Here is a 55,883-nt window from a genome sequence, read left to right on the forward strand (position 1 = left end):
GCACCGCACCGGAAACGCCGCCACGCACCCAGCACCACTCCGGCCATAGAGATCAACAACCTGGCCATCACGTCAGGTCGGAGAAACACGCCCAACAGGCCCTTGACATGTGCTTCAGAACAGCTGGCTGCACGTACTCACCGAGCTCAAGAACCGCGGCGTGCACGACGTGCTCATGCTGGTCTGCGACGGCCTCAAGGGCCTCCCCGACGCCGTCGGCACCGTGTGGCCGCGAACCATCGTGCAGACCTGCGTGGTCCACCTGTTGCGCAACTCGTTCCGGTACGCGGCCCGCCAGGACTGGGACAAGATCGCCAAAGCGTTGAAGCCGGTCTACACCGCTGCGACCGAGGACGCCGCGACCGAACGGTTCCTCGAGTTCGCCGAGACCTGGGGCCGCAAGTACCCGGCGATCGTGCGGCTGTGGGAGAACGCCTGGGCGGAGTTCGTGCCGTTCCTGGCCTTCGACGTCGAGATCCGCAAGGTCATCTGCTCCACCAACGCGATCGAGAGCGTCAACGCCCGTATCCGCAAGGCCGTCCGCGCCCGCGGACACTTCCCCAACGAGCAGGCAGCCCTCAAGTGCGTGTACATGGCCTTGATGAGCCTGGACCCCACCGGTGCCGGCAGACGCCGGTGGACCATGCGGTGGAAAGCGCCGTTGAACGCGTTCCAGATCGCCTTCGAAGGCCGGCTCACCCCGGCCAATCACTGACTACCTCAACAACCCAGATCAGCCGTTAACTTGACACTCCCGCGGCCGGTCGCCCGCCGTCTGTCAGTCCACGATGCTCGGCACCTACACGCTGACGCTCAGGTGTGTGGCAAGTTCGGCAAGTGAAGCCGACGGTGTGCCCCGGGTGCGGCGCAGCAGATTGCTGAGCAACTCGTGGGCGAGTGGCCGGCAGCGGACCTCGGATGGGGCGAGCCGATCAGCCGCCAGCAGCATCGCGCCGGCGGCCTCGATGTCGTTGATGAGCGTCTGAGCGCGGGCCTGGTTGAGGTAGTGCTGCGCTCGGCGCTCAGCCGGCAGCGTGTTGAACCCTTCGTGGTCGAGTCGTTCGTGTATCTGCACCGCCATCCTGCCCTCGCCGAGTTCGACCGCTGCGGCGGCGCGGTACAGCTCAACGTTCGTCGGGCCGAAGCTGGTCAGGCAATGGTTGACGTCGCCGGCCAAGGCCTGCGCCGCCCCCTCCGCGGCGCCGAGCAGGTCACGGACGGTGGCGCCGTCCCCGATCCGCGCCGCGGCGACAGCGGCCTGCAGCAGCAGGATGCCGTAGACGGAGATCCGTTCGGGCGAGGGGTCGCCGGTGCGGGGTGCGAGCCGGTAGGCGACGTTGAGATTGATCTCCAGGGCGGAGCGTGCCCGCCCGAGAGACAGCAGTGCCATCGAAACGCGCTTCATCGCCACTCCGACCAACAGCTGGTCGCCGGCACGTTGCGAAGCGAGGACCGAGCGGTCCGCGGCGATCCGGGCCAGTTCGTACTCGCCGAGCTTGTGCAGCACTGCTGCGGAGATCTGCCCGATCTGCCCGAGCAGGTGAGCGGCCTCGGTGGCGCACGGCCCGTCGCCGTAGGCGCTGTCGGCGGCCTGCGCCTGCCGCAGGAGGCGGGGCAGGGTCCGGGCGAGCATGCCGTACCTCGCATGCTGGAAGGACAGCCAGGCGTGGGCGACCGCCTTACGCATCTCCTCCAGGGGCGGTAGCTCCGACGGGGGGTGGAAGGGAGCGATGAGATGGTTGCACCGCTCCAGCTGCGCGCGGATGCCCTCGATCTCGACCGGGTCGACACCGTTGGGGTCCTCGGGACGGCGCTCAAGATCCTCGCCGAACAGAACCTGCATGTCGACCTGCAGCACCTCGGCGATTTCGTGCACCACGGAGAACTTGTCGAGCCGACGTGCACCTCGCTCCACCTTGTCGACCCAGCTCTTCGACTTGCCGAGCCGATCGGCGAAGACCTGCTGCGACATCCTCCGCCGGTTCCGCCAATACGCTACACGGCGGCCGATTGGCAGCGCATCCACGTTGCTCACCTCCGGTAGTCACCTGTCCGGGTTCCCCTTGCCGTGTTGCGCGACCTGACCCACCCACCGGCTTGTCGTGTCCGGACGCAGATGCGGTCCTCCGGCCGGCACTGTGGGGAGTCCGTCGTGCCGAGGCGGCCTCCGGCGGTCGTGGACGCTCCGGACACGGGCCGCCAAACGGCGTCCCTGCATGAACGTGCGTGGAACATCCCGTCACACAGAGAGGAATAGGGGATGCTCAGCGTATCTTCCGGGTTTGCTCTACCTCTAGCGCGTCACACGTAAGGATTACTTACGACTGGCTCGTGTGTCGCGGGCGCCGTCCCGCGATCACTGGACCGGACCAGTCGCCGTGGCTGTGTGAAGATCTCCGATGCCTGCCCATCGCGCCGACATCCTTTGCGGCGCCATGATGTCGACGGCAGCCTCGCTGCGTCGCAGGCGGCGGGCGCCCCGGCTGGCCATCAGTCGATCGGGACATCCGCGAACTGGTGCTTCGCCTGGCCGCGGAAGACCCGACCTGGGGGTATCGCCGGGTGCAGGGCGAACTGACACGGCTGGGCTACCAGATCGCGGCCAGCACGGTCTGGAAAATCCTGCACCAGGCCGGCGTCGACCCGGCACCCTGCCGAACCGGACCGACCTGGAAGCAGTTCCTGACAGCCCAGGCCCACACGATGCTGGCGTGCGACTTCTTCACCGTCGACACCGTGCTCCTCAAACGCATCCACGTACTGTTCTTCGTCGAACTCGCCACCCGCCAGGTCCACATCGCCGGCGTCACCACGCACCCGACCGGCGACTGGGTCACCCAGCAGGCCCGGAATCTGCTCATGAACCTCGACCAGCACGCCGACAGGCTGCACCTTCTGCTGCGAGACCGAGACACGAAGTTCACCGCGGCGTTCGACACGGTTTTTACCGCCGCCGGCATCGACGTACTCCGCACACCACCACGGGCACCAAGGGCGAAAGAGGTTGCTTCATACTGCGCTCCTTGTGGTTGATGCGGTCGTGGTTTTGGTGGTGCTGGGGTTGCGGGGTGGGCGGCCGGGGCGTGGTCGTGGTAGGTCGGTGTCGGGTAGTTGGTAGAGGTATTCGCCTTTGTCGTTGGCGAGGCGGCCGGTGAGCAGTCCTCTGTTGCGCCAGGTCTTGACGGTGTTGGGTGAGACACCCAGCCGGTGGCCGATTTCGGTGAGGGTGAGCAGTCCGGCGTCGCGGAGCCGTTGGGTGTGGCTGCGCAGTTGGTGGTGGTGGCGGATTTGGCCGATGAGGCGGCCGTAGAGGGGTTGGCCGGTGCCGCTGGTGAGGTTGCGGCCGGTGAGGATGGCGGCGATCTGGGAGTCGGTGTGGTCGTCGAGGAGTTCGTCGATGGCGACGACGACGTGGGGTGGGGTTTGGCGCAGCTGCCAGGCGGCCAGTGGGAGTGGCAGGGTCAGGGTGTGGTGCTGGCCGCCTTTGAGTCTGATGTGGACGGTGATGCCGTCGGCGGCGGTCACCGTGGCTGCTGCCGTGTCGACCGCATCCGATTCAACGGCACTGGCCGGGGCCCCGGCGGGTGGTTGGGTCGTTGGTGCGGCGGGCGAGCCGGTCAGGCCGGGCAGCCCGTTCGGTGGTGTGGTTCGAGGATGGGTTGCCGGTGGTGGGTTGCTGGTGCGCGGCACCGGCGCGGGCGGGTTCAGGCTCGGCATCGGCAGCGGGGGCAGGGCCGGCAGCGAGGGCAGCAGTGATGGCGACGGCAGCAAACCGTCTGCCGGGGCGGACGGCAGACCGGGCAACGGACCGGCGGCCGCCGTGGTGCCTGTCATCAAAGTCAGCGCGGCCAGCACGGCCGTCGACAGCGCTGCACCCATGTACCGCGTTGGATGGTTCATCGTGAGCCTCGAAGTAGGTGTCTTCGCACGGTTGCCTACCTGCTGTATCGCTCCGGACGTCCAATCCGTAACGCCCCTGGTCACCAGCTGCGGCGCCGGAACAGGATGAAGCTCGCCAACGCGCCGAGCGCCAGCACCGCGGCGGTCGCCGGTACCAGGTAACCGGGCCTTCGCCCAGCACGATCCGAAGACCGAGCAACGTCGGGGCGGCTCGTTGGGCTGCCGCCCAAGCCTGGTATCAGGTACGCGTTGGTCGCCGCGTTGTTGGACACGTCGGCGTCGGGCGGTTCGGAGGCGACTTTGACGAGGTTCTGCACGAGGGTACCGCGGGGGATCCCCGGCTTGACGGTGCCGGTGATCGTCACCTTCGGCGGTGCGGCGTCGGCGTTCGGGAAGTCCACGACTCCCAGTTCACAGACGACCGCGGCCGTATCGACGACCGAGCAGTGTCCCTGGCTCGCGCTCACCGCGACGCCGTCGAGGCCGACGGTCGTGCTGAAGGTGAGTCGCACCCCCGTTGCATTCCCCGTGCCGGTGGCCGACACCAGGATCGTGTGCGTGACCGACTGACCGCCCACCGCGCCGAACGGTGTCGACGTCAGCACGGGCACGAGGTCGACGCCGCTCGGCGGTGGCAGCGCGGCGACCGGACCGGCCAGCGTCACGGCCACGCTGACGAGACGGACAGCTTGCGACGGCAGCGCACCCGCACTGCGGCCACACTCGTCACCACGTTGCTGTTGTCTTGACTGGCGCCCCTCCATCGGCGTCATTCCTTAGCCTCGACCGCGGCGGCGACGGTGTCGAAGACCGGTATCTGCTGCGCGATGCCGACCACGGTCAGCACCCGGGTCAGGAACGCGGTCGGTGCCGCCAGCCGCAGGAAGCCACCGCGGTTGGTGCTGTGCCGGTGGCCGTACACAAACACGCTCAATCCTGTCGAATCGCAGAACCCGACGTCGGCGAGGTCGAGCACGATGCGCGGCACCGGTACGTCAAGCGCCGCATGCACTGCATCCTGCAGTTGGCCTGCCGTCTGCATGTCGATCTGGCCGCACACCGCGATCACCGTGATCCGATCGCCGGCCCTGGTCGTCGTAACCTCCATGCCTCACATCCTTCGACGCTCGCCCGACTGGTGTGGTCCTCCACCTATAGGCGATATGTGCGGTCAGTTCCCAACGCGCGGCGGTGGCCAAGTCCGACTCGGGACCTACCGACAACCCTGGTGTCTGGCCTGGCTGAGAGGCCGGTCACCGTTGACAGTTCGAGGGCTTGGGCGCTGCTGCCGGGCAGCGCTGTGCGCGCTGCCCGCCTGCTGCCCACCGGCGGATGCTGTGTGGGCATCTTGCCTGCGGAGCTCTAGTCGGGATTGTGTGCAGCTGCGGCACCGGATCGTGACCACCTGCTGTCGTACACCATGGATACTCAGGCGGGGGTCGCTCCGAGGCTCAGCGCGGCTGCGTACGCGTCGACAAGGCCGGTTCCCTTGTCGGCCGACGTCGTGTACGGGACGACCGGCTCGTACGGAGCGCCGTCGCTGAACTTGACGGCGGTCGACTTGAGCGCGTTCTCGATTTGCGCGGGGGTCGCGTTCGGCGCGACCTGGAACAACTGGGCAATGATGCCGACGATGTGCGGCGTCGCCATCGACGTGCCGCTGATCGTGTTGAAGGTGCCGATGTCCAATGGTCCCGGGCCGTTGTGCGGGTCGAGTCCGGTGGAACAGATCACCAGGTATGGCCGGCACGACGAGGTGATGTCCGAGCCGGGCGCGGAGATGTCTGGGTAGGTTTGCGGGTGTCCGGTGGCGCCACGGCTGGAGAAGCTCGACACGGTGCCGCTGCGGGTGCCCGTTCCTTGGTCGTCGTAGGAGGCGACCATCACGACACCCGGCGTCGGGTCCTGGCCGGGCGGATTCGTCGCGCTGTTGTCGGGCCCGTCGTTGCCGGCCGCCCAGACCGTGAGTACGCCCTCGGCGGACAGTGCCCGCTGGAGCTTGGTCGTGGCCGAGTTGGGGTCGAAGGGTCCGCCGCCACTCGGCCCGTACGAGTTGTTGCTCACCTTGATCGGCGGGCAGCCGGCGCACGGGTTCTGGTGATGCTCCAGCACCCAGTTCAGCGCGCTGTCCGCGCCGAAGATGCTCAGGCCGGCGCCCACGGACAGGCTGATGAGGGTCGCGCCAGGCGCCGCGCCGTGCAGGTCCGTGCCGTCGGTGAGGTGGGTGTCGCGCCCGGCGACGATACCCGCGACGTGGGTGCCGTGCCCGCCGGCCGACAGTGTGTCGGTGTCGTTGGCGGCGGTCAGGTCGGCGAAGCAGGAGTCGTTCGGCAGGGTCAGCGGCACGCCCAGGTCGGTCAGCGGGCCGCAGATGTTCTTGAGGTTGCGCCTGACCGCGCTGCCGCCGGTCGCGTCACGGAGGAACGGGTGGGTGCCGTCCACGCCGGTGTCGATCACCGCCGCGGACACGCCGCGCCCGTCGACCGGCCGTCCTTGCGCGTCGCCCAGTTCCGCGCGGGCCTGCGAGCCTCGGGTGGCGATGTTCGAGGTGGACAGGTACAGGCGCAGCGGCTGGTCGCCTTCGACGTACGTCACGCTGGCGTGGGACCGTGCGGCGGTGATCTGGCTGGCGCTGCCGCGCGCGACCGCCACACCGATCTTGTTCCAGGTGGTCAGCAGCGTCAGGCCGGCGTCGGTCACCGCCTGTCGGGCCGCGGCGATGCTGGTGCCGTGCACGAACACCGGGATCGTACCGGTGGCGGTGGCGAGTTGCCGTTCGAGTGAGCTGGATACCGGCGCGGGTAGGTTGCCGGCCTGGGCGGGACCGGCCGGCAGCAGCGCGGCGCTGAGCAGGAGGGCGGCGAGCAGGGCGGGTGAGGTTCGGCGCATGAGGGTTCTCCTCCAGTAATGGCCGTATCTTTCTGACGGTTGGCCGAGCAGCGTGAGGCTGCGGCTCGAGCGCGGTTGCCGTCGGGATGTGGGAACGTCCGCCGGCAACGGTGCGGTGGTCGCCACTGGTTGCCATGGTTCGACGCCAGTCACGAGAACCGTCCAGTGTGGGCACGCCGACGGTGACCAGGTCGTCGGCGAGCGGTGGGCTGGTCCAGGCAGCGAAGGTCCCCGGAGTGTCGTAGGGAACGGTTTGCTGATCTGGTACCAGGCTGCCCTGCACCGCCGACGTTTCGGAATAGCTGGTCGGGGCGCCGCCGGGGGCGTTGGCGTAGGACTGGCCGCCGGGGCGCACGTCGCCGGACGAGGCGACCAGATCGGTGTCACCGGAGAGGTAGAGCGGTGCCATGCGGCCCGCTGGGTAGGCGTCGTTGCCGGCGTAGGCGGGTGCTGCGTCGCCGGTGTAGCCGATCCAGTCCCGGAAGTAGGCAAACGCCGGTCCGGTTTCTGTGGGCAGGTCCTTGAGGTAGTGGTCGAACCAGGCGAGGAACCGGCGGCCCAGGTAGGTGGTGTGCAGCCCGGACGCCGACATGTCCAGTTCGCCCGGCGCGGGTGTGCCCTTGCTGTGGCCCCAGGACTGCCAGATCATGGCCGTCGGAGCCCCCTTGGCGCGCAGGCTTGCATATGTGGTTGCCGCCTCTCGGAGGTTGAACAATGAATCCGCTTGACCCTGAACGAGCAGGGTGGGGGCGCGGACGCGGCCCACATAGGACGCCACCGACGCCCTCTGGGACAGCGAAACCGTTGCTACGGTGGGATATCCGAGCACGTCGCGTTCAGCCTTCGCCGCGCAGGCCTCGTCGGTGAAGTTGGGGCAGCCCACCAGGCGTGTGGGATCGTACTGCGCGTCGGTGACGCCGTCGGCGATTCCGAGGCCGAAGAACAGCGATGTCCACTGCTTCTTGTGCACCCCTGGTGTGGTGCCGGAGTCGTTCGGCGCCAACGAGTAGGTCAGGTCGTTCCAGGTGATCAGCGGAATGAGGGCGTCCAATCGCGGGTCGATGCCGGCGAGGGCGAATTGGATCTGGCCGCCAAGGGATCCGCCGATCATGCCGACTCGAGGGTCGCCGGGGGCGTCCAGACGGACCCGGTCCAGTCGTGTGCCATCGCGAGCGGGCCTGGCACCCGCCAGGAAGTCAACCAGTTGACGGGCGGCTTGCCGTCCCAGTCCGGGTCGTCAAGCGTGATCTTGCAGCCGCTCCCGCCGAATCCCAGCCCGGAGTACGACAGCACGACGTAACCTTCGCCGGCGAAGGCGCGGCCGATGGCCTGCTGGCTGCCGTCGTTCTTGGACCCGCCGAAGCCGTGCGTGGTCAGGATCGCGGGAGCAGGCGTGGCCGGTGCCGGCAGATAGAGGTCGGCCACCACGTCGCAATGGGTGTCGTCATGGGGACCGACCACGGTGTCGAAGTGCAGCGTGGTAATGGTGTAGCCGGTGGCAGCGTGGACAGCCGGACCGGCGGTGAGCAGCAACACCGCAGACAGTAGGCTTCCGTATCGCGCGCGCATACCTGTATATCGTCAGCTTGGCCGATGGCGTTACAACACGGGGGCAGATACAGGTGACCGGCCTTGCGGAAACGTCGGCGACGACGTTGCGGAACTCGGCAAGCTGGGCGTTCCCCCACGTCGCCACTGCCGAACGGTTGCCGTCAGCGCGCCACTGCCCCGCCCCGGCTTCAGTTCACACCATGGCGTGCGGGCGACGGGCAGCGAGCATCTCGGGCGTCGACCCGCACCGTCACCTCGTCAGTGCCAGTGCGGGTCGACCATGCGCACGTCGTCTGGTCACCCGTGCGTGCCGATCCTGGCCTCGCCCAGGCGGTGGGCCGGGGACAACATCGCGGCGGATCGTCGCGGCATGGGAGGGGTACGAGGCGAGCGTCGGCGGCCGGGTGGGTGTCGACGCGTGCCCCGGTGCGGACTCGGCGCCGGCCGATTGCAGCGGCTGATCTTGTCCCGCACCGCCCCGGTGCGCAGACACGGCACGAGCGTCGGTATGCCGGCGCGCTGGACGATCGGAGCTGGCCGCCAGGACGGAGACGCAGGGATGGCCGGTGGAGCGCCTCGCAGCCGGCCATCTCTGGTGCTAAGCGGGTTGACAGAGGTTCTGCGCGTAACCAGGCGTGGGTGGGTCGCCAGGGGCGAAGACGACACGGCCTTGCCGGTTGTTGATGATTGGTGAAGAACCAGACACCACCACAACGAACCGGCAAGGTCGTGTCCATTATGCGCCCTGTCTGTGTATCCGCCGAGGTCTCCAGCAGCGCCCGGGCCCAGATCATGCACCTGCTGCACGGCCGGTGGCGTACCGCCACCCGCCTGATCATGGTCGTGCTGTCCACCGCCGGCATGTCCCCGGCGCAGATCGCCGACCTGCTGGACTACCACCCCGCCACCGTGCGCCGCTGGCTGCACCGCTACACCATCGACGGCATCCCCGGCCTACCCGACCGGCCCCGACCCGGACGGCCCCGCCTCGGCGGCCCAGCCCTCACCGCACGCATCACCACACTGCTCGCCAAGCCCGGGCCGTGGACCATCCGGCGAATCCGGCAGCAGCTGGGCAGACCCCAGGTCAGCCTGCACACCCTGTGGCGACGCACCCGCACGGTGGCCCAGTGGCGACGACCCCGCCTCGTCCCCAAAGGCGACCCCGACCACGACCGCGTTGTGGCGGGCATCCGCCGCCGCATCGCCCGGCTCCCGGCCGGATCGGTCGTCCTCGCCGCGGACGAGGCCCACCTCGACCTGCTCCCCACAGTGCGGGCCACCTGGACCCTGCACAGACGCCGCCACCGGGTCATGACACCGGGCAAGAACCGGCGCGCCACCGTCTTCGGCGCCCTCGATCTGGCCACCGGCGCCTGGTGGTCGCTCTGGGCCCGCCGCAGCGCCGCCGGTTTCACCACCATGCTGCAACTGCTGCTGACCGCCTACCCCACCGCCCCAGCAGTGGCGGTCATCTGCGACAACGACAACATCCACCACGCCGCGAGAGTGCGGCAATACACCAGCGACCACCCACGGCTGCGCCTGCTCTACGGCGCCACGTACAGCCCGCACGACAACCCGGTCGAACGCATCTGGGCCGCGCTCAAAACACAGTTGGCCAACACCGCGGTCACCTGGACCGAACGCATCCACCAAGCCCGCGTGTTCTTCCGGCGACGAACACCCGACCAGATGCTGACCACCGCCGCTCCATGGACCTCACCCTGGCTGCCCCGCAGTTACGCGCAGAACTTCCGAGGACCCGCTTAGCCGGCGACGGCCACCCGCGACGTGCGCTGCGCCGCGGTTGCCTCGGCACCGCTGCCGCGCCACAGGCGGACGGCGAATGCGACCAGTACGAAGGCGAGTGGCGCGTGCCCGACGGCGCCCGCGACGCCGCCGCCGGGGGCGCCGAAAGCGGCTATCGCCGCGACGATGAGCAGGATGGACTGCCACAACGGAACCGCCCGGGTCCGGATGAGCGCCACGGCGAGCACCAGCATCCCCACGTTGAACAGGGGTCCCAGGTAGAACGGGACGCTGACGAAGCTGTCGTTCGAAGCGATATGTCGGTGCGCGTGGTCCGAACACCGCTGTCCACAATGGACGCCCTGTCCTCCGGCGCCGCTGCGTCTGGCTGCGGAGAACGCGACCTGGGGCCGTCGCCGCGTACAAGGTGAGCTGGCTCGTCTGGGCTACCAGATCGCGGCCAGCACGGTCCGGTAGATCCTGCACCAGGCGGGCGTCGACCCGGCACCCCCGCCGGACCGGATCAACCTGGCAGCAGTTCCTGACCGCCATCGATCCGGCCCAGCTCAAGATCCGTTCCTGGTCAGCGTGGTTCGCGCCGGGCCGGCGGCACGATGCGGCGGATGGTGGGGCCGTCGGGTCGAGGTAGTCCACAACGATGTGTGGCTGGCTACCATCACCTGGCCTGTCGCTGGCATCGCGGGTGGGGCGGGCAACCCGGGAATTGAGGTCGTCGTCGCTGTTCCAGGCGGGTCCAACTACCTGGATGTGGATACGAAACACGTCGCTATCCCGCCGACCTGACGTTGCCTCAACTATCACCGCTGCGGCGGAGTCAGCAACCCTGCCGTGGAGGGCTATCCCGTCACGGGTCCGGTCTGTGCCCGGCAGGGGCACCAGGCAGCGTCAGGCGCGTCCGCGGGCGTACAGGGCCTGGGTCAGGTGGTCGGCAAAGGTGACGTCATCGGGATGCCCGCCGTCAACGATGACCCGCACGCTGTCGCCGGCTGCGACGGTCGGGATCGCATCAGCAACGGTGGCAATCACCTGCCGGTGCCTGGCGATCGTCGCAAGGGTGTCCATAGTGGGCCGCTCGCCTGCCTCATCGTGTCGGCCTGCCTATCCGGTAGGCATAGGGCTCACCACCGACTGCCCGGAGTGCCCTGTCAGGCACCGCGGATGTCGGACCGCGGCGACCCCGGCGCGGGTGGGTCGGCACCCGCACCGGGGCTGCGCCTGATCTCGCCGGAATAGGTCGGCGAGGCCAGGCGCTGGGCGGTGACACTGCATTGACGGTGCGGAACGCTTCGCCCACCACCCTTGCTGTTGGTGTGCCCGTCGCTGCGGTCGAGCCCATTGATTCGTTCGCGGCTTACTCAGAACAGCGTCCTGTCGCGGCACCGCGTTACACGCCCGACCGCCCCGATGATTTCGGCCGCGGAGTTCGTCACGGTACCCGACTCGCGCTGGCCGCCAAGCCGGCCAAGGACACCCACGTGGAGGCGGGGGCGCTCCCGCTGGCCGCGCTCACCGCCGGGCAGGCCCTCGCGGACCACGCCAGCGCCCCGCGCGCTGCGCGGAGGTTGGGGGCTCGGGGGTGGGCAGGCCGGTGTCGACGGCGGTGGTCAGGACGTCGCACTGCCCGGCCGTTGTGCTGTGGTGTTCAGCGGCGTACTCCGGAGCAGGCGCCGGGGCGCCGATGAATTGTGGGAACGTGGGACGTGTTGAACCCTGATCGGGTCGGCGGTCAGATCGCTTGGGCGAGTTCGGCGAACGCGGCGGCGACCCGCGTTGTTGGCGGGGCGTCGACGGCGAGTTCGTAGTGGCCGCGGCGAAGGTTCTGTATGAAGGCGTGCCCGGCGATGATGGCGGCGATGATCGCGTCAGGTGTGTGGGTCAGGAAGGCGAGCGGAAGCGAACCGCTGATGACGTGTCGTAAGAAGCTTCAATGGCGTCGAAATCGGGATGGCAGTCAAGTCCCGGGAGGAGTCTGGGGGGAGCCTGTTTATTGCCCAGATGGCGTCCGGCATGAAGGCGGCGCGAGCCTGGCCCGGGCTCTTGCACGGAACGTGAGAACCTGTCGCCCCGACACTGTCCCTGGCGTGGTTGGCCGGGGGCTTGACAGTCGGGGGAGACGGTCAGGTGCGGTTGCCGCAGCGTCGGTCTTGGTCGCCGGTGGGGGAGGGCGGCGAGGAACGTCCGGTCGGGCGGGGTGGGGCGAGGTCTGTCGATGTGGCGCTGCAGGATGGCGAGCTGGTGGCGCAGCGCAAGACCCCGGTCCGAACCACGCGGGCACCCTTCGATGCACGTAGCTCTCCAGTGACTACTTCGTGATTGCTGCGGTTGGTTGCCCTGTGCGGATGGCCTGGTGGCAGGTAGTGCAGACCACGAGGGTCTTCCGGCGCAAGGTGGCTATGAGGTGCGCCCACGGGGGCTGTGGTCGCCCCGGTTGGGTGAGGTCGGCGAGTCTGCGGACCTTCCGGTGGAAGCACTCAGCAGGTGACGTGGAAGAGGCCGACCGCTGTGCCCTTCGTTCGGTTCCACACGTTGATCACCTTGGGCGTGGGCAGCAGCACCACCCGGCATTTCCTTTGCTTCAGGTAGGCGGCCGCCTCGGGCGAGAGCTCCACGTTGCCATCCTGGCCGCTGCCCACGATCAAGCGGCGTACGCCGGCTGCCTGCTTGAACGTGTACCTAGCCTCTTGCCGTGAGATCGTGTGTGACGTGCCGTAGACGGCCCTTGAGAGCTTCTTCTTCCGCTTCTTCACCTGGCCGTCGGGCCGGATGATGACGTCGTGCTTGAAGACGGTTCCTTTGACCGTGATCGAGCCGAACGCCGTCCCCTCGATGTGAGGCTTCATCGTTCACCTCCAGGTCGCCGCTCGCCGCTCGCGCCGCCTTGCGGCCCAGCCTACTTCGTACTTCCTACTTCCCTACTTCGTACTACTTCGTACTTCCTGCCGCACGGACGATTGCCCCCACCCCAACCAGCCGCCGCCATGTCAGCGATTCTGTCGTTGAGGTGACCGGACATTTCGTCGCCGGTACTGGCCGTGGCGGTGCGTTACGCCGGCCTCGTACTCATCTTGAGCGCCGGGTAGCAGCGGGCCAGAAGTCTAGAGATCACCTGAGCCGGACGGCGGCAGGGCAGCCAGCCGGCCACCGGAGAGAGCTCAAGCAGTAGGACCCTTTGTCGCGATTCTAGAGATTAAGGCTGTGCGCCCAGTTCGAGTCTGTAGAAAGACTTGCGGTAAGTGATCTTGATGAACCTTAGCCCTGATCCACCGATTTATTGAGTGGTCGTGACGAGTCAGACGCGACGATGCCCTCGCGAGCTGGAAAGATAGAGGTTCTTGAGGCTTCTATCGTCCGGTTCGAGAGGGCACCATCGGGGTGAGAATATCGCACGGCGCGACGCGGGTGCGCGCATCGTTTGATGATCCGAGCCTGGTGTCGTGCGCCGGTGTCGAGCCGGTGATGGCCCTTGCCCAGCGGTGCGGCCTGCACGGCGTCGTCGCTGCTCGGCTGCATGTCCCGACGGACAAGGGATCCAACGCAGCGGGGAAGGTCGCCGCGATCGTGGCGGGCATGGTGACCGGCGCCGACTCGATCGACGATCTCGACGTGCTGCGTCACGGTGGGATGCCGTTGCTGTTCGACGGGGTGTATGCGCCCTCGACGCTGGGGTCGTTTCTGCGGACGTTCACCCACGGCCACGTCCGGCAGTTGCAGGCCGCGTCGCGGCAGTTCCTGGTCGGGCTGGCCGCGCGGGCGCCGTTGCTGCCCAGTGCCGGGGCGGTCACGTTCGTCGACGTCGACTCGCTGCTACGGCGGGTCTACGGCAAGCAGAAGCAGGGCGCCGGGTTCGGACACGCCAAGGTCGGCGGCTACCGGGTCCTGCTGCGCGGCCTGAACCCCCTCGTCGCCACGATCAGCACCCCGGACGCGGCGCCGGTGATCGCCGCGACCCAGCTGCGCGCCGGCAATGCCGGCTCAGCCCGCGGCGCGGCATCACTGATCGCCGAGGCCGTCGCCACCACCAAGGCGGTCCTGGCAGCCCAAGCAGCCCAAGCAGCCCAAGCAGCCCAAGCAGCCCAGCCCGCCACCACCACGACAACACCGGCGGTGGGCAGTGAGATCGTGGTCCGCGCGGACTCGGCGTTCTACTCCCGAGCGGTGATCACCGCTTGCCGCCGGGCCCGGGTGCGGTTCTCGATCACCGTCCGCGTCGATGCCAAGGTCCGGCGGGCGATCGCCACGATCGACGAGGGCGCCTGGACCGAAATCCGTTACCCGCAACCGGTCTGGGATGAGGACCAGCAGCGGTTCATCTCCCGCGCGCAGATCGCCGAGACCGTCTACACCGCGTTCGAGGGCACCCGTCACGAGGTCACCGCCCGGCTCATGGTGCGCCGCATTCCCGACCTGAAGAAGTCCACAGTGGATGGTCAAGGTGAGCTGTTCACCGTGTGGCGGTACCACGCCGCGTTCACCGACAGCCCGTACGTACTCGTCCAGGCCGAAGCCCAGCACCGCGGCCACGCCATCATCGAACAGGTCTTCGCCGAACTCATCGACGGACCCCTCGCCCACCTGCCCTCGGGCCGGTTCAACGCCAACAACGCCTGGCTGACCTGCATCGCCATCGCCCACAACCTCACCCGCGCCGCCGCCACCCTGGCCGGCCGACCCCACCACACCGCCCGCGCCGCCACCATCCGCCGGCAACTGATCAACGTCGCCGGCCGGATCACCCGTCACGCCCGCGAACTCACCGTCCACCTCCCGCAGCACTGGCCCTGGCAGCACAACTGGCTACGACTGTTCACCACCACGCACGGCCCACCCATCTGAATGACCACAGCAGACAGTCACACGCCGCCGACGCCGGCCACCCACAATGCCAGACCCCACCCAACCATCGAGCACACCGGCAACCCGGCCGGCCACCCCAGCACGCCCCGACGAACACACAAGATCACGGAACCAGGTCAATCCGACACCGAAATCTCGTCGGTGGATCAGGGCTTAGCGCGACCGGCAATAGGCGTCACTTGAGTCTGCGGGTGGTGGGGCGGGTGTCCCAGCGGTAGATCGTGCGGGCTCGTTGGATGAGTTGACGGATCGTGACGATGGCGGCGGCCAGGTAGAGGTAGAAATCGATGATGGTGGCGTTGCGGTCGGTGCAGCGGCGGACCTTGCCGAAGTCGTTCATCCACGAGTTACCCAACACTCTCTCAGCTCAGACGTCTTCGTCGAACTGGGTGCCGCGACGCGGGTTGGTGACCCGCCGGCCGGTCGAGTCGACGGCCCCGTCATCAACGCGGCCGCCACGGGAGTCGTGCACCTGGCGACTCTGCCTCTCCTCCGCCTCCCGGCGCGCCGCGTCGCGCGCCTCGGCCTCCGGCCCGTACGGATCTCTGCCGTGCGGATCGGCGTAACGCGCCGTCATCACTGTCACCCCCAACAGTTGCGTCACCGCGATCACATACCCAGCCTGATCTTCGGTTAATCCCGCTCAACCAGGCGGTGCGCCGGCCGATCTCGCCTACATGGTCACCCTTCGGCGCGGCTCGCGAGCGTTCGCCTTGGGTACGCGACCGTGGCCAGGCGGCCGCCGCCGGACGGCCGCTCCTGCCGACCGGAGCGCGGCCCATCTCGCACACGCGCCACTCACCTCACCCGGGACGCTGACACAAGCCACACCACCCCACGGCTCATCCTCACTCGGCATAGCAGCCACGTCATGGACCACAACCAGCGCGCCGGGAATTAGGCAACAGAGTCTGCGGAAGTTCCTGGCATCGCGGTAGGCCGGCGCCCGGGGCGTTGCGGGGTACGCCTACGGTGGCGCCATGCGGGCAGGCCGCGCTGCGCCGCCGGCCGGTTGCCTGGGTCCGCGCTGCCCGCGACGCTGGCCTGGACCACGGCGGCATCAGCGCCCTCGTCGCTGGCGTGCTGCACGAGGAGGGCGCCGCCGCGCTGGCCGGGCCCCGTGTTGCGTATCCTGGCCAAGCTCGGCGTGCGCGACCGCATCCACGCCGTCGTCCACCCCACCTCAACGGCCTCGTCCGCGGGCGTGGTGAGCAGTAGTACCGGGGTACTACTCGCCGGTCGTCGGATCGTCCCGCGGTACCGCCGCCGGGGCCGTTGCGTTCTTTAGCCTCGATCCGTGGATCGGATTTCGTCTGTGACGGTGTCATGGCGGTTTGGAAATGATGAGAGTGCCCTGCGGGCTGCGATGATCGGGTTTCTCTAGGACCTGATCGGTGCGGCTCGGAAGGACACTCTCGGTGCAAGGATCTCATGCCTTCCGGGCGGACGGCGCGGTGTTCGACGAGGGCAATCTCGTGTCGCACGCGGGTCTGGTCCCGCTGCTGGAACTGGCTGAGCAGGCAGGCCTGTCACAGCTGCTGGATCAGCATGTGCGGTTCGTGGATGAGCGGGTCAGATCCGGGGCGGCGAACCCGACCCCGAAGCTGACCTCGATCATCGCCGGGATGGCCGCCGGCGCGGACAGCATCGACGATCTGGACGTGATCCGGGCAGGTGGGATGCGGCAGCTGTTCGGCGGGGTCTACGCCAGCACCACGCTCGGGATCTTCCTGCGTGAGTTCACCCACGGCCACACCCGGCAGCTCTCCACGGTGCTGCGCCGGCACCTGGTCGCTCTCACACAACGCACACCGGTGCTGCACGACATCGCCGAACAGGCCTTCATCGACATCGACTCGCTGCTGCGCCCGGTCTACGGCCACGCCAAACAGGGCGCCTCCTTCGGCCACACCAAAATCGCCGGAAAGACGATCCTGCGCCGCGGGCTGTCCCCGCTCGCAGCCACCATCTGCACCCGCACCACAGCGCCGGTGATCGCCGCGGTCCGGCTCCGCGCCGGCCGGGCCGCATCCGCCAAAGGCGCCGCGAGCATCCTCACCGAAGCGATCAACACCGCCGTCGCCGCCGGCGCGCAACCCGGCAACCTCCTCATCCGCGGAGACTCCGCCTACGGCAACGGCAAGGTCATCACCGCAGTCCGCAACGCCGGAGCCCGGTTCTCCTTCACCCTGACCAAAACCAGCACCGTCAACGCCGCGATCGCCGCCATCGACGACGAGCAGTACACACCGGTGCACTACCCCGGCGCGGTCACCGACCCGGACACCGGCGCACTCATCTCCGACGCCCAGGTCGCCGAAATCACCTTCACCGCGTTCGCCGACAGCCACCACCGCGTCACCGCCCGACTGATCGTGCGCCGTGTCCTGGACGCCAACACCCAGGACCCGCTGTTCCCCGTCTGGCGCCACCACCCATTCCTCACCAACAACCCCGAACCCACCGCCGACGCCGACATCACCCACCGACGACACGCCATCTGCGAAACCGTCTGGTCCGACCTCATCGACGGCCCCTGGGCCCACCAACCCTCCGGTCAGTTCGGTGCCAACGCCGCCTGGACCATCCTCGCCGCCATCTGTCACAACCTGCTCCGCGCCGCGGGCACCCTCACCCGCATCCCCCGCTACGCCACCGCCCGCGGCGCCACCCTGCGCACCCACCTGATCAACATCCCCGCACGGCTGGCCCGCCCGCAACGCCGCCCGACTCTGCACCTGCCCACCCTCTGGCCCCGCGCCCACGCCTGGCTCGCCCTCTGGAAAGCCGTCTTCACCTGACCAGCGGCCCCCACCGCGCACACCGCAACGCAACACCCACCCGCAACCGACCACACGAAACCCGAGCACGCTGGCGCGGCGGGCCAGCAGCACCACCACGCCCTCAACCCCAACAAGATCAACTACACCCCACCCAAAGACCAACGCCGCAGCCGATCCACGGATCGAGGTTTAGCGTTGCGGCCAAGCGCCGGAGGGCGGTGGGTGACGCAGGGAGTGCTCGATGATCGAGGCACGGCAGCTGACGAAGCGCTACGGGGAGAAGACCGCGGTCGACCGCCTCGACTTTCTGGTCAGGCCCGGGGCGGTGACGGGATTCCTGGGCCCGAACGGGGCGGGTAAGTCGACCACGATGCGGCTGATCATCGGGCTCGATGCGCCGACGAGCGGGGACGTGAGCGTCAACGGCCGGCGGTACGCCCGCCACGCTGCGCCGCTGCAGGAGGTCGGGGCGTTGCTGGAGGCTCGGTCGATTCATCCGGGCCGGACCGCGTCCGATCATCTCATGGCCCTGGCCTACACCCACGGGATCCCGCGGCGGCGGGTCGACGAACTGATCGAACTGACCGGCCTGACGTCGGTGGCCCGCAAACGCGCCGGGTCGTTCTCGCTGGGCATGGGGCAGCGGCTCGGGATCGCCGCGGCGCTGCTCGGCGACCCCGCCACGGTGATGCTCGACGAGCCGGTCAACGGCCTGGACCCCGAAGGCGTGCTGTGGATCCGCAACCTGCTCTCCGGCCTCGCGTCGGAGGGTCGCACGGTGTTCGTGTCGTCGCACCTGATGAGCGAGGTGGCGCTCGTCGCCGACCACCTGATCGTGGTCGGCCGCGGCCGGCTGCTGGCGGACACGACCGTGCAGGACCTGGTCCGGCAGGCCGGCGGCGACGCCGTCGACGTGACCACCGCCGACTCGGCCCGCCTGCGCAGCGTGCTCGCCGGGCCGGGAGTGGGCATCATCGGGCGGGCCGGCACGGAGCAGCTGCGGGTCACCGGCCTGACCGCGCGCCAGATCGGGCTCACGGCCGCCGAGCACGGCATCGCGCTGTTCGAGCTGACCCCGAAGCAGGTTTCGCTGGAGGAGGCGTTCATGGACCTGACCAAGGATGCCGTGGAGTACCACGGCGGCGTCACGAGCGGAGCGGTCGCATGAGCACGGGTGTGCAGGATCGGACCCCGGGCGTCGCGGCCAGCCCGGCGGCGCGGCCGCAGTACCGGGTCACCGGTCGGCGGGTGCTGCGCTCGGAGTGGTCGAAGCTGTGGACGCTGCGCTCGACCTGGATCACCCTGGGTCTCGGGCTGCTGGCACTGCTGGCGTTCGGCACCATCGCGGCGTTGCGTTACAAGTCGTTGACGAGTGCCGGCGGGCAGATGGACCCGGACTTCGCCGACGCGACCTCGGTGAGCCTGACGCTGTTCGGGGTCCGGTTCGGGCAGCTGGCGCTCGGGGTGCTCGGCGTGCTGTTCGCGGCGGGGGAGTACTCCACCGGCATGATCCGCTCGACGCTGGCCGCGGTGCCGCGGCGGCTGCCGGTGCTGTGGTCGAAGGCCGCCGTGTACGGCGTGGTCGCGGTGATCGTCGGCCTCGCCGGCGCGTTCGGCGGGTTCCTGATCGCCGACGCCGTCGTGTCCGGGACCCCGGCCCATCTGGGCCTGTCCGGCGACGAGGTGCTGCGGTCCCTGTTCGGCGCCGGCCTCTACCTGGCCCTCGTCGGCGTGATCGGGATTGCCCTTGGCATGCTGCTGCGATCGGTGGCCGGTGGCATCTCCGTCCTCGTCGCCGCGCTGCTGCTCGTGCCCGGCCTGGTGTCGCTGCTGCCGAGCTCGTGGCGGGCCGACGTCGCGCAGTACCTGCCGAGCAACGCCGGCGAGTCGCTGTACTCGCTGCACCCGGCGACCGGCATGCTGTCAGCGGGCGCCGGTGCCCTGGTCCTGGTCGGCTGGACGGTCCTCGCGCTCGCCGGCGCCGCCTATCGGCTGCTACGTAAGGACGCATGACCATCGACAGTACCGACCATCTCGCCGCCCATCCGCTGGTCGACCGGCTCGCCGGGCTCGGCCAGCGGATGCGGTGGCTGGACGCCCGCCGACCGTGGTGGTTCGATGCGGCGGCGGTGGCGGCGGTACTGCTGGTGTTCGGCGTTCCGGACGTTGTCCACCACGACGGCGACGGCGAGCGGCCCGAACTGCAGCTGCTGCTGGTCCATCCGCCGCTCGCCGCGACGGTCGCCCTGCAGCTCGGCCTGGTGCTGCCGCTGTTCTGGCGCCGCCGGGCCCCGACCGCCACGTTCTACGCCGTCGCCGCAGTGTTCGTCGTGCAGTGGTCCGTCGGCGTGCTGCTGCGCGCCGACGTTGCGCTGCTCATCGCCGTGTACAGCGTGGTGTTGCGCGTCCACCCGGCCCGGCTGCCGTGGGCCGGGCTGACCGTCGCGGCGACACTGGGCCTGGTCGCCTGGCGGGTCTCCGGCGTGGTATCGCCGTGGGACGCGCTGTTCTTCCTGTCCGCGGCCGTGACCGCGGCCGCGGCGCTCGGCGTCGCCATCCGCATCCGGCGGGCCCAGCTCGCCGGCCTGCGCGACCGTGCGCTGCGCCTGGAGATCGAGCGCGATCAGCGCAGCCGCCTCGCCGCGGCCACCGAGCGGACTCGCGTCGCCCGTGAGATGCACGACATCGTCGGCCACAGCCTGTCGGTGATCATCTCGCTGGCCGACGGCGGTGCGTACGCCGTCGAGGGCAACCCGCCGCGCGGCCGCGAGGCCCTCGAGCGCATCGGCGACACCGGCCGGCTGGCGCTCACCGAGCTCCGCCGCGTCCTCGGCGTGCTCCGCGACGCCAGCGTCGCCGCCGAGCTGCACCCGCAACCCGGGGTCGCCGAGATCGGCGCCCTGTGCGACCAGATCCGGGCGGCCGGGCCCCACGTCGTCTACCGCACGGCCGGCGACGTGGACGCCCTGGACCGGGGGGTGCAGCTCGCGGTGTACCGGATCGTGCAGGAGGCGCTGACCAACGCGCTGCGCTACGCCGGGCCCAGCGCCAGGCTCGATGTCGTCGTGGCCCTGGAGGGTGCGCGGGTGGACATTATCGTCCGCGACAACGGCCCTGAAGGGCCGCAATCGGTGCCGGGGGCGGCCGGGCACGGGATCGCCGGCATGCGCGAGCGTGCGGCCCTCTACGGCGGAACCGTCGAGGCCGGCTCCCGCCCGGGCGGAGGATGGACCCTGCGGGCCACCCTCATCCCGGGCGCCGAAGGCAAGCCATGATCACCGTGCTCATCGTCGACGACCAGCCCTTACAGCGGCTGGGCTTCCGCATGCTCTTGGAGAGCAACGAGGACACCGACGTGCTCGGCGAGGCCGGCAACGGCACTGAGGCCGTGCGCCGCGCGGCGCAGCTGCATCCCGACGTCATCCTCATGGACGTACGCATGCCGGGCATGGACGGGATCGAGGCCACCCGCCGCATCGTCGCCGCTGGCGACCGATCCCGGGTGCTAGTGCTGACGACGTTCGATCTGGACGAGTACGCCCACGCCGCGCTGCGCGCCGGGGCGAGCGGCTTCCTGCTCAAGGACGCCCGCCCCGAGGAACTGCTGGCCGGCATCCGCGCCGTCGCCGCCGGCGACGCGGTGATCGCCCCGGCCCTGACCCGGCGCCTGTTGGACCAGTTCGCCGGCCAGCTGGGACCCGCCGCTGGGCCGGCCGGCGACGACCCGCGCCTGGCCAGCCTCACCGAGCGCGAGCGGGAGATCCTGGTCGCGATCGGCTCCGGCTGGACGAACCGCGAGATCGCTGAACGCCTGGTGCTGTCCGAGTCCACCGTGAAGTCCCACGTCGGCAAGGTCCTGGCCAAGATCGGCGCCCGGGACCGGGTCCAGGCCGTCATCTTCGCCTACGACCGGCGCCTGGCCCGGCCCGGTGCCGGCGGCTGAGCCGACGACGCTGAGAACAAGCTGAACGGCGGGTGTCGATGATTCAGCGGTACCTCAGCGCCGCCCGCCCTGTGGGGCTCGTAAATCGTGGTTCTGGCTATGCGGCCTGCGTGTATTCGTTGATTAGCCCTGCGGGTGCCGAAAACCCTATCCGGGCTGGTCAAGCGGCATGTTCGTACTCGTGGAGGATGCCGCCGAGACGATCGCGGCGGCGGAGGTTGAGGTGCGTGATCGTGCTGGGATCGGTGATCGGGGCGGGCAGCGGGTGCAGGGGCCGGGCGTTGTTGATGCCGCGGTGCGGGCGGTGAGCGTTGTAGTGCAGCTCGTACTGGCGTAGTGCGTGCAGCAGATGTGGCTGGTTCCAGATCAACGTGCGGTCGAGCAGTTCGCGGCGGCAGGTTTGGATCCACCGTTCCATGACGGCGTTCACGCGGGGCATCTGTACGCCGCTGAGCACGATCTCGATGCCGGTGTCGGCGAGGATCGTGTCGAACAGTGCCGGGTACTTGCCGTCCCGATCGCGGATGAGGAAGCGTGCCTGGCAGCCGGTGTCCTGTAGGTCCATGGCGAGGTTGCGCACGGCTTGGGTGACCCAGGCGGCGGTGGGGTGTGCGGTGGCGCCGAGGATGCGTACTCGGCGGGTGGCGTGCTCGATGACCGCGAGGATGTACATCCGGGCGCCGGTCAGGGTTTCGGTTTCGAAGAAGTCGGCGGTGAGGATGGCCTCGGCTTGGGAGCGCAGAAACGTCGTCCAGGTGGTGGAGGTCCGCTCAGGTGCGGGGTCGATGCCGGCGTCGTTGAGGATCTCCCAGACCGTGGAGGCGGCGACCTTGATACCGAGGACGAGGAGTTCACCGTGGATGCGCCGGTATCCCCATGAACTGTTCTCCCGCGCCAGGCGGAGCACCAGCGCGCGGATGGACCGCACCGTGGGCGGTCGGCCGACACGCTTCGGGCGCGAGATGCGCGCGTGACGTGCGGCGATCAGGTCGCGGTGCCAGCGCAGCACGGTCTCGGGGCGCACCAGCAGCCGGATCTGGCGTAGTACGGCGCGGGGGAGTCGGTGCAGCAGCGCGGTAAGCAGCGCCCGGTCGGCGGGGGTGAACCGGATTTTCTGGCCGTGCAGCTGTCGTTCGAGGACGATGATCTGATGTCGGAGGGCGAGGATTTCGGCGTCCTTGGCCCGGTCGCTCATGGGTAGCAGCCGCAGCATCGCCAGCGCGTTGGTCACGCCGAGGTAAGCCAGTCGAGGCAGCACGATCAGGCATCCTCGCCCAGTTGTCGCCAGCGATACGACCAGCCTGGACATGTTTGACGAGCGCAAGATCTGTTGTCATAGTCAAACCGACCCTGACCAGGGCGGACGTCATGGTCGGCACCCGCACCGCCAGGAACGCCCGATCGCTCGCGTCGAACCGCACCTTCTCCTTGCCCAGCTGGCGTTCCAGCACTGTGATCTGATGGCGCAGGGCAAGGATTTCCACGTCCTTGTCCCGATTGCTCATCGGCAGCAGCCGCAGCACCGCGAACGTGTTCGTCACAGCCAGGTAGGCCAGTCGCAGCGGCACGGCAGTCCATCATGCCGCATCGATCACCAGCTATGCCCAGGCCCAGCAACCGGGTCAACATCTCCGCCACCCCGCGCTGGCCCTCACCAGGGCGGATGGGGTTATCGGCAAGCGCGCTACTGCCGTAGCGCAAAACGGTCAAATCCCTACCTTGCAAAGGCCCTGCCGGAGGTGAAGGTGAATTGGAGTGTTCCCGATCTTTTTACGCCCGGAATGCCGCATCGGCTATTGGCGAACATTGCATCCCGGGGGTGATCACTCGGGCACATCAACTGATCGAGTTCCGGGACGCATTGAGCCGCTGACCTGCCCGAATGCGACTCCCCGTCGGCGAACATATCACAAGTCGCTGCCGCGGTGGGGGCAGTCAAGTCATCACTCGACCAGCATCGAAACGAGAAACACCATGTCATCCGTGTTGCGGCCCGGCCGCCCGGCAGGAGCCGACGAATCATTGTTTTCGCTGGAGCAAAAGAACGCGCGTATGGCTTGACATCGATGAGTGCTGAACGCCAGGGTGAGACCCGCTGCTGCACCGCCATGACCCGCGGAACGACCATCCGCGATAGGTGGGATGCGTGAGGCGGTGGCCAATCACGAGGGAGGGCACATGAATCTGTCATTGAGTGACCGGCGTGAAGGTGGTGCTCGGCCGGCAGGGTCGCTGCCGCGCTGGGTGCCGGGCTGGTCGGTGGCGGCACTGACCGCCTTGCTGATCCTGACTCCGGTTCCCGCGTTTGCCGAAGGCAGCTGGAACAGCAGTCTCAGCGGCGTCCGCAGCGGGTTCACCTCGCGCACCTGGCACGACGCCAACAACGACGGCACCATCACGAAGACCACCCTGTCCGGCTGCTCCCGAGACGACGGCGCGAACTTCTTCCTAGAGGTTGACCTGCGGCGGAAGCGTTCCTTCGCACCGGATGTCTCCTACGGCCGCCGGAACGTCTCCAGTTGCAGCGGTGGCACCGGCACCGGCAGTTGGGGCGACCAGACTTCCGGCGACTACTTCCTGCAGTTCTGGCACTATGACTTCGGCACCGTCTCGGCGAGCAGCGTCGGCACGGTGTACTAGCGCGTTGCTCCAGCACGTTGTCGGGTGGGCGGGTCGTCGCCCGCCCGGCAACGCCAGACCGGCACAACCGACGAGCGAGGGCACTCATCATCGACAATGCGGCGTTCGCCATTCGGGCTGATCGAGTGTCGTTTCGGTACCGGGGACGCAGCTCGGCGCCAGTATTGACCGACGTGTCGGTCGCTCTTGATCAACGCCCTACGGTGCTGATCGGGCCGAACGGGGCCGGCAAGTCCACCCTCCTGCGACTGCTGACCGGCCAGCTCCGGCCGACCACGGGGACGGTCAGCCAGACCGGTCGGATCGGCTGGTCGCCCCAGCACACGCCGGCGTTGCCCGGCTTCACCGTCGGCGAGCAGGTGCGCTACGCGACCTGGCTGGCCGGGGTCCGCGCAGACGACGCAGTGCCGGCGGGAACTCGTGCGCTGGCCCGAACTGATCTGACCGAACTGACCGATCGGCCGGCGACCAGGCTCAGCGGCGGTGAGCTGGCCCGGTTGGGAATCGCCTGCGCGCTCGCGTCCGAGCCGAACGTGCTGCTGCTCGACGAGCCAACCGCCTCGCTCGACCCACTGGCTCGCCGCTCGGTCCGCACGGTGCTCCGCGCTCTCGCCGAGCAGGGGGTGGGCATCCTGGTGTCGTCGCACACCGCGTCGGACATCGGTGCGCCGTTCACCCGGCTGCTGGTGCTGGACCGGGGCCGGCTGGCCTTCGACGGGTCAGTGCGGGACTTCTTTGCTGCCGAGCATCCCAGTGGCGTGGTAGCGGACCTGGCGCAGGCACTCCGTGAGCGCTGAATCGCCGATGCCGCCCGTCGTCCGATGGCCGGCTCGCCGGGTTGACCGCTCCTACCTGCGTACTCCAGCGGTCTGGCTTGCGTTGCCGGGCTTCGTGCTGGCGCACCTGTTCCTGACAGCGAACGCGACCACCGTGAACTACGCTCCGGCCCGGGCGGCGGCGGTGACGGGTGCGATGGCGATTCTGGCGCCGATCCTTGCCCTGTGCGCGGTGTGGGAGGCGGCCACCCTGCGGGTGCTGTGGGGCCTGCTGACGGTACGCCGCCAGTGGTGGCTGGTGCTGGCTGCTCGACTGGCGCCGGTGCTGGCCGTCGGGGTGCTGATCCACCTGGCGCTCTACGCCGAGGCGCTGCTGCTGCCCAGCCCGGCGTGGCCCGGTTGGGAACTGCCATCGCTGTCGCTTGTCGGGGTGCTGGCCTGGACCGCCTTCGGCGCCGCGCTGGCGCTGGTCCTGGGACGGCTGCTGGCGATGACCGCAGCGCTCCTGGTGCCCTACCTGGCACTCACGCTGCCGGCCGGCTGGCAGCCGTTCTGGCTGCGCCACGTCAACGGCAGCCCGTTCGACTGCTGCTCGACCAGTGAGGTGCTGGACCCGCGCGTCCTGGTGGGTTCGGTCGGGGTGCTCGGCGCAGTCGCGGTGCTATCGGTGTGCGTGGCCCAGGTCCGGTTGGCGCCGAGCCAGTACCGGCCATGGGCGGCCGCCGTGGTCGCGGTCGCCGCCCTGGTCGGCGCGGCAGGAGGTATCACCGCCGTCGCCGGGCTCGGCCCGATGCCGACCCGGACCCGTCCCGCCGACGCACTGGTCTGCCGGCTGCCGGTATGTCTGTGGCCGGAGGACGCTGCCGCGTTCGCCGCCAACGAGGCGGCCTGGCGGGCGGCCAGCGCGGCATGGACCGATCTGGGACTGCCGGCCCCGGCCGTCGACCGGATCGGCCCGATCCAGGCGGAGGGCATGCTGGCGATCACGACGACCGCGACCAGCGAGGAATCGGCCCGGGCGACGATGGCCCAAATGTTGCCCCGAGCATTGGCCAACTGCCTGCGCGACTTCAGCGATCCGGCCCGCGATCAGCGGCTTGACCAGCTGTCCGCATTGCTTGCCGCCGAGCTCGGCGTGGCCCAGGCCCTCGGTGACGTTGCCGCGCCCGTCCCGACCGAAGCACCGCGGTTGTGGCGCGAGGTTGGACGGTGCGGCGAATGACGCTGTTCCTCCGCGCCCACCACGCCCTGCGGGTCGCTGCGCTGGGCAGTGTGCTGGTGGCCACTGCCTGGTGGCTGGCCGGCACCAGCCTGCCAGTACCTCAACTGCTGCAGGGACGGGCCACGCCGATCGCGGTCACCGCGCTGTTGACCGCGTTGTACGCGCCGCTGACGGCGTACAGTTTCGGCGGACTGACACTGCGGTTCGAGCACGGCGCCCGCCGCGGACTTCTCGCCGCGGACCTGTGCCAGCTGGTCGTGGTCTGCGCCCCGGTGACCGTGGTGGCACTACTGGCCGGGCTCACCGGCGACGGCCAGTTCGCCGCCGACCTGACCCGCAACGTCGCCGCCTTCACCGGTGTGGCCCTGCTGCTGCTCACGATCGTGGGCGAGGCCACCGCGGTGGCGTTGCCCGTCCTCTACTTCTTTGTGACCAGTATGCTGGGCACCCACCCGGACGGCTCGGCACAGTGGTGGGCGGTCCCACGCGCGCCAGCCACCGCCGCGACCCTGTCCATGGCCGTCGCCACGCTGGCGGTCGGCACAGCGGTCTACCATCGAACGGCCCGCGCGACGGCAGCTGCGCGCGCCGGCCGGGACTGACGACGGCGCCTCGTCGCTGAGGGAAGCCACGCCGTCCTGTGAATCACGTGCCGCTGGTTGAACAACGCAGGCCGAGGTTGTGCAGCGCGACGGTCACGACGCCAGCCGTGGGGACCGGTGCGGGTATGTGACGGCGTTAGCGGTCAGCCCGGTGACGTTGACAAGAAGGACCGCATCGAACAGGTCCAGTGTCGGCGGACCAGTCGGCGATGCCAGGCCAACAGGGTGGCCGGAGGTGACGATCCGATGCTTCCACAGTGCGTGCGGCGGCGCCCGGACCAGCGCGGACAACACCGCCCGTTCCGGGCACGACAGGTCACCGCCCGCCAAGGGACGCGCCTCCGGGCGGTCGCGCGCAGCCTGTCCGCCGCAGCGATCGTCGCGGCGCACGCCGTGAGCGTTCGGATCGTGCACGCGCAACTACGGGCGATCAACACCCGGCACCACGCCCGCTCCCGTCCGAGGCGGCTCGCACCTACCGGACGATCGGCGGCCCAGCCCGAGCGCCTCCCGGCCGGCTCACGGCGGCAAGCCCTCCGGAGCGCCGCTGTGAGTGCCGATGTGCCTTATGCGGCCGCCTGGAAATCCACGTCGCTGCAGAAGTAGTACGACTGGTCCATGTGGCTCGCCTGCCAGATCGTGTATACGATGTGGCGTCCGGTGCGCGTGCCGGCGTCGGCGTCGACCGAGAGCGAGACGCCGTTGTCGGCCGGCTGCCACTTGGCGGCAGGAGTGCTGCCGATCTGGCTCACCAGCTCTAGGTCTCCCCAGCCGAGCTGCTGTTTGGTGGGATCGAACCCCTGCCGGGTGATGTAGACGCGGACGTAGTCCGCCCCGTGCTTGGCCTGGTCGAAGATGTTCACCGAGAAGTTCCGGTCCTTGGGGGTGGCCTTCCACTGGCCCACCGCGTCCAGCGCGGCGTAGCGTCCGGCCTGCGTACGCCCGGCGCTGCAGAGCTGCCCGTCCGGGATGGCGGCCTGGTGGTCGCCCTTGACGCCTTCGCGGTACAGCCCGTTCCAGTTCCACATCGTGCTCGGGTCGGCCTTCCATGCCTGGTAGCACATGGGATCCTGGCTCGCCATCTCCGGCGCCTGGTGGTTGTTGCTCCACCGCTGCAGGCAGTCGTATGCGCGCGCCGGCGGATCGGCTGCCGATCCGTGGGCGGAGGCAGCCTCAGGCAGGGCGGTCACGAGCAGCGTCGCCGCCGCCGTCGCGATGGTCAATGCACGACGCATCAGGGCGCGACGGGGTGACACGAGAGCAGACATGGAACCTCCTGGCGCGATACGTATTGATGCTCACCGACGTGGCGCATGGAAGCGCTCCCAGGACCATACCTGTCCCATCTACCTGGGACTACGGCACCATCCCCTGCGACGTCCACCGCCGTTTCGGACTCCGCCACTGTCCGTTCATGGCGGCCCTGCCGCCGCGAGGGGTCCTTACGCCTGCATACTCGCCCGGCCCCGGATTACGCGGTTGAGGAAACGCACGCTGAATCGACCTCGGCACGAGCGGGACACCAGCCGTTTTGCGCCGCGTCGACAGGCACGCTCGCCTGCTGCACCGCGGTCCGGGTTTCATGTCGAACTGCCGATTGGCCCGGACGGTCGTGGGGTGAAGGCACGGCCCGCCCGGGCCGGCACTGAGGACTGGAGCCGCCACGGTCATCGAGGAGCTCGACGAGAAGAAGACGCGGCTCGACGACGTCGGTTTCAACGCCCGGGGGACGGTCCGGAAGTTTGAGAAGCTGCGTGTGACCAATGGCGGTCGGCTGCAGGAACCTGCGGCGCTGGCGGGTGGTAGCACGCTCCGTGTCGTCATCATGGCTTGCAGTTGGATCAGCTCGCGAGGTACCACCTGCCTACCGATAAGGCCGGCAACCGGATTTTTGCCGCGGAGGCTCGGCGGGTGCGAATCGTGTCGTTGGACGGATCGATGCGGATCAAGGCCGGGCAACTTGGCCTTGAGGCCGAGAAGTACATCAAGCCTGGCGCGAACCGGTGGACCGCCGGCAACGGCTGGCACACCATCGAGGTCCCCAGCGACCTCATCGACGCAATCTACGTCCTGCGGGGTGCGGGGACTGTAAACGAACGTTCGTTTGACAGACCCGAGGGGCGCGGCTGGGCCTGCAGGTACGCGCGGATCGAGGTTGACCGAGACGCCAGTTCCACAATCAGGAACAATCAGGTGTCGAGCGTTGTCTCCCGCTGGGATCTACGTGGTGGCCAAGGGCGGGAATGCGGCCACCGGCGAGCAGGATGTTGATCTGTCGTGTGGACAGTTGGTGCCGGGCCTGCAGGATCGTGTCTCGGGTGGCGTTGTGGACGGTGATGTCGGCGCCGGCGTGCAGGGCTTGCGTCATGTTCCGCACGATGAGCCGGTCGCCGACCTCGGGTGTGTCGCCGGCGTACTCCAGCGGCAGGACACCGAAATTGATCAGGTTTTGCCAGTGGATGCGGGCGTAGGAGCGGGCGAGGACGAGCCGGAGGCCGAGCGAGCGTGGTGCGAGGGCCGCGTGTTCGCGTGAGGAGCCCTGACCGTAGTTGCGGCCGGCGACGATCGCGTGCGCGTTCTGGTTCCGAACGCGGGTGACGTACTCGTCGTCGACCCGGGCGAACGTGAACTCGGCCAGCTTTGCGATGTTGCTGCGGTAGGGCAGCGCCTCCGCGCCGGCCTGCAGGATCTCGTCGGTGGACAGGTCGTCCCCGACTGTGATCGCCACGGTCGCCTCGAGTGCTTCGGGCATCGGGTCGAGGTCGGGCAGCGTGCCGATGCTCGGCGCTTTGTCGAGTTGGACCTGGACGGCCTTACCGGCAGGCAGCGGCGGTTCGAGCATGGCCCGGTTCACCGCCGACCGGTTCGTCAGGGACAGTGTCGGGTACGCGATGCCGAGCTGCCGGGGGTCGGTGATCTCGCCGTTCAGTGCGGCGGCGGCCGCGGTCTCGGGGGAGCACAGCCAGACGCGGTCGTCGGCGGTGCCGGATCGGCCGGGGAAGTTCCGCGGCATGGTGCGCAGGCTGTTGCGTCCGACCGCCGGGGCCTGCCCCATGCCGATGCAGCCCAGGCAGCCGGTCTGATGCAGCCGCGCCCCGGACTGGATCAGCGAGAGCGTCGCGCCCATGCCGGTGAGGTCGGCGAGGATCTGTCGGGACGACGGGTTGACATCCAACGACACCTGCGGATGCGCCTGCCGGTCGGCGAGGACCGCGGCCACCATCGCGAAGTCGCGCAGTCCCGGGTTGGCCGAGGAGCCGACCACGACCTGGTGTACCGGTGTGCCGGCAACCTGCGCCACCGGCACGACATCGCCGGGCGAGCCCGGCCGGGCGATCAACGGCACCAGGCTGGACAGGTCGATCTCGTCGGTCAGGTCGTAGCCGGCACCGTCGTCGGCCGTCAGCTCTGCGAAGTCGGCCTCGCGGTCCTCGGCGGCCAGAAATTCGCGCACCCGGTTGTCGGCGGGGAACACCGTCGTGGTGGCGCCCAGCTCGGCGCCCATGTTCGCGATCACGTGCCGGTCCATGGCCGTCAGCCCGGCGAGGCCCGGCCCGTGGTACTCGATGATGCGGTGCACGCCGCCGTCGACGCCGTGGCGGCGCAGCATCTCCAGGATCACGTCCTTGGCACTGACCCAGGGCGGCAGTTCGCCGATGAGGTGCACGCCCCAGATCTCGGGCATGACAAGGTAGAGCGGCTCGCCGGCCATGGCCATCGCCACGTCCAGGCCGCCGACTCCGATGGCGAGCATGCCCAGCGAACCTGCCGCGCAGGTGTGTGAGTCGGACCCGATCAGCAGCTTTCCGGGCACGCCGAAGCGCTGCATGTGCGTCGGGTGTGACACCCCATTGCCCGGTTTGGAGTACCACACCCCGAACCGCCGGCAGGCCGAGCGGAGGAACAGGTGGTCGGCCATGTTCCGCTCGTCGGCCTGTAGCAGGTTGTGATCCACGTACTGCACCGAAACCTCGGTGCGCGCCTGATCCAGGCCGAGCGCCTCCAATTCCAGCATCACCATCGTGCCCGTGGCATCCTGGGTCAACGTCTGATCGACCCGCAGCCCGACCTCCTGCCCCCGCACTGGCTGACCCGCCACGAGGTGGGACCGGATCAACTTCTGCGCGAAATTCAGCGGGGCCATACCGCCGACTACCCGACGGACCCGGCCTCAACCAGGTCTTGGACACCGCCGCCGATCCGGGGCACACGATCCTGCTGGCCAGCCTGACACTCGTCGCCCAGGAAGAAGGCCGTTGCCAGGCCCGCAATGACGCCGGGGGCGCCGCATTTGGCACCCTCGGCATGGTCGCCTTCGCCGGCATCGTTGCAGCGCTCGCGGTTCGCAGCCCGATCTGGCTCACGCTCACCGCAGCAAGCACCGCCTGGGCGCTGGCAGCGTTCGCCGGCTACCTCACTACCTCATCGCTCGGGCGAGCGGCGCCGGAGGCGACGAATGACGCGGAAGGCCGGACAGCGTCCTTCAGCAGCGCAAGGGGGGACCAGGCAGGGCCCGGCGCTGGTCCCCCGATCCCTCGCTCACCGCGGCTCGTCACCCCTCGCCGGCTTGCTTGCGCCAGTCACGCATAGCGTCGCGGACCTTGTCGAACACCGCGATCGGCGGTCCGACGACGATGTTCGCGACGGCTGACTCGCCGGTCGACGGGTGCGGGCGCGTGGGGGCCAACGCCTCCGCCGCCTCGAAAGCACGCGCCATCTTTCCCAGCCGTTCCGGATCGGCATGCTTGCGAAGCTGCGTGAATTCCAGGCGCTCTTCCTGAGTCGCATGCGCCAGGACAGATTCGCCGAGCACGCTCAGGTGCCAGTCGAACTCCGGGTGGTCTACCCCAAGATCGTAGAGGTCGGACAGCGCCTGCTTGGCATCCGACTCTTCGGGGAGCCGTTCGTCGATGATTTTGGTCGCCATTCGGAATGATGTTGCGCGCCGCCGGATGGACGACCTGCTCGGCGTGAATGGCACGGTCCGGATCCGGGACCCGTCCGACCCCAGCTCGATGAAGCTGCCTCTTGCTTGCACCTCGCTGGCCTGGTACGAATGCTCATCTCAGAACTTAGGTTCATGTATATGAACCATCTGGCCGGCCGGAGGGTCACATGGATGAGCGGCGCCCAATCCCGGGTTTGTTCTCCACCAGCACGTCGATCTCTCGTCGGAGCCTGCTGCGCGGCGCGCTCGCGGCGGGCCTGACCGTTCCCACGGCGTCGCTGTTCGCTGCGTGCGGCGGTGCGTCCACTCCGAAGACCAACGACACTCCCGGGACGCTGTCGATGACCGCCTGGGAGGCGTACCCGGATCAGATCCGCACGCTGCTGTCGTCCTTCAAGGACCAGTCCGGCGTGGGCGTGGATCTGTCCCTCATCCCGAACGTCGGCTACGGCCCGGCCCTGCAGACGCGGCTGCAGGGCGGCCAGGCGATCGACGCCTTCTACAACTTCGCCTACGCCTCGACCAAGTACGTCGACGCGGGCTGGGCCGGAACGCTCAACAAGTTCGCCGGTGCCGAGGACATGCTCAACGACATGTTCCCCGCGTCGGCGGCACGGCACCGGCTCGCGGACGGCCGGATCATCAGCGTCCCGTACTTCTCCGCGGTGCACAGCCTCATGTACAACCAGAGCCACCTGCAGAAACACGGCATCAGCGCACCTCCGACCACGAAGGAGGAGGTGTACGAGCAGTGCAAGAAGCTCAAGGCCGCCGGGGTGGCCAGCCCGTACGCGGGCTACTGGACCAAGCAGTTCCTTGAGGAGTACTTCCTCGTCTACCTGCTGGCCGACGGGATCACGCCGTTCGACGCCAAGGGTGCCCCGGTCTTCGCCGACGACGCCAAGACGCTCGGCGTCATGGAGTGGTGGAAGGCGATGTACCAGGAGGGACTGACGTCCAAGGAGGTGCTCACCGCCGACCCGGGCGCGCACGTCACCGCGATGGCACAGGGCAACTCCACGTTCTTCGAGTTGCACCACTACTTCCTGCAGATCGTGCGCACGGCCGACGGTCCGGAGTCGAAGAACGTCACGATGCTGTATCGCCACCCCGGCACGGCCGGCAAGACGCTGCAGATCGGTGAGGTCATCCAGATCGGGGCCACGGCGGGCGGCGCGCGGGCCGATGACGCCTGGAAGCTGCTGAAGTTCTACGGCTGGAAGGACGAGGCCGGCAAGTACTCCACGTTCACGTCCTGGGCGAAGGCGGCGGCGCTGCTCGGCCCGTACCCAGGGCTGTTCAAGGACAAGGACTTCTTGGCCGCGTTCCCGGACTACTACGACATGCCGAAGCTGGAGGACGCCTTCGCCAACCAGAGCGACGTGGTCCCGGCGCGGGTCGCCCCGTGGTACGCCTCGTTCCAGGTCAAGGTCGGCGACCGGCTTCAGGCGATGCTGCTCGGCTCGGCCGGCGTCAAGGACACCGTCGTCGGGCTCGCCGCGGACGCCAAGAACCTCGCCGCCGCGGGCAGCTAGCATGGCCGAGACGATGGCCCCGGCCCCGCGGCGGCGCACGTCGCCGCGGGGCCGGGCCGACGCCCGGTTCGGGCTGGTCCTCGCCACCCCGGCGCTGGTGTTCGTGCTGGGACTGGTCGCCTGGCCGGCGATCCGCACGACGATCTACTCGCTGCAGCGGGTCAGCTTCGCCGGCGAGGCGCGGTGGGCGGGGTTCGCGAACTTCCAGACGCTGTTCGCCGACGAGCAGTTCCGGCACGCGCTCACCACAACGGTGCTCTACGCGGTCGGCTTCCTGCTCGTCTCCACCCTGCTGGGGCTCGGGTTCGCGCTGCTGCTCAACACCGGCTTCCGCGGCCAGTGGCTGGCCCGCAGCCTGCTCATCGTCCCGTGGGCCTGCCCGTGGGTGATGGTCGGCATGATCTGGAAATGGTTCGTCGACGGTGAGGTGGGCGCGCTCAACGGCGTCCTCCTGGCCCTCGGCCTGGACGGCGTGGCGCCGCTGTCGGACAGCACGGGCGCCCTCATCGTCGCGATTCTCGCCGGGGCGTGGCGGCAGGCGTCGTTCACCGGGCTGCTGTTTCTGGCCGGGCTGCAGACGATCCCGCGGGAGTTGCCGGAGGCCGCGATGGTCGACGGAGCCAACGCCTGGCAGCGGCTGCGCCGCCTGACCCTGCCCTGGCTGCGGCCGGTCATCGTCGTCGTGGTCATCATCAACACGATCTTCGGGTTCATGCAGTTCGACACGATCTGGGCACTGACCCAGGGCGGCCCCGGCGACGCCACCTCGGTCCTGTCGATCTACCTGTACCAGCAGCTTTTCGTCTACACGAACACCGGCCTCGGCTCGGCCACCGCCGTCGTCCTCGGCGGCATCGCGCTCGTCCTCGGGTTCGTGTTCGTCAAGCTGCTGTACCGCTCGAGCACTTTCACGGAGGGCGTCGAGTGAAGCGCTCACGGCTCGCCTCGGCTGGGATCTACGTCGGGTTCGCGCTGTTCCTCGTCTGGATCCTGTTCCCGCTGTACTTCACCGTGCTGAGCAGCTTCATGGGTCCGTCGGAGATCGGCGCCAAGCCGTTCCACTGGTGGCCGCACGACCCCACGCTGGCCAACTACGTCGCCATCTTCACCGGCAACAGCGCGCCGTTCTCCACCGGGCAGGACGGCGGGATCGTCTCGAGCACCGACGCGGTCGCCCGGCTGATGCCGGCGATCGCCCGGAGCCTGGTCGTCGGCGTCGCCGTGGTCGCCAGCAACCTGGTCATCGCCGGTGCCGCCGGGTACGCGTTCTCGCGGTACGAGTTCCGCGGCTCGCGCCTTGCGTACCTGCTGCTGCTCGCTTCCCGGGTGGTGCCGGCCATCGCGATCGTGCTGCCGTTCTTCGTCGCGTTCCGGCAGCTCGGGCTGCTCAACACGTCGCTCGCCCTGATCATCAGCTACAACGCGTTCACGCTGCCGTTGGCGATCTGGCTGCTCAAGACGTACTTCGACAGCGTACCCAAGGAGCTGGAGGAGGCCGCCGAGGTCGACGGCGCGTCCCGGTTGCGCTGCCTGCTGGTGGTCGTCACCCCGATCGCCCGGCCCGGGCTGATCGCCGCCGGCCTGCTGGTCTTCCTGGAGGCGTGGAGCGAGTTCTTCTACTCGCTGGTGCTCACCAACGCCCTCACAGTGCCGCCGGTCGTGGCCGGCCTGCAGAACCTCCAGCAGTTCTCCTGGACGACGCTGGCCGCGGCCACCATGTTCACTGTCGTCCCGCCGGTGCTCATCGCTCTGGCGTTTCAGCGGTACATCGTGACAGGTCTCGCCGCAGGGAGTGTGAAATGATCGAAAGTCTTGCCGGGAAGGTCATGACCGTCCTCGGGCCGATCGAGCCCGAGGACATGGGCAACACCCTCACCCACGACCACGTGCTGGTCGACGGGTGGGGACTGCGCCAGCTGTACGAGGCGATCCTCGACGACGAGGAGATCGCCGTCGAGGAGGTCCGCCGGTTCGCCGCGGCCGGCGGGCGGACGATCTGCGACCCGACGAACATCGGGCTCAAGCGCGACCCGCAGGCCCTGCGCCGGATCAGCGAGGCCAGCGGCGTCAACATCGTGATGGGCGCCGGCTGGTACCGCGAGGTCGTCTACCCCGGCTACATCACCACCGACAGCACCGAAGCCCTCGCCGACCGCCTCGTCGCCGAGATCACCGACGGCGTTGACGGCAGCGGCATCCGCCCCGGCTTCATCGGCGAGATCGGCACCGAGCGCGGCCACATCACCCCGCACCAGGAGCGGGTGTTCCGCGCCGCCGGCCGGGCCCACCGCCGCACCGGCTGCCCGATCATGACCCACACCACCCACTGGGGCGAGCTGGCCCTCGAGCAGCTCGACCTGCTCGCCGAGGAGCGGGTCGACCCGGCCCGCGTCATCGTCTCGCACCTGGGCGACCGGCGCGGGACGAAGTGGTGGCTGCCGATCGCCGAACGGGGCGCCTGGCTCAACATCGACAACCTGGCCTTCGTGCAGGGTTACGCGCCCCTGTCGTTCCGGGCCGACAACGTCGCCGAGCTGTGTGCCATGGGACTGGCCGGGCAGCTGATGCTGTCCAACGACATCTGCGAGCTGGGCCAGCTCGCCGCGTACGGCGGACCGGGCTACGCCAACGTGATCGAGACCTTCCTGCCCATGCTGCGCGACCGGGGAGTGTCCGAGGAGGACATCCACCGCATGACGGTCGCAAACCCCGCCCGGGCGTTCGCGTTTGCGGCGGCGCCCGCCACAGAACCTGGAGAACAACCATGAGCACAACGGCAGTCGTGGTCGGCGCGGGTCGAGGCATCGGGCAGGCGATCGGCGAGGACCTCGCCCGCGCCTGCCCCGGCGACCGGCTGGTCCTCGCCGACATCGACGCCGCCCTCGTCGAACGCGTCGCGGCTACGCTGCGGGTGCAGGGCGTCGAGGCGACCGCCCGCCACGTCGACATCACCGATGAGAAATCGGTACAGGACCTGGTCGACGAGACCGCCGAGGCCGACAAGGTCGCGATCGCCGCCGGGGTCTTCGACAGTTCACCCACCCTCGACGTCACCGTTGCCGACTTCGAGCGCATCCTCCGGGTCAACACGATCGGCTGCTTCGACGTGGCCCGCCGCTACGCCGCTGGCATGGCCGCCCGCGGGAGCGGGTCCATCGTGGCGGTCGCGTCCGTCGCCGCGCGGATGCCCCGGATGCGGCAGGCCGCCTACGCGGCGTCCAAGGCCGCCCTGCGCCAGTCGCTGCGGGTCCTAGCCTTGGAGGTCGCCGGCAGCGGGGTCCGGGTCAACACCGTCTCGCCCGGGCCGACGGACACGGAGATGATGCGGCAGCTCGCCAGCGACCACGCCTCCGTCGACGACCTGGCCGACGGCAGCCTGCTGGCGTTTCGCCCCCGGGTCCCGGCCGGCCGGGTCGCCCGCGGCAGCGACATCGCCGCCGTGGTGCGCTTCCTGCTCTCCGCGGAAAGCTCCCACATCCTGCTCGGCGACATCGTCGTCGACGGCGGCGAGCTGCTGGGCATGTGAGGAGCGACGTCGTGATCAGGCTTGGCATCGTCGGCGCCGGGATCATGGGCGCCAAGGTGGCGGCGACCGCCGAAGGGCTGCCCGGGGTGCGAGTCACCGCCGTCGCCGACCCGGTTCCCGAACGCGCCGCCGCGCTGACCGACCGGTCGGGCGGCATCCCGTTCGCCGGCTTCCCCGAACTGCTCGACTCCGGCGCGGTCGACGCCGTCTACCTCGGGCTGCCCCACGACGGCCACGCCGACGCCTGCGTCGAGGCGGCGGCAAGCGGCGTCCACGTCCTGATCGACAAGCCGCTGTGCAACACCGTCGCCGAGGCGGACCGGATCATCGAGGCACGGGACGCGGCCGGCATCGTGCTCATGGTCGGGTTCAGCTACCGGTTCCGGGCCGAGTGGCTCGCGGCCCGAAGGCTGGTCGCCGACGGCGTGATCGGGGAGCCGCTGTCGGTCACCGACATGATCGTCGAGGCGACGCCCGACACGCCGTCCTGGTACTGGGACGCCGGCCGCGGCGGCGGGATCCTGCAGCTGCAGGCGCACCACTGCTTCGACCGGCTGCCGTGGCTGGTCGGCGGGCCCCTGGCCGAGCTGACCTGCCGCACCACCGGCCTGGCCGGGGAGGCCGAGTCGGCGGCCGCGATCACCGGGACGTTCGCGTCCGGGGCGGTCGCCGGGATCGCGCTGTCGTTCGGTCGCACGCACGTGGCCGGCCCCCGGTCGTTGACCGTCGTGCAGGGCGGCGCCGGGCAGCTGCGGATCGAGCAGGGTGGCACGCTCGCCGTGTCGTCCACGGCGGGGGAGCGGGCCGAGTCGTACGCCGGCGACGACTGGCTGCGCCGGCAGCTCTCGGCGTTCATGGCGGCCTGCGCCGGGCCGGAGCCCGCCGTCCCGGCCGCCGAGGACGGGCGGCTGGCCGTGGTCTGCGCCGCCGCCGCGGCCGAGTCGGCCCGCACCGGGCAGCCGGTGAGGCTGTCATGACCGGCCCGGAGCGCAGCGGAGGGGCCGGTCATCAGGGCGCAGCCAGGAGGTCAGGCGGCCTGAGCGCAGCGGAGGTGATGGCATGAACGGGTTCGTGCTCCGCGGCGGCCTGGTCTGCGACCCCGAGACCGGCACCCTGGCCCCGGGGGACGTCGTCGTGCGCGACGGGCGGATCGCCGGCACCGCCGGCGCGGCGGACCGGGTCGTGGACGTGTCGGGGCTGGTGGTGACGCCTGGCCTGGTCGACCTGCACACGCACGTCTTCGTCGGCCAGGACCTCGGTGTCGATCCGGACGTGGTCGGCCCGCCCAGCGGGGTCACGACCATGGTGGACACCGGCAGCGCCGGCGCGCACCTGTTCGGGGCGTTCGTCCGCGGTACGGTCGAACAGGCCCGCACCCGGATCGGCGCGTTCATCAACATCTCCACCGTCGGTGCCACGAGCATCCTGCTCTCCGGAGAGCTGAAGACCCTCCCGTATGTCGACCCCGCCGCCTGCCGCGCGGCGATCGCCGAACACCGGGAACGGATCATCGGCGTGAAGGTCCGGGCGTCCGCCGATGTCGCCGGCGACAACGGCGTCGTCGCCCTGGACCGGGCTCGCGAGGTCGCCGACGCCGAGGGGCTGCCGCTGATGGTGCACCTCGGGCCGCCGCCGGCGTCTCTGGCCGACATCCTGGCCCGGCTCGGCCCCGGCGACGTCCTCACTCATTGCTTCACCGGCTTGTCCGGCACCCCGTACACCGAGCACGGCCGGGTCGTCGACCTGGTCTCCGAGGCCCGGCAGCGCGGCGTGCTCTTCGACGTCGGGCACGGCATGTGCGGCTTCGACCTGGAGCAGGCCCGGGCCGCGGTCGGCGCCGGGTTCCTGCCCGACACGATCAGCTCCGACCTGCACATCTACTCCCGCGACATCGTCGGCGGCCTGCCGGACGTGATGGCGAAGTTCCTCGGGCTCGGCGTCGCCCTGCCCGAGGTGGTCCGCCGCACGACGGTGGCGCCGGCCCGGGTCGCCGGGCTGGACGGCGCCGGCGTCGGGACCCTCCGCGCCGGTGCACCGGCCGACGTCGCGGTTTTGCGGGTGACCGAAGACCCGGCTCCGGCCGTCGCGGCCGTGCTGACTGTCCGGGCCGGCGAGATCGTGTACCGCGCCGAACCAATCTGAAAGGGCATCGACACATGGACATCTATACTGAACTGAGCGTGCGGACCATCATCAACGCGGTCGGGCCGGCCACCCGGCTGGGCGGCCTGCCGCTGTCCGACGACGTCGTGGAGGCGATGCGGGCGGCGGGCGCGCGCAACGTGCGCATGGACGAGCTCCAGGAGGCCGCCGGCGCCGAGATCGCGGCCCTGCTCGGCGCGCCCGCCGCCTACGTCACCAGCGGCGCCGCCGCGGCCCTGAGCCTCGCCACCGCCGTCTGCCTCGCCGGCGACCGCCCGGCGGCGATCGACGCGCTGCCCGACGTCGCCGGGCCCCGCCGCCGGGTCATCATCCAGCGGGCCCACCGGGACCCCTACGACCACGCGCTGACCGCCGTCGGCGCGGACCTGGTCGAGATCGGCTATCCCGGCTCGACCCGCCCCGACGAGCTCGTCCGGGAGCTCGACGAACGGGCCGCGCTGGTGCTGTGGCGGCCCGGCCGCGGCGGCGACCACCTCGGCATCGCCGAGGTCTCGGAACTGGCCCACCGCGCCGGTGTTCCGGTGCTCGTCGATGCCGCGATGGACGTACCACCCCTGGCGAGGCTCGCGGAACTGTTCGACGGCGGCGCCGACCTGGTCGCGATCAGCGCCGGAAAGGCGTTCCGGGGCCCGCACACCGCCGGGATCCTCTGCGGCCGGGCCGACCTGGTCGGCGCCGTCGCCCTGCACCACCAGGACATGGACATCCGGCCCCGCACCTGGCAGCGCTCGGAGATCACCGGCGCCGACCCCGTCCGCGGCCGGCACGGCATCGGCCGGGGCATGAAGGTCGGCCGCGAGCAGATCGTCGGTCTGCTCGTCGCCCTGCGGGCGTTCGTCCGGGACCCGGACGCCCACCACCGGCACGGGGCGCAGGAGTTGGCCGACATCCGGGCCGTGCTGGAGGCTGACGCCCGGTGCGCGGTCCGGGACGGCTACGAGCACCACCTCGACGTGCCGGTCCTCGAGATCGACCTGTCCGCGTCCGGTCGCGACGCCGATGACGTTGTGCGGGAGCTGGACCGGGGCACGCCTCGCATCCACGTCGGCGAGGACCGTGCCTGGCAGGGCGTGCTCGTCGTCAACCCGATGGGACTCCGGCCCGGCGACGGTGCCGCGCTTGCGAAGCGACTGGTCGAGGTGCTCGACCAATGACGGGCCCGTGGCGGCTGGCGGCGGCGCCGGTGGCCCGCATGCCGATCGTGGGCTCGGCGGCGTTCTTCGGCCGCAACGACCACGACTTCTACGACCTGCGGTTCTACGTCTGGCTGGTCACCGACGGCGAGCGGACCGGGCTGATCGACACCGGCCTGCCGATCGGCGACGCCGACCGGGCGGCACTGGAGACGGCCAATCAGGCCCTCGACCCGCGATGCGCGTTCCACGACGTGCGGCTGCTGCCGGAGGCCCTCGACGCGCTCGGGGTCCGCGGCGAGGACGTCGACTTCGTCCTGCTCACCCAGACGATCACGTACCACACCGGCGGTCTCCTGCCGAACCTGCTCCCGCGGGCCACGATCTACGCCTCGTACGCCGGGGTACGGGAGATGTTGTGCGCGCCGCCGGGACACCCACCGACCGAGTTCTACTTCACGAGCGGCACATGGTCGTTGCTGCGGGACCTGGCGGTCGCCGGGCGGCTCGTGCTGACCGACGGGCCGGTCACCGTGGCGCCCGGGCTGGAGTTCGAGACGACCGGCGGCCACCACCCCGGGTCGGCCGGCGTCCGGGTCCGCTGCGCCGACGGCGTGGTCGGCCTGCTGGAGACGGCGTTCTTCGACCGCAACATCGCCGAGGAGCTCCCTGTCGGCATCGCCGAGGACGCCGCCGCGTGCCGCCGGGCCATCAAACAGTATCGACGCGTGTGTGATGAGGTGGTGGCGTTGCACGACCCGGGCAACGCGGCGCGCTTCCCGATCGAACCTGGTCGGGACAGCCGGTCACACCCCAGCACGCAAGGAGGCCAGCGTCATGACCGCCACCCGTAACACCCCGCCGAACGTCCAGTCCACGACCGGTGTCAAGTCTGCCGAGCGGGTTCTGGATCTCATGGAGTACCTGGCGGCGCACCGCTCCGGCGCCACGTTCCCGCAGATCAGCCAGGACCTGGGCTTTCCCAAGAGCAGCCTGCACGCGCTGCTGGGCACGTTGGTGGGCCGTGGCTGGATCTATCTGGATGAGGATCGGAGGCGCTACCGGATCGGGGTGCGGGTCTGGGAGACCGCGCAAAGCTTCGCCTACCTGGACAGTCTCGCCCGCAGGGCCGAACCGCACCTGCGGGCGGCCCGCGACAAGCTCAACGAAACCGTGCAGCTCGCCGTGCTCGACGGCATCGACAACGTCTACATCGCCAAGGTCGAGGCCGACCATCCGCTGCGGCTGGTGTCCCGGGTCGGGATGCGGCTGCCCGCCTACGCCACCGGCCTCGGCAAGGTACTGCTGGCCTACCTTGATCCGGGGGACCTGAAGGCACGCCTCGAGGGCGTGAGCATGCGCAAGTTCACTCAGCACACCATCGCCACGTCGCAGCAGCTGTTCGAGCGGGTCCAGGAGATCCGTGAGCGCGGCTTCGGCGAGGACGACGGCGAGTACACCCCTGGGGTCTTCTGCGTCGCTGTACCGGTCAGGGACGGCACCGGGCGGGTGGTGGCCGCGATGAGCTGCTCCATCCCCCGCGTCCGGCTCGGTGAGGGACCGGCGCACCGTGACCACCTGGTGAACACGCTGACCCGCCACTGCGACGCGATGTCCCATGACCTCGGCTGGCGAGGCGGTGGTCAGTGACCAGTGTTCGTCCACATCAGACACTCAACCGGAAGTTGGAGACACGGTGCAGCAGATCCGGACCGACCGGGCACCGGCCCCGGCCGGGGCGTACTCGCAGGGGCTGCTCGTCAACGGGCTGCTCTTCACTGCCGGGATGGGACCGGTCGACCCGGCCACTGGGGAGCTCGTCGGCCGTGACGTCGGCGAGCAGACCGTCCAGGTCCTGCGCAATCTCGACGAGGTGCTACGGGCCGGCGGAAGCTCACTCAGCCGGGTCGTGAAGGTCACCGTGCACCTGGCGGACCTGGCCGACTTCGCCGCCTTCGACCGGGCGTATGGCCGGCTGATGTCCGAGCCGCACCCGGTGCGCACGACGGTGGGGTCGACGTTGGCCGCAGGCATGCTCGTCGAGATCGACTGCGTGGCGGCAGCGGGCGGCTGACGCCACGCCCGCGGCGCTCAGGACAGCGGGGCCATCAGCGGGGCGAGCCGGCCTGCGCAGGCTCGCAGCGCCGGCAGATATCGCTGGGCGCGGTCGCCGGCGGCGCCCGCGCGGGCCGAGGGGGTGGAACAGCTCACGGCGGCGACGACCGCCCCCGACTCGCTGCGCACCGGCACGGCGACGCAGTAGAGCCCGACGGTGTATTCGCCGTCGTCCTCGGCGAAACCGTTGGTCCGCACGGCCGCGAGCCGGCGCAGCAGCTCGGCCTTGTCGCCGACGGTGCTCTTGGTGAACCGCTGCAACGTGACCCCGATCAGCCGGCGGCGCAGCTCGCCCGCGGGCAGGCCGGCCAGCAGCACCTTGCCCAGCGCCGTGGTGTGCGCGGGCAGCCGCAGGCCGACGCCGGAGACCAGGCGCAGCGGATGGTCGGACTCCTCCTTGGCCAGATAGACGTTGTCGAGGCCGTCCAGGACGGCCAGCTGCACCGTCTCGTTGAGTTCGTCGCGCAGCGCGCGCATCTCGGGTCCAATGAGGACGGTGATGTTCTGGTTGTGTGAGTACGCCTGCCCGACCTCCCAGGCGTGCAGCCCGACCCGGTAGACCCGGGAGTTCGGGTCCACGAACAGGTAGCCGTGGTCCGACAGCACCCGCAGCAGCCCGTGCAGGCTGCTGCGGGGGAGCTTCAGGGCGGTGCGGATGCCGCTGGCGTCGATCCCGTCAGTGTGCCGCGCGACCAGGTCCAGGATCTGCAGCACCCGCTCGGCCGACTTGATCGAGCCGGCCGGCGTCGCGGCGTCCGCGGCGTCCTGAGATCGGGGTGTCGGCGCCATGGTTTCCGTCCATCTTTGTCCGTGAGTTGAGTCCCGAGCAGGGTGCCACACGCGTCCGATCGTAGGCAATGCACCGGCGCTGAGCTGTGATAATGGGCAGTAGATTCAGATATCTGAACGAGTATTCCCATATCCGATCACCGCGTCTACAGTCGTGGACCAAGTCCCGCGTCCCTCCGACACACCGACTGCCACACGAGGTGGACTGGAATGTTGAGATACCGATCCGCACTTCTGGCGGCCGCTGTCGTGGCTTCACTGAGCCTGACGGCCGCATGCGGCGACACCGACGAACCCACCAAGTCCGCCCAGGACGGCGGCGCCCTCGAGATCACCCACTGGGACCTACTCGCACCGAGCTACGGCGCCAAGATGTGGGAGACCTTCCAGGGCTACCAGCAGCAGAACCCCAAGGCGACGCTGACCAAGCAGGAGCTCACCCGGGCCGACTACGAGACCACCATCAAGACGCAGATCGCCGCGGGCGGCGGCCCCGACGTGTTCGCCGTCGCCGACACGTTCCTGCCCGAGCTCGCCGAGGCAGGCGTCCTCGAACCGCTCGACGGCGTCTTCGGCGCCGACGCGAAGCTCAACGTCACCAACGAGGGCGGCAAGTGGCGGGGTAAGCAGCTCGCCGTCACCGCCCAGATCGCGCCCTACGCGTTGCTGTGGAACAAGGACATCCTGGCCCAGGCCGGCGTCCAGCCACCGACCACGCCCGAGGAACTCGTCACGGCGGCGAAAACCATCAAGGAGAAGACGGGCATCACCGGCTTCGCGGTGCGCCACCGCATCGCCGAGGAGAACCCGTGGTGGATCGACTTCAACAACTGGCCGCAGGGCTTCGGCGGCGGCTGGTCCGACGGCAAGACCCTCACCATCGACCGCCCGGAGAACATCGCCGCGCTCAAGGCCTACAAGGCCGTCTACGACTCCGGCGCCTTCGCCGTGGGTGACGACGCGTCGACCTTCCGCACGAAGTTCAAGGAGGGCAAGCTGGCCATGCTCATCGACGCGACCGGCGCGCCGACCGCGATGATCAGCGAGAAGGTGCCGGGCACCTCCATCATGTCCTCGAAGCTGCCGTTCCCGGGCAAGAACACCAGCCAGGTCGGCATCTACTTCGTCGTCAACAAGCACTCCAAGAACAAGGAGCTGGCCAAGGACTTCCTGCGCTGGCTGGTCCAGCCGCAGCCGCAGCAGAAGCTCTCCGAGGTCATCGGCAACGCCTCGACCGTGGCCGTCGACACGACCGTCCCCGAAACGTACGTGAAGGCCAACCCGTGGGTCACCGCCTACCGGGCGAACGCGCCGTTCTCGCACGACGCCGTGGTGGACGGGTTCGAGGCCAAGACCCCGCAGATCCGCCACATCGTCCTGCAGTGGATCGAGAAGGTGCTGCTGCAGAACGTCCCGCCCGAGGAGGCCCTCGCCAAGGCGGCCCAGGAGGCCAAGGCGGCGGTCGGGGGCTGACCCCGCCGCCGGCGCGGTATGTGCCGGGCCAAGCGGCACCTACCGCGCACGATCCCCCGAAGGAGGGCCATGAGCACCCGATCGCGGCTCGCGCCGTACCTGTTCGTCGGCGGTGCGGCAGTCTATCTGCTGGTGTTCACCGCCACCCCGCTGCTGCGCGGGGTGCTGCTCAGCTTCACCGACACCAAGCTGCTCAACCCCGACGGCGGCGAGTACGTCGGCCTGGACAACTACCGCGACCTCCTCGTCGACGACCGGTTCGCGTCGTCGGTGCTCACCACGATCCTCTACACCGCCTGCACGGTCGCCGGGTCGCTGCTGCTCGGCACGGTCGCCGCGTTCGCGATCAACGACGGATTCCGCGGCCGGGCCGTCGTGCGGGCCATCCTCACGATGCCGTGGGCGGTGCCGTCGATCGCCGTCGTGCTCGTCTTCACCTGGATCTTCAACGTCGGAGACGGGGTCGCCAACCGCGGCCTCGCCGTCCTCGGCATCGGTGAGCAGGGCTGGCTCATCGACCCCGACCTCGGCCTGCTGTCCGTGACCGCGGTCAGCGTCTGGAAGGTGTTCCCGTTCATCATGCTCGTCGTCCTCGCGGCCCTGCAGTCGGTGCCCGCCGAGGTGCGTGAATCGGCCCGGGTCGACGGCGCCGACCGGTTCACCGCGGTCAAGGAGATCGTCCTGCCGCACATCGCGCCGACCCTGCGCATCCTCGCGCTGCTCATGACGATCTGGTCGCTGCGCCGGTTCGAGATCATCTACCTGCTCACCGGCGGCGGACCGGTCGACGCCACCAACACGCTCGTCATCAACGTCTACCGGGAGGCGTTCGCCAACTCCGACCTCGGCCGGGCGTCCGCGCTGGGGATGCTCGGTCTGTGCCTGTCCCTCGTCGTCACCGTCGTCTACTTCGTCGTCGAGCGGCGCTCGGCGCGGCGGGAGGCGCAGTGAAGCGGCTGACCGGAGCGGGTCCCGGGCGATGGCTCGCAGTCGTCGTGCTGATCGTCGTCGCCGGCTTCCCGGTGTACTGGATGCTCAACACCGCCGTCGCCACCCGCGAGGAACTGTTCAACGGGCAGAGCCTGTGGCCGCGGGTCGACCGGATCGCCGCCATCTTCGACGTCTTCGACAGCGGGGTACCGCTGCTGCGCTGGCTCACGAACAGCGCGATCGTGGCGTCCGGCACGACGTTCTTCAGCCTGGCGCTCGCCGTGCTGGCCGGTTACGGGCTGTCGCGGTACCGCCGCTTCCACGGCCGAGGTCTCATCGGCTTCGCGCTGTTCGCCACTCAGATGCTGCCCGAGGCGCTGTTGATCGTGCCGCTCTACACGCTGTTCGTGTCGCTGGGCCTGATCAACGGGCTGTTCGGCCTGGTGCTGGCCAACACGGCCTTCGCCATGCCGGTCGCCGCGTGGATCATCAAGTCGGCCGTGGACGGCGTCCCCTACGAGATCGAGGAGGCGGCCCGGGTCGACGGCGCGCCCCGGTTCGTCATCTTCTCCCAGGTCACGCTGCCGCTGGTGGCACCGTCGGTGGCCGCGGCCGCCGTCATCACGTTCTTCGACGGCTGGAACGAGTACCTGTTCGCCTCGACGTTCATCCGCGACTCGGCGAAATGGCCGGCCAGCAAGGGCCTGTCGTCGTTCATCGGCGAGTTCATCACCCCGTTGTCGACGGTGTTCTCCGCCGCGCTGGTGTTCACCGTTCCCGCCATCGTCTTCTTCTTACTGGTCCAGCGCCGGATCGTGAGTGGTCTCACCTCCGGTTCGGTGAAGGGGTAGGCATGCCAGCCATCGCGTTCCGGGCCATCCGGAAGTCCTACGGCGACACGCCGGTCATCCACGAGTTCTCCACGGAGATCCCGGACCGGGAGTTCCTGGTGCTGCTCGGCCCGTCCGGGTGTGGAAAGTCCACCATGCTGCGCATGATCGCCGGGCTCATCGACATCACCGGCGGTGATCTGCTCTTCGACGGCCAACGGGTCAACGACCTGGAACCCAAGCAGCGCGACGTCGCGTTCGTCTTCCAGTCCTACGCGCTCTACCCACACAAGACGGTGCGGGCCAACATCGCCTTCCCGCTGTTGATGAGCCGCTTCCGCTGGTGGCAGCACATCCCGGTCGTCGGCATGGTGGCGCGCTGGCGGGCGATGCGCGACCCCGCAATCACCACGAGAATCGAGCACATCGCCGCGACCATGGAGCTCACGCCCTACCTCGACCGCCGGCCGCGCACGTTGTCCGGCGGGCAGCGGCAGCGGGTCGCACTGGCCCGGGCTCTGGTTCGCGAGCCCTCGATCTACTTGCTGGACGAGCCGCTGTCCAACCTGGACGCCAAGCTGCGGGCGCAGATGCGCACCGAGATCACGGCGCTGCACCGGCGAGTGGGAGCGAGCTTCATCTATGTGACGCACGACCAGGTCGAGGCGATGACCATGGGCACCCGCATCATCCTGCTCAACGACGGCGTCGTGCAGCAGAGCGGGACCCCGCAGGAGATCTACGACGAGCCGGCGAACACCTTCGTGGCCCGGTTCATCGGTTCGCCGGCGATGAACCTCTTGCCGGTCACGGTCCAGGACGGACAGGCCACGATCGACGGCGGAACGACCCTGCCCGCCGGCGGGGTACCCGACGGGACGGCACTGCTGGGCGTGCGGGCGGAGAAGGTGCGGGTCGCCGCGACGGGCCCCGGCCTGCCGGCCCGGGTGGCGGTGGTGGAACGGCTGGGCGCCGAAACCGTGGTCGGTTTCCGGCTCGGGCTGGCCGCCAACAGCGAGGAGTTCGGCGCGGCCGCTGTGCGCGACCTGCACTACGCGAAGGTACCGGGTGACGCCGGCCTGGTCGTCGACGACGAATGCCGGGTGCTGCTCGACCTGAGCGGCGCCTGCTGGTTCGACAGTCACAGCGGTGCGCGCATCGGCGCGCGGAAGGATGTGCGTGTCGCATGAAGGCACTGCTCTACACCGGGCCGCTCGAACTCGTCGTCACCGATCTCGACGTTCCGGCTCCGGCCGGCGACGAGGTGCTCCTGTCCACGCCTCGACCCTGACAGGTGACACGAACCTGCCCCGCTGCGCGGGGTGTCCCAGTTCCTCTCCGCGGCGAAAGCCGGGAGTCTCCTCGGGAGGCTCGATGAGCCGTACTGTGGTGGTGGCAGGCGGCGGCACCGGCATCGGCCGGGCGGTCGCCGCGACGTTCGTCGGGAGCGGCGACCGGGTGGTGCTGGTGGGCCGGCGCGAGCCGACGCTCCGCGCCGCGGCGGAGACGCTTGGCCCCACGGCGACCTGGGTCGCCGCCGACCTGAGCACGGCGGACGGTGCCGCGCAGGTGGCCCGCGCGGTGGACCGGGTGCACGTGATTGTGGCAGGCGCCGGGGGCACCGGCGCGGCGGTGCCGTCCGAACTGGACGCGATCGCCCGAGAGTGGCGTGCCGACTTCGACCAGAACGTGCTGACCGCCGTGCTGCTGGTGGCCGCGCTGCGGCCAAAGCTGGCCGAGCAGGGCCGGGTGATCGGCATCGGCTCGATCGGCGCCCAACTCGGCAGCGGCTACAGCGGCTCGTACGGTGCGGCAAAGGCGGCTTTGCACGCGTGGATCTTCTGGCTCGCCGCGGAACTGGGGCCCGCCGGGGCCACCGCCAACCTGGTGTTGCCCGGGTACGTGTCGGACACCGAGTTCTTCGGCGACCGGATGAACCCGCAGTTCCACCAGGCCAGGGTCGACCGCACCCTGGTCGGACGCGCCGGTACACCCGAGGACGTGGCGTCCGTCGTGGGCTTCCTGGCCTCGCCCGAGGCATCGTTCATCACCGGGCAACTGGTGGGAGTCAACGGAGGAACGGTGTTGGGACGTTGACCCACAAGACGCTCGTCCATGGGACGGGCGAGGTCTCCCCGTGCGCTACCGGCGCTGGCCTTCTACGACCCGCCGGCAAGCTGCATCCGCACGCCGCGGCGCCCGTACCGTTGGTGAAGGTCAGGCCGAGGGAGTTGTTGCGTTCGCCTGTGGGGCTCATAAAGCCGAGCTGGCTATGCGGCCTGGGTGTATTCGTTGATCAGGCCGCCCAGGATCGGGCATCGTTGAACGCGGGCGGCGGTGACGAAGAAGGGCGCCGTTGCATTGTGGGAACGTGGGACGCGTTGAACCCTGATCGGGTCGGCGGTCAGATCGCCCGGGCGGGTTCGGTGAACGCGGCAGCGACCCGCGTTGTCGGCGGGGCGTCGACGGCGAGTTCGTAGTGGCCGCGGCGAAGGTTCTGCATGAAGGCGTGCCCGGCGATGATGGTCTGTGCGGCCTGGTCCGTTCGGAGCCCGCGCATCGGTCGCAGCCGGTGCTTCAGTCGGCTGTGATCGGCCTCGATCGGATTGTTGGCTGGTCGAGGCGGACCCATCGCAACTGCGTGCGATGCTCGCCACCCACGTACGCGAACGCCCCTGAACCGCGCTGTGACACGACAATCAGTCCAACACGTAGTGCTGACGCATGCCGCTCGTCACGGGCGCCGGCGCCGATCGGGGTAGCCCAGCCATCCATCGGCATTATTCGATGTATCCGCTATCATGGTGCGGGTGTTGCGGTTGCCGCCCCTCGCCGGTCTGATGGCCGATCCCGACGTCGACACCACCGATGACGCGCGGATGCTCGACCGCTACCTGTGGGCCGGGCACGCCCTGCCACCGCTGCCGATGTCGATCGGCGACCCGTACCTGCTCGGTGGGGTGTTGCCGGCCGGGCTGGCGGCGTACGAACAGCAGGCGCCGCAGCACCTCGCCGGGTACAGCCGGACGCCGGCCGGTCTGCCCGAGGCGCGCTGGTCGATCGCGGCGGACACGGTGCGGTCCGAGCGGCTGGGCCGGCACGCCGGCGCCGGTGCGGACTTCGACCTGCATCTCACGTCGGGCACCGGTACCCGCGGTATCATGGGCGACTTCGCCAGGCACCTGCTCGACGCCGACGGCGACGGCCGGACCCCGGTGGTGTTGTGCGCGTACCCGACGTGGGACTACGCCGGCGTGTTCGGGCCGCTCGGCTACGAGATGGCGTACTGGCCGCTGCGCGCCGAACACTCCTGGATCCCCGACCCGGACGACATCGAGCATGCGCTGGCCGGGATCGACGCCGACTCCCATCGGCGGCTCGCGCTGGTCGTGGTGAACACGCAGCACAACCCGACCGGCGCGACCTGGCCGCAGAGCGTGCTGGCGACGCTGTTCGAGGCCGCCACCGTCCGTGGCGCGGGAATCCTGCTCGACGACGCCTACCGCCGGGTGGTGACCGACGACGCCGACGAGGTCTCCGCGCCGGAGGCCCTGTTCGGGTATTTCGCGCGCGCCGATGCGCCGGAGCGGGCGCGGCGCCGGTGGTGCCGCGTGGAGTCGTTCGGCAAGGTGTTCGCCTGCAACGACTGGGGCATCGGCAGCGTCATGGCCCACCCCGAGACGTTGCGTGCCATCGCGCGGCACACCTTCCAGTGGGCTTTCCCCCGTGGGGCGCGCCGGCAGTGGGCGATGGCGCGTTGGCTGGCCGACCCCGAGTGCGCCCGCTACCTCGCCGGGCTGCGCGCCGCCCTCGGCCACCACCGGTCCCTGTGGGCCAGGTCGCTGGTCGGGCTGGGCTGGCCGCGGGAGCTCACCGCCACCGGGACCGCGACGCCGTACTTCCTGGTCGCGGTGCCGCCCGCGTTCCGCAGCCGGCCGGACGGCGTCGACGCCTGGCGCCTCGAACTGCTGGACCGCGCCGGGCTGCTGTTCTCGCACGCGTCGATCACGATCGACGGCACCGACGCCGGCGTGCCGTTCCTGCGGGCGTACCTCGGCGGAGGCGAGGACGTCGTCGTGGAGGCGATCCGGCGGCTCGAGGACGCCGGGATCCGCTACCACTGAACGTCTATGTGGGAACGCACTCGACGACGTCGACCTGCGGCAGCCGGGTCGCGGGCTCGCGGATCGCCAGGCCCGAGCCGTGGACGAGTGCCGCCAGCTCGCTCATGGTCCGGTTGCCGCCGCCGGTGAACGAGAACACCAGCAGGTCGTCGAGGACCGCCGACTGTGCGCGGGCCGTCGCCGTGGGCCGGTCGGGGACGATCTGCTCGAGGATCAACAGGCGGCTCCCTTCCCCCATCGCCATCCGGCACGACCGCAGCAGCGCGGTCGCCTCCGCGTCGCCCCAGTCCTGCAGGACATACTTCAGCAGGTACACGTCGTGCCCGGCTGGGACGCCCGCGAAGAAGTCGCCGGTGACGACCGTGCACCGGTCCGCCACGCCCTCCGCGTCGAGGAGCCGCTCCGCCGCCGGCCGCACCTCGGCCCGCTCGAAGACGGTGCCGCGCAGGTGCGGCCAGGCGTGCAGCAGCCGGGTCAGCATCCGGCCGTCGCCGCCGCCGATGTCGACGACGGTGGACACGCCCGAGAAGTGGTACGCGCGGGCGAGCTCGTCGCCGATGCCGACGGAGTTGGCGGACAGGTCCCGCACGAACAGCTCTCCGAGCGGCGGACGGTCGCCGAAGAATTCGTACATCGTGCGCTTGTGCGCCGCCTCGAACGCGCAATCGCCGTCGAGCAGCGCGGTGCCGAGTCCTTCGAAGACCCGGAACAGGTCGGGGTGGCCGAGCTGCAGCGACCGGTGGTGGAGCGAGCCGGGCGTGTCCCGGCGCAGCAGCGGCGTCAACGGCGTCTGCCGCAGCTCGCCGGCATCGTCGATGGCGAGCAGACCGAACGCCGCCCAGGCCCGCACGATGCGCAGCAGGTTGGGCAGGGCGACGCCGGTGTCCCGCGCGAGATCCTCGGCGCTGCGGGGGCGGTCGCTCAGGTGGTCGGGCAGCCCGAGGCCGACGCCTGCCGAGACGACCTGCGTCGTGATGGCGCCGGACAGCAGGGACAGGACGGCGGTCGTATCGGCGAAGTCAGTGCGGCTAGGCAACGGGCACCCCGTGGGTCTCGGCGTGGCTGCTGTGGGTCTCGGCATGGCCGGCGAGGGTCTGGGCGTGGCCGGCGTGCGCCTCGGCGCGGGCCGCCCACAGCTGCGGGAACGGCGTGCGCAGCCGGCTCGTCAGGTATTCCAGGCCGGTCGTGCCGCCGGTGCCCGGGCCGTCGCCGATCATCCGGGTGACGACGTGGAGGTGGGTCGTCTGCCAGCTCCAGACTCCCTGCGCCAGCTCGGCGAGGGCCTGGGACATCCGGAACATCGGGTCGCCGCGCAGCCCTCCGGCTACCAGCTCGGCCAGGTCGCGACCGGAGCGGTCGAGCAGCCGCAGGTAGCCCTCGAAGAGCGGGCCGGGCCCGCCGCCGTTCATGCCGAGGATCGTCCGCAGCCGGTGGAAGTGCGCGGACTGGGCGCCGCTCGCCGTGCCGAGCCGCTGCCGGAACGCGGCGAAGCACTCGACCGGCAGTCGCCCGAGCAGCTCGGCCTGCTGACGCAGCGTCACCATGCAGTCGGTCGCCCGACCCACGGTCTCCAGCCAGTCCTCGACATCGCCGTCCGGCGTGGCCAGGCACTCGACCGCGGCGTCGAGCTCCAGGATCGCCTGTCGCAACAGTAACTCGCTGCATTGATGGATGGTGATGAAAAAGTGCTCCGCGCGAAACGTCCTGAGGTCGTCCGGCGGGGTCAGAGGATGCTGCAGGGACATGAGCTCCGGAATTCGGAGATAACCGGCGTAGTTTTGGTGCTCCGTGGCCGAATGCAGGTGCGAATACACGATTCAGCAGGCCCTTCCCGTCTCCGCAGACCGCCAACGATATCCGAGCCGCAACACCGGGACAAGACGCCTGCGGGCTTTTCAATTGTCGTTCATCAATGAAATTTCGACTAATGTCGGCGCGCCTGCGGATGTCGTCGAGGACCCTCTTGAGCCGCTCCTCGAAGTCACCTCGGTATTGCGTACCAGCCACCAGGGCGCCGAGGTCGAGGGTGTAGAGCTGCTTGCCCAGCGGTCGCGGGTGCCCGGCTGACCACGCATGGCCTGGTTGAGTTGTTGCCGGCGACGCTGGTCAAGGCCGGGCTCCTCGACGTGGTCGAGGAGCGCAAGATGCGCGGCGCCGTTGAGCGGGTATACGCGCTCCCGGCGCGCGGTGCGTCGCTGGACACCGCGGCGCCGGCCTCGGTGACGGCCGCTGCCGGCCGCTGCCGGCGACGACACGCGGATGCCAGTGCCCGTTGACGGAGATCCCCGGTAGCGGCAATTACGAACGCGCCGCTGAGGCCGGCTTCACCGCCCTACCCCTGACCACCGTGGAGCAGCTCCTACCACGGTGATACGCGACGTATTGAGGGTCGTCGCGGGAGTTGCCCGCCGCCGGGCCTGGCGTGTTCGCTGAGCTCGACATGACCGGCACCAGGTCGGTGCTGCGCCGGTTGCCGACGCGTGGCCCGCCGCGACCGGTGCGCCGGTCCTGGCCGCCTGGATCTCCGACACCGCCTGTGCGCAGATGGCGGCCGATGTCCCCGGCGGCCCTTCGTGGACCGCGCATCTGGTCGGCGGAGACCGGCAGGACTGCGGCTACGTGCGAACAGCGAATGCGACAGAGCGCCGAGCCGAGTTTCGAACCATACACGCTTGTGATCGAGACCATAAATATAGAAGATCTTACATGCGCACCCGGGCGCGAACTCTTCCCGCACCCCTGACGAAAGGAACCGCGATGAGACGAGTTCGCTTCGCCGCGATCCTGATGACGGCCATCGCCACCGCCCTGGCGTTCCCGGCCGTCGCCGACGCCGCCACGATCAACCAGCCGTTCGCCGCCGACTCCGGCGACAGCTGCCGGTACGGCTCCACCGCCGGCACGCTGGGCTGGCAGTACGGCACCACATCACCGCTTCCGGTCGCCGGCGTCGCCGTCACCGGCAAGCTGGCGGATCGGCCCACGCCGAGCGACCCGGCCGCAACCTGCCGCGACGATGGTTACTCCAGCACCGCCGTCTTCGTTGCCTACGCCGGCAGCGTCGAGGTGGCCCGGCAGTCTCGCACGGCCAACAACGCAACTGTGAGTTTCGCGTTCACGCTGGGTGGCAACGCGTCCACGATCGGCATCAGCCGGGTCGTCATCCAGGTCTGCCGCAACCCCGTTATCACCTTGCCGCCCAGCTACTGCGGTAAGCCCGTGACATATCTGGCCCCGCCCGTCGCCTGATCCAAACCAACCGGCGGGCGGGACACCGGGAACCCGCCCGCCGCTCGGCACCGAAAGATCAGCCGCGAGCCACCGGGAGGCCGCCGCGGCGAACCGCAGCAGTAAGCGCCGCCGGACACGCGTCCCCGTGCACCCGCGCACATGCCGCCCCGCGCAAGCCGTGGCTTGGTATCCGGCTCAGTCCGTGCGTGCCGCTGGTCGGAATGGCCCTCCCGCATCCGTCGTCCTTCGCGCCCCGGGGCTTGACCCCTGATCTTGGACGCGGGGTCTATGCGGCTTGGGTCAGCCCGCAGCCGAGGATCGATCGGTCGCTGCCCGCGGCAGGTACGGGTCAGCCGTCATCATGGCTCGCAGGGACGGTGGTTCGTCGGGTGCGGCGCAGGGACAGGGCGGAGGCGAGCGCTGCCCCGCCGTACAGGATGGCGGTGATCGCCAGCCAGCGGCCGAGATAGACGTCCTGGGACAGGCCGGTGGCGGCCTCGAAACCGGGCGCCAGGCGGAAGATCAGTGGGAACCACGCGATCAGGAGCAGGCCGGACAGTACCGTCGGTACGCGTAGGTAGTTGATCCACGGCACGGTGGACACGTCGGTAGCGCGGCGGTGCAGAACTGCGCGGGCTGATCGGTCGGCGATGGCGTAGAGCGGGAACAGGATGAGGTCGTGCGCGACGGCCGCGCCGACCAGCCATACGGCGACGCCGATCGGCTGTTGCGCGAACAGTCGTACGGCCGCGTAGCCGGCCACGGCGAAGGCGCAGATGAGGGCGAGCAGGTGGAGCGGGTTGGCGCCGTACCACCGGATGAGCGAGGTCATTGGTCACGTCCGGAAGGCGAGTCCGCCGACCCATTTGGTGTTGTTGACACCGGGGTTGGCGGGAACGATGACGCGTGCGGGGTAGCCGTGGTCGAGTGACAGGTCGGCGCCGTTGACCCGCAGCGAGAGGAGGGACCGCGGGTCGCGGATCTGGTTGTCCCGCAGGACGGCGGATCGGAAGGACCCGGTGCGCTGCACGGATTCCACCAGGACGCTGGCCGCGTCGGGCAGGCCGGCGAGGTCTGCGAGGTCGGCGAGCCGTACGCCGCTCCAGTGCTGGTCCTCGGTGGACCACCCTTCGACGCAGGCGATCGGCAGTGCGGCGTCGTGCTGCGGCAGCTGGAGAAGCTGCGCCCGGGTCAGGGTGAGTTCACGGTCGGCGCCGCGCACGACCAGCCGCCATGCGTCACCGACGTCGGCTGCGGCGATGCCGACGGCCGCTGCGGTCTTGTTGATCTGGAAGCCGCTGGGTCCGTTGCCCGGGTTGCGGTTGCGGGGAGCCAGGAGTGCCGTGTATCGGGCCCAGCCGCCGAGGCTCTGTCCGACGGTCACCACGAACAGCAGCAGAGATCCGGCGCCGACCAGCCCTACCGCGCCGCGCCGGGAGATCGTCGGTGCCGCCGGTGCGGGCGTCACCAGGCCGTCGGGGTCTGCCGGTTCGGGTCGGGTGTGTGCGAGGTCGGTGCGGAGTTCGTCGCGGAGTCTGCGCGAGCGCAGGGCCCGCGCCATCCTGCCGAATTTGAGGGCGACGTGGGCGACGAACGCGGCGATGAACACCCAGGCGCCGTAGAAGTGCAGACTGTAGAACGATCCGGGGAAGACGTAGAACAGCTGGATGTTGAGGATCCCGGTGACGAACTCGAAGATCGCTCCGCCCACCAGCAGCAGGAGTGACAGCCGTTCCAGGGCCTGTGCGGGGCTCCGCACCGGTGGCCAGTCGAACAGTTTCGGGATGACCGACCACAGTTTGGCCAGCAGTACCGGGATGAGGACGACGCCGAGCGTGACGTGGACCCCCTGGGTGAGCCGATACAGCCAAGCGGGGTGCGTAGGCCAGTCGAACAGGTAGAACCCCAGCAGCCCCTTGTCCGGTGTGGTGTCGTTGCCCAGATCGGGGTTGTAGGCGGCGTACGACAGCAGACCCGTCACGAACAGCACCGTGACCCCGACCAGCAGTACCAGGCCGAACATCGACGTCAGCCAGGGACCACGAATCGGGCTTCGCCAGAACCCGCGACGTAGCGGGCCTGGCGGCTCGAACGGGGCCCGGCCCGGTGAGGCCTGATCGTCTGCCATCCCGCCTCCGCGCGCACGATCGATC

At 69.6% G+C, this 55,883-nt stretch carries 52 protein-coding genes and 6 pseudogenes; 33 read left to right on the forward strand and 25 right to left on the reverse strand.

All coding sequences use genetic code 11. From position 1 onward, the window contains the following. Nucleotides 1-124: 124 nt before the first annotated feature. A pseudogene (locus ACQEVZ_RS59995) lies at nt 125-715 on the forward strand (IS256 family transposase); the annotation flags it as partial. Between the two features lie 84 nt (nt 716-799). Here ACQEVZ_RS59995 and ACQEVZ_RS60000 read toward each other — a convergent pair. After that, a complete protein-coding gene (locus ACQEVZ_RS60000) occupies nt 800-2,026 on the reverse strand; it encodes a helix-turn-helix domain-containing protein (RefSeq protein ID WP_433386395.1) in 1,227 nt (408 codons plus the stop codon). A 536-nt stretch (nt 2,027-2,562) separates the two neighbouring features. Between ACQEVZ_RS60000 and ACQEVZ_RS60005 the strand changes: the two genes are divergently transcribed. Then, the gene (locus ACQEVZ_RS60005; RefSeq protein ID WP_433386267.1) at nt 2,563-3,033 is read left to right on the forward strand and encodes a hypothetical protein; all 471 of its coding nucleotides are present in this window, start codon (nt 2,563-2,565) and stop codon (nt 3,031-3,033) included. On the opposite strand, the gene ACQEVZ_RS60010 is transcribed toward ACQEVZ_RS60005, so the two are convergent. The 6 genes and pseudogenes from ACQEVZ_RS60010 to ACQEVZ_RS60035 form a co-directional block, all read right to left on the reverse strand. Continuing rightward, nucleotides 3,010-3,879, reverse strand: a complete 870-nt coding sequence (locus ACQEVZ_RS60010; RefSeq protein ID WP_433386269.1) for a hypothetical protein — start codon at nt 3,877-3,879, stop codon at nt 3,010-3,012. The genes ACQEVZ_RS60005 and ACQEVZ_RS60010 overlap by 24 nt on opposite strands. A gap of 101 nt (nt 3,880-3,980) precedes the next feature. Next, on the reverse strand, nt 3,981-4,664 hold the full coding sequence (locus ACQEVZ_RS60015; protein WP_433386271.1) for a hypothetical protein: 684 nt from the start codon (nt 4,662-4,664) through the stop codon (nt 3,981-3,983). A 5-nt stretch (nt 4,665-4,669) separates the two neighbouring features. After that, a complete protein-coding gene (locus ACQEVZ_RS60020; RefSeq protein WP_433386273.1) occupies nt 4,670-5,008 on the reverse strand; it encodes an STAS domain-containing protein in 339 nt (112 codons plus the stop codon). A 320-nt stretch (nt 5,009-5,328) separates the two neighbouring features. Beyond that, the gene (locus ACQEVZ_RS60025) at nt 5,329-6,915 is read right to left on the reverse strand and encodes a S8 family serine peptidase (protein WP_433386397.1); all 1,587 of its coding nucleotides are present in this window, start codon (nt 6,913-6,915) and stop codon (nt 5,329-5,331) included. 556 nt (nt 6,916-7,471) lie between these two features. After that, nucleotides 7,472-7,900, reverse strand: a pseudogene (locus ACQEVZ_RS60030) (ABC transporter ATP-binding protein); the annotation flags it as partial. Further along, nucleotides 7,897-8,325, reverse strand: a complete 429-nt coding sequence (locus ACQEVZ_RS60035) for a CocE/NonD family hydrolase (RefSeq protein WP_433386275.1) — start codon at nt 8,323-8,325, stop codon at nt 7,897-7,899. The pseudogene ACQEVZ_RS60030 and the gene ACQEVZ_RS60035, both read right to left, overlap by 4 nt. A gap of 753 nt (nt 8,326-9,078) precedes the next feature. Here ACQEVZ_RS60035 and ACQEVZ_RS60040 point away from each other — a divergent pair. Beyond that, on the forward strand, nt 9,079-10,113 hold the full coding sequence (locus ACQEVZ_RS60040) for an IS630 family transposase (protein ID WP_433386277.1): 1,035 nt from the start codon (nt 9,079-9,081) through the stop codon (nt 10,111-10,113). On the opposite strand, the gene ACQEVZ_RS60045 is transcribed toward ACQEVZ_RS60040, so the two are convergent. The 5 genes and pseudogenes from ACQEVZ_RS60045 to ACQEVZ_RS60065 all read right to left on the reverse strand — a co-directional run bounded on the left by ACQEVZ_RS60045 (nt 10,110) and on the right by ACQEVZ_RS60065 (nt 12,953). Then, complete coding sequence (locus ACQEVZ_RS60045; RefSeq protein ID WP_433386279.1) at nt 10,110-10,346, reverse strand: hypothetical protein; 237 nt, start codon at nt 10,344-10,346, stop codon at nt 10,110-10,112. The genes ACQEVZ_RS60040 and ACQEVZ_RS60045 overlap by 4 nt on opposite strands. A 652-nt stretch (nt 10,347-10,998) precedes the next feature. Next, on the reverse strand, nt 10,999-11,175 hold the full coding sequence (locus ACQEVZ_RS60050; RefSeq protein WP_433386281.1) for a hypothetical protein: 177 nt from the start codon (nt 11,173-11,175) through the stop codon (nt 10,999-11,001). A gap of 664 nt (nt 11,176-11,839) precedes the next feature. Next, nucleotides 11,840-11,956, reverse strand: a pseudogene (locus ACQEVZ_RS60055) (IS6 family transposase); the annotation flags it as partial. Between the two features lie 459 nt (nt 11,957-12,415). Further along, nucleotides 12,416-12,556, reverse strand: a pseudogene (locus ACQEVZ_RS60060) (hypothetical protein); the annotation flags it as partial. A 28-nt stretch (nt 12,557-12,584) separates the two neighbouring features. Beyond that, nucleotides 12,585-12,953 (reverse strand): Mth938-like domain-containing protein, encoded by a 369-nt coding sequence (locus ACQEVZ_RS60065; protein WP_433386283.1) that lies wholly within the window; start codon nt 12,951-12,953, stop codon nt 12,585-12,587. Nucleotides 12,954-13,485: 532 nt separating this feature from the next. Here ACQEVZ_RS60065 and ACQEVZ_RS60070 point away from each other — a divergent pair. Further along, nucleotides 13,486-14,946 carry an IS1380 family transposase gene (locus ACQEVZ_RS60070; RefSeq protein WP_433386285.1) on the forward strand — a complete coding sequence of 487 codons (1,461 nt, stop codon included), beginning with the start codon at nt 13,486-13,488 and terminating at the stop codon, nt 14,944-14,946. Nucleotides 14,947-15,142: 196 nt separating this feature from the next. Here the strand turns inward: ACQEVZ_RS60070 and ACQEVZ_RS60075 are convergent. Next, nucleotides 15,143-15,316 (reverse strand): annotated as a pseudogene (locus ACQEVZ_RS60075) (IS5/IS1182 family transposase); the annotation flags it as partial. Nucleotides 15,317-15,334: 18 nt separating this feature from the next. Beyond that, nucleotides 15,335-15,580 carry a hypothetical protein gene (locus ACQEVZ_RS60080; RefSeq protein ID WP_433386287.1) on the reverse strand — a complete coding sequence of 82 codons (246 nt, stop codon included), beginning with the start codon at nt 15,578-15,580 and terminating at the stop codon, nt 15,335-15,337. Between the two features lie 805 nt (nt 15,581-16,385). Here ACQEVZ_RS60080 and ACQEVZ_RS60085 point away from each other — a divergent pair. From ACQEVZ_RS60085 to ACQEVZ_RS60105, 5 genes are all read left to right on the forward strand, one after another. After that, entirely contained in the window at nt 16,386-17,768 is a 1,383-nt protein-coding gene (locus ACQEVZ_RS60085) for an IS1380 family transposase (RefSeq protein ID WP_433376068.1), read from the forward strand. Nucleotides 17,769-17,991: 223 nt separating this feature from the next. Next, nucleotides 17,992-18,918 (forward strand): ABC transporter ATP-binding protein, encoded by a 927-nt coding sequence (locus ACQEVZ_RS60090; protein WP_433386289.1) that lies wholly within the window; start codon nt 17,992-17,994, stop codon nt 18,916-18,918. Then, the gene (locus ACQEVZ_RS60095) at nt 18,915-19,763 is read left to right on the forward strand and encodes an ABC transporter permease subunit (RefSeq protein ID WP_433386291.1); all 849 of its coding nucleotides are present in this window, start codon (nt 18,915-18,917) and stop codon (nt 19,761-19,763) included. Before ACQEVZ_RS60090 ends, ACQEVZ_RS60095 begins: the two co-directional genes overlap by 4 nt. Continuing rightward, complete coding sequence (locus ACQEVZ_RS60100; protein ID WP_433386293.1) at nt 19,760-21,025, forward strand: sensor histidine kinase; 1,266 nt, start codon at nt 19,760-19,762, stop codon at nt 21,023-21,025. The genes ACQEVZ_RS60095 and ACQEVZ_RS60100 overlap by 4 nt, the downstream gene beginning before the upstream one ends. Next, nucleotides 21,022-21,693, forward strand: a complete 672-nt coding sequence (locus tag ACQEVZ_RS60105; protein WP_433386295.1) for a response regulator — start codon at nt 21,022-21,024, stop codon at nt 21,691-21,693. Before ACQEVZ_RS60100 ends, ACQEVZ_RS60105 begins: the two co-directional genes overlap by 4 nt. Nucleotides 21,694-21,853: 160 nt before the next feature. Here ACQEVZ_RS60105 and ACQEVZ_RS60110 read toward each other — a convergent pair whose 3' ends face one another. Continuing rightward, nucleotides 21,854-22,951, reverse strand: coding sequence for an integrase core domain-containing protein (locus ACQEVZ_RS60110; RefSeq protein ID WP_433386297.1), 1,098 nt, complete (start codon nt 22,949-22,951; stop codon nt 21,854-21,856). A gap of 920 nt (nt 22,952-23,871) precedes the next feature. Between ACQEVZ_RS60110 and ACQEVZ_RS60115 the strand changes: the two genes are divergently transcribed. From ACQEVZ_RS60115 to ACQEVZ_RS60130, 4 genes are all read left to right on the forward strand, one after another. Then, a complete protein-coding gene (locus ACQEVZ_RS60115) occupies nt 23,872-24,333 on the forward strand; it encodes a hypothetical protein (protein ID WP_433386299.1) in 462 nt (153 codons plus the stop codon). Nucleotides 24,334-24,506: 173 nt separating this feature from the next. After that, nucleotides 24,507-25,130 (forward strand): ABC transporter ATP-binding protein, encoded by a 624-nt coding sequence (locus ACQEVZ_RS60120; RefSeq protein WP_433386399.1) that lies wholly within the window; start codon nt 24,507-24,509, stop codon nt 25,128-25,130. A gap of 133 nt (nt 25,131-25,263) precedes the next feature. Beyond that, the gene (locus ACQEVZ_RS60125; protein WP_433386301.1) at nt 25,264-26,331 is read left to right on the forward strand and encodes a hypothetical protein; all 1,068 of its coding nucleotides are present in this window, start codon (nt 25,264-25,266) and stop codon (nt 26,329-26,331) included. Next, on the forward strand, nt 26,328-26,933 hold the full coding sequence (locus ACQEVZ_RS60130) for a hypothetical protein (RefSeq protein WP_433386303.1): 606 nt from the start codon (nt 26,328-26,330) through the stop codon (nt 26,931-26,933). The genes ACQEVZ_RS60125 and ACQEVZ_RS60130 overlap by 4 nt, the downstream gene beginning before the upstream one ends. Nucleotides 26,934-27,026: 93 nt before the next feature. On the opposite strand, the gene ACQEVZ_RS60135 is transcribed toward ACQEVZ_RS60130, so the two are convergent. The 4 genes from ACQEVZ_RS60135 to ACQEVZ_RS60150 form a co-directional block, all read right to left on the reverse strand. After that, nucleotides 27,027-27,323, reverse strand: a complete 297-nt coding sequence (locus ACQEVZ_RS60135) for a hypothetical protein (protein WP_433386305.1) — start codon at nt 27,321-27,323, stop codon at nt 27,027-27,029. Between the two features lie 176 nt (nt 27,324-27,499). After that, a complete protein-coding gene (locus ACQEVZ_RS60140) occupies nt 27,500-28,201 on the reverse strand; it encodes a lytic polysaccharide monooxygenase auxiliary activity family 9 protein (RefSeq protein WP_433386307.1) in 702 nt (233 codons plus the stop codon). Nucleotides 28,202-29,112: 911 nt separating this feature from the next. Further along, nucleotides 29,113-31,077 carry an aconitate hydratase gene (locus tag ACQEVZ_RS60145; protein ID WP_433386309.1) on the reverse strand — a complete coding sequence of 655 codons (1,965 nt, stop codon included), beginning with the start codon at nt 31,075-31,077 and terminating at the stop codon, nt 29,113-29,115. Nucleotides 31,078-31,485: 408 nt separating this feature from the next. Next, a complete protein-coding gene (locus ACQEVZ_RS60150) occupies nt 31,486-31,860 on the reverse strand; it encodes a hypothetical protein (RefSeq protein ID WP_433386311.1) in 375 nt (124 codons plus the stop codon). A 188-nt stretch (nt 31,861-32,048) separates the two neighbouring features. On the opposite strand from ACQEVZ_RS60150, the gene ACQEVZ_RS60155 reads away from it, so the two are divergent. From ACQEVZ_RS60155 to ACQEVZ_RS60205, 11 genes are all read left to right on the forward strand, one after another. Then, the gene (locus ACQEVZ_RS60155; protein WP_433386313.1) at nt 32,049-33,416 is read left to right on the forward strand and encodes an ABC transporter substrate-binding protein; all 1,368 of its coding nucleotides are present in this window, start codon (nt 32,049-32,051) and stop codon (nt 33,414-33,416) included. Nucleotide 33,417: 1 nt separating this feature from the next. Beyond that, nucleotides 33,418-34,344 (forward strand): carbohydrate ABC transporter permease, encoded by a 927-nt coding sequence (locus ACQEVZ_RS60160; RefSeq protein ID WP_433386315.1) that lies wholly within the window; start codon nt 33,418-33,420, stop codon nt 34,342-34,344. Further along, on the forward strand, nt 34,341-35,219 hold the full coding sequence (locus ACQEVZ_RS60165; RefSeq protein WP_433386317.1) for a carbohydrate ABC transporter permease: 879 nt from the start codon (nt 34,341-34,343) through the stop codon (nt 35,217-35,219). Before ACQEVZ_RS60160 ends, ACQEVZ_RS60165 begins: the two co-directional genes overlap by 4 nt. Further along, entirely contained in the window at nt 35,216-36,184 is a 969-nt protein-coding gene (locus ACQEVZ_RS60170; protein WP_389339045.1) for a phosphotriesterase family protein, read from the forward strand. Before ACQEVZ_RS60165 ends, ACQEVZ_RS60170 begins: the two co-directional genes overlap by 4 nt. Beyond that, complete coding sequence (locus ACQEVZ_RS60175) at nt 36,181-36,942, forward strand: SDR family NAD(P)-dependent oxidoreductase (RefSeq protein WP_433386320.1); 762 nt, start codon at nt 36,181-36,183, stop codon at nt 36,940-36,942. Before ACQEVZ_RS60170 ends, ACQEVZ_RS60175 begins: the two co-directional genes overlap by 4 nt. 11 nt (nt 36,943-36,953) lie before the next feature. After that, nucleotides 36,954-37,919: a Gfo/Idh/MocA family protein gene (locus ACQEVZ_RS60180; protein ID WP_433386322.1), complete on the forward strand. Its 966-nt coding sequence runs from the start codon at nt 36,954-36,956 to the stop codon at nt 37,917-37,919. An 82-nt stretch (nt 37,920-38,001) separates the two neighbouring features. After that, nucleotides 38,002-39,084, forward strand: coding sequence for an amidohydrolase family protein (locus ACQEVZ_RS60185; protein ID WP_433386324.1), 1,083 nt, complete (start codon nt 38,002-38,004; stop codon nt 39,082-39,084). A gap of 14 nt (nt 39,085-39,098) precedes the next feature. Beyond that, nucleotides 39,099-40,259 (forward strand): aminotransferase class V-fold PLP-dependent enzyme, encoded by a 1,161-nt coding sequence (locus ACQEVZ_RS60190; protein WP_433386326.1) that lies wholly within the window; start codon nt 39,099-39,101, stop codon nt 40,257-40,259. After that, entirely contained in the window at nt 40,256-41,092 is an 837-nt protein-coding gene (locus tag ACQEVZ_RS60195) for a hypothetical protein (protein WP_433386328.1), read from the forward strand. Before ACQEVZ_RS60190 ends, ACQEVZ_RS60195 begins: the two co-directional genes overlap by 4 nt. Further along, complete coding sequence (locus ACQEVZ_RS60200) at nt 41,076-41,888, forward strand: IclR family transcriptional regulator (RefSeq protein WP_433386330.1); 813 nt, start codon at nt 41,076-41,078, stop codon at nt 41,886-41,888. The genes ACQEVZ_RS60195 and ACQEVZ_RS60200 overlap by 17 nt, the downstream gene beginning before the upstream one ends. A 46-nt stretch (nt 41,889-41,934) precedes the next feature. Continuing rightward, nucleotides 41,935-42,312 carry a Rid family detoxifying hydrolase gene (locus ACQEVZ_RS60205; RefSeq protein WP_433386332.1) on the forward strand — a complete coding sequence of 126 codons (378 nt, stop codon included), beginning with the start codon at nt 41,935-41,937 and terminating at the stop codon, nt 42,310-42,312. A gap of 17 nt (nt 42,313-42,329) precedes the next feature. On the opposite strand, the gene ACQEVZ_RS60210 is transcribed toward ACQEVZ_RS60205, so the two are convergent. Next, nucleotides 42,330-43,142, reverse strand: coding sequence for an IclR family transcriptional regulator (locus ACQEVZ_RS60210; RefSeq protein ID WP_433386334.1), 813 nt, complete (start codon nt 43,140-43,142; stop codon nt 42,330-42,332). 210 nt (nt 43,143-43,352) lie between these two features. Here ACQEVZ_RS60210 and ACQEVZ_RS60215 point away from each other — a divergent pair, with 210 nt between their 5' ends. The 5 genes from ACQEVZ_RS60215 to ACQEVZ_RS60235 all read left to right on the forward strand — a co-directional run bounded on the left by ACQEVZ_RS60215 (nt 43,353) and on the right by ACQEVZ_RS60235 (nt 48,472). Next, nucleotides 43,353-44,615: an ABC transporter substrate-binding protein gene (locus ACQEVZ_RS60215; protein ID WP_433386336.1), complete on the forward strand. Its 1,263-nt coding sequence runs from the start codon at nt 43,353-43,355 to the stop codon at nt 44,613-44,615. A gap of 69 nt (nt 44,616-44,684) precedes the next feature. Next, nucleotides 44,685-45,566 carry a carbohydrate ABC transporter permease gene (locus ACQEVZ_RS60220; RefSeq protein WP_360563126.1) on the forward strand — a complete coding sequence of 294 codons (882 nt, stop codon included), beginning with the start codon at nt 44,685-44,687 and terminating at the stop codon, nt 45,564-45,566. Next, entirely contained in the window at nt 45,563-46,396 is an 834-nt protein-coding gene (locus ACQEVZ_RS60225; RefSeq protein WP_433386338.1) for a carbohydrate ABC transporter permease, read from the forward strand. The genes ACQEVZ_RS60220 and ACQEVZ_RS60225 overlap by 4 nt, the downstream gene beginning before the upstream one ends. A gap of 2 nt (nt 46,397-46,398) precedes the next feature. After that, nucleotides 46,399-47,565 carry an ABC transporter ATP-binding protein gene (locus tag ACQEVZ_RS60230; RefSeq protein WP_433386340.1) on the forward strand — a complete coding sequence of 389 codons (1,167 nt, stop codon included), beginning with the start codon at nt 46,399-46,401 and terminating at the stop codon, nt 47,563-47,565. Nucleotides 47,566-47,749: 184 nt separating this feature from the next. Then, nucleotides 47,750-48,472 (forward strand): SDR family NAD(P)-dependent oxidoreductase, encoded by a 723-nt coding sequence (locus ACQEVZ_RS60235; protein WP_433386342.1) that lies wholly within the window; start codon nt 47,750-47,752, stop codon nt 48,470-48,472. 307 nt (nt 48,473-48,779) lie between these two features. On the opposite strand, the pseudogene ACQEVZ_RS60240 reads toward ACQEVZ_RS60235, so the two are convergent. Continuing rightward, a pseudogene (locus ACQEVZ_RS60240) lies at nt 48,780-48,986 on the reverse strand (DDE-type integrase/transposase/recombinase); the annotation flags it as partial. A 199-nt stretch (nt 48,987-49,185) separates the two neighbouring features. Between ACQEVZ_RS60240 and ACQEVZ_RS60245 the strand changes: the two are divergent. Next, the gene (locus ACQEVZ_RS60245) at nt 49,186-50,499 is read left to right on the forward strand and encodes a pyridoxal phosphate-dependent aminotransferase (protein WP_433386344.1); all 1,314 of its coding nucleotides are present in this window, start codon (nt 49,186-49,188) and stop codon (nt 50,497-50,499) included. Nucleotides 50,500-50,503: 4 nt separating this feature from the next. Here ACQEVZ_RS60245 and ACQEVZ_RS60250 read toward each other — a convergent pair whose 3' ends face one another. Both ACQEVZ_RS60250 and ACQEVZ_RS60255 read right to left on the reverse strand, forming a co-directional pair. Next, on the reverse strand, nt 50,504-51,535 hold the full coding sequence (locus tag ACQEVZ_RS60250; RefSeq protein WP_433386346.1) for a methyltransferase: 1,032 nt from the start codon (nt 51,533-51,535) through the stop codon (nt 50,504-50,506). Next, nucleotides 51,528-52,313, reverse strand: a complete 786-nt coding sequence (locus tag ACQEVZ_RS60255; protein WP_433386348.1) for a tryptophan 2,3-dioxygenase family protein — start codon at nt 52,311-52,313, stop codon at nt 51,528-51,530. The genes ACQEVZ_RS60250 and ACQEVZ_RS60255 overlap by 8 nt, the downstream gene beginning before the upstream one ends. A gap of 85 nt (nt 52,314-52,398) precedes the next feature. Here ACQEVZ_RS60255 and ACQEVZ_RS60260 point away from each other — a divergent pair, with 85 nt between their 5' ends. From ACQEVZ_RS60260 to ACQEVZ_RS60270, 3 genes are all read left to right on the forward strand, one after another. Then, on the forward strand, nt 52,399-52,566 hold the full coding sequence (locus ACQEVZ_RS60260) for a hypothetical protein (protein WP_433386350.1): 168 nt from the start codon (nt 52,399-52,401) through the stop codon (nt 52,564-52,566). A gap of 23 nt (nt 52,567-52,589) precedes the next feature. Then, nucleotides 52,590-52,775, forward strand: a complete 186-nt coding sequence (locus ACQEVZ_RS60265; protein WP_433386352.1) for a hypothetical protein — start codon at nt 52,590-52,592, stop codon at nt 52,773-52,775. A 481-nt stretch (nt 52,776-53,256) separates the two neighbouring features. After that, on the forward strand, nt 53,257-53,748 hold the full coding sequence (locus ACQEVZ_RS60270) for a hypothetical protein (RefSeq protein WP_433386354.1): 492 nt from the start codon (nt 53,257-53,259) through the stop codon (nt 53,746-53,748). Nucleotides 53,749-54,079: 331 nt separating this feature from the next. On the opposite strand, the gene ACQEVZ_RS60275 is transcribed toward ACQEVZ_RS60270, so the two are convergent. Both ACQEVZ_RS60275 and ACQEVZ_RS60280 read right to left on the reverse strand, forming a co-directional pair. Continuing rightward, nucleotides 54,080-54,562: a hypothetical protein gene (locus tag ACQEVZ_RS60275; RefSeq protein ID WP_433386356.1), complete on the reverse strand. Its 483-nt coding sequence runs from the start codon at nt 54,560-54,562 to the stop codon at nt 54,080-54,082. 3 nt (nt 54,563-54,565) lie between these two features. After that, nucleotides 54,566-55,753, reverse strand: a complete 1,188-nt coding sequence (locus tag ACQEVZ_RS60280; protein ID WP_433386358.1) for a molybdopterin-dependent oxidoreductase — start codon at nt 55,751-55,753, stop codon at nt 54,566-54,568. Between the last annotated feature and the right edge of the window lie 130 nt (nt 55,754-55,883).

It is taken from the genome of Dactylosporangium sp. CA-152071 (genome assembly GCF_050936335.1).
In the GTDB taxonomy this organism is placed as follows: domain Bacteria; phylum Actinomycetota; class Actinomycetes; order Mycobacteriales; family Micromonosporaceae; genus Dactylosporangium; species Dactylosporangium maewongense.

Bases quoted from the DNA above. Each gene is read 5' to 3' on its own strand.
- ACQEVZ_RS60010 (WP_433386269.1), bottom strand. From the start codon at position 3,879: ATGGGTGCAGCGCTGTCGACGGCCGTGCTGGCCGCGCTGACTTTGATG.
- ACQEVZ_RS60150 (WP_433386311.1), bottom strand. From the start codon at position 31,860: ATGGCGACCAAAATCATCGACGAACGGCTCCCCGAAGAGTCGGATGCC.
- ACQEVZ_RS60275 (WP_433386356.1), bottom strand. From the start codon at position 54,562: ATGACCTCGCTCATCCGGTGGTACGGCGCCAACCCGCTCCACCTGCTC.
- ACQEVZ_RS60115 (WP_433386299.1), top strand. From the start codon at position 23,872: ATGAATCTGTCATTGAGTGACCGGCGTGAAGGTGGTGCTCGGCCGGCA.
- ACQEVZ_RS60160 (WP_433386315.1), top strand. From the start codon at position 33,418: ATGGCCGAGACGATGGCCCCGGCCCCGCGGCGGCGCACGTCGCCGCGG.
- ACQEVZ_RS60145 (WP_433386309.1), bottom strand. From the start codon at position 31,077: ATGGCCCCGCTGAATTTCGCGCAGAAGTTGATCCGGTCCCACCTCGTG.
- ACQEVZ_RS60215 (WP_433386336.1), top strand. From the start codon at position 43,353: ATGTTGAGATACCGATCCGCACTTCTGGCGGCCGCTGTCGTGGCTTCA.
- ACQEVZ_RS60090 (WP_433386289.1), top strand. From the start codon at position 17,992: ATGATCGAGGCACGGCAGCTGACGAAGCGCTACGGGGAGAAGACCGCG.
- ACQEVZ_RS60020 (WP_433386273.1), bottom strand. From the start codon at position 5,008: ATGGAGGTTACGACGACCAGGGCCGGCGATCGGATCACGGTGATCGCG.
- ACQEVZ_RS60210 (WP_433386334.1), bottom strand. From the start codon at position 43,142: ATGGCGCCGACACCCCGATCTCAGGACGCCGCGGACGCCGCGACGCCG.
- ACQEVZ_RS60140 (WP_433386307.1), bottom strand. From the start codon at position 28,201: ATGTCTGCTCTCGTGTCACCCCGTCGCGCCCTGATGCGTCGTGCATTG.
- ACQEVZ_RS60190 (WP_433386326.1), top strand. From the start codon at position 39,099: ATGGACATCTATACTGAACTGAGCGTGCGGACCATCATCAACGCGGTC.
- ACQEVZ_RS60220 (WP_360563126.1), top strand. From the start codon at position 44,685: ATGAGCACCCGATCGCGGCTCGCGCCGTACCTGTTCGTCGGCGGTGCG.
- ACQEVZ_RS60280 (WP_433386358.1), bottom strand. From the start codon at position 55,753: ATGTTCGGCCTGGTACTGCTGGTCGGGGTCACGGTGCTGTTCGTGACG.
- ACQEVZ_RS60040 (WP_433386277.1), top strand. From the start codon at position 9,079: ATGCGCCCTGTCTGTGTATCCGCCGAGGTCTCCAGCAGCGCCCGGGCC.
- ACQEVZ_RS60130 (WP_433386303.1), top strand. From the start codon at position 26,328: ATGACGCTGTTCCTCCGCGCCCACCACGCCCTGCGGGTCGCTGCGCTG.
- ACQEVZ_RS60175 (WP_433386320.1), top strand. From the start codon at position 36,181: ATGAGCACAACGGCAGTCGTGGTCGGCGCGGGTCGAGGCATCGGGCAG.
- ACQEVZ_RS60050 (WP_433386281.1), bottom strand. From the start codon at position 11,175: ATGGACACCCTTGCGACGATCGCCAGGCACCGGCAGGTGATTGCCACC.
- ACQEVZ_RS60270 (WP_433386354.1), top strand. From the start codon at position 53,257: ATGAGACGAGTTCGCTTCGCCGCGATCCTGATGACGGCCATCGCCACC.
- ACQEVZ_RS60170 (WP_389339045.1), top strand. From the start codon at position 35,216: ATGATCGAAAGTCTTGCCGGGAAGGTCATGACCGTCCTCGGGCCGATC.
- ACQEVZ_RS60095 (WP_433386291.1), top strand. From the start codon at position 18,915: ATGAGCACGGGTGTGCAGGATCGGACCCCGGGCGTCGCGGCCAGCCCG.
- ACQEVZ_RS60185 (WP_433386324.1), top strand. From the start codon at position 38,002: ATGAACGGGTTCGTGCTCCGCGGCGGCCTGGTCTGCGACCCCGAGACC.
- ACQEVZ_RS60195 (WP_433386328.1), top strand. From the start codon at position 40,256: ATGACGGGCCCGTGGCGGCTGGCGGCGGCGCCGGTGGCCCGCATGCCG.
- ACQEVZ_RS60235 (WP_433386342.1), top strand. From the start codon at position 47,750: ATGAGCCGTACTGTGGTGGTGGCAGGCGGCGGCACCGGCATCGGCCGG.
- ACQEVZ_RS60155 (WP_433386313.1), top strand. From the start codon at position 32,049: ATGGATGAGCGGCGCCCAATCCCGGGTTTGTTCTCCACCAGCACGTCG.
- ACQEVZ_RS60045 (WP_433386279.1), bottom strand. From the start codon at position 10,346: ATGCTGGTGCTCGCCGTGGCGCTCATCCGGACCCGGGCGGTTCCGTTG.
- ACQEVZ_RS60065 (WP_433386283.1), bottom strand. From the start codon at position 12,953: ATGAAGCCTCACATCGAGGGGACGGCGTTCGGCTCGATCACGGTCAAA.
- ACQEVZ_RS60015 (WP_433386271.1), bottom strand. From the start codon at position 4,664: ATGGAGGGGCGCCAGTCAAGACAACAGCAACGTGGTGACGAGTGTGGC.
- ACQEVZ_RS60200 (WP_433386330.1), top strand. From the start codon at position 41,076: ATGACCGCCACCCGTAACACCCCGCCGAACGTCCAGTCCACGACCGGT.
- ACQEVZ_RS60105 (WP_433386295.1), top strand. From the start codon at position 21,022: ATGATCACCGTGCTCATCGTCGACGACCAGCCCTTACAGCGGCTGGGC.
- ACQEVZ_RS60230 (WP_433386340.1), top strand. From the start codon at position 46,399: ATGCCAGCCATCGCGTTCCGGGCCATCCGGAAGTCCTACGGCGACACG.
- ACQEVZ_RS60100 (WP_433386293.1), top strand. From the start codon at position 19,760: ATGACCATCGACAGTACCGACCATCTCGCCGCCCATCCGCTGGTCGAC.